Annotated in this window: 30 protein-coding genes, 3 tRNA genes and 3 pseudogenes (2 of these 36 cut by a window edge); 22 read left to right on the top strand and 14 right to left on the bottom strand. The window is 54.0% G+C overall.

All coding sequences use genetic code 11. The features are described from left to right. The 9 genes from OK023_RS02190 to OK023_RS19120 form a co-directional block, all read left to right on the top strand. Nucleotides 1–22 carry the 3' portion of a hypothetical protein gene (locus tag OK023_RS02190; protein WP_317694562.1) on the top strand. Its footprint begins 416 nt before the window's first position, so only the last 22 of its 438 coding nucleotides appear in the window; the start codon falls outside the window, past its left edge; its stop codon occupies nucleotides 20–22. Next, nucleotides 12–251 carry a hypothetical protein gene (locus tag OK023_RS02185; protein ID WP_317694561.1) on the top strand — a complete coding sequence of 80 codons (240 nt, stop codon included), beginning with the start codon at nucleotides 12–14 and terminating at the stop codon, nucleotides 249–251. Before OK023_RS02190 ends, OK023_RS02185 begins: the two co-directional genes overlap by 11 nt. Nucleotides 252–431: 180 nt before the next feature. Beyond that, on the top strand, nucleotides 432–971 hold the full coding sequence (locus OK023_RS02180) for a hypothetical protein (protein WP_317694560.1): 540 nt from the start codon (nucleotides 432–434) through the stop codon (nucleotides 969–971). Then, complete coding sequence (locus tag OK023_RS02175; RefSeq protein WP_317694558.1) at nucleotides 964–1,302, top strand: hypothetical protein; 339 nt, start codon at nucleotides 964–966, stop codon at nucleotides 1,300–1,302. The genes OK023_RS02180 and OK023_RS02175 overlap by 8 nt, the downstream gene beginning before the upstream one ends. Continuing rightward, the gene (locus OK023_RS02170) at nucleotides 1,295–1,876 is read left to right on the top strand and encodes a hypothetical protein (protein ID WP_317694557.1); all 582 of its coding nucleotides are present in this window, start codon (nucleotides 1,295–1,297) and stop codon (nucleotides 1,874–1,876) included. Before OK023_RS02175 ends, OK023_RS02170 begins: the two co-directional genes overlap by 8 nt. Before the next feature lies 1 nt (nucleotide 1,877). Next, nucleotides 1,878–2,156, top strand: a complete 279-nt coding sequence (locus OK023_RS02165) for a hypothetical protein (protein ID WP_317694556.1) — start codon at nucleotides 1,878–1,880, stop codon at nucleotides 2,154–2,156. After that, on the top strand, nucleotides 2,153–2,521 hold the full coding sequence (locus OK023_RS02160; protein WP_317694555.1) for a hypothetical protein: 369 nt from the start codon (nucleotides 2,153–2,155) through the stop codon (nucleotides 2,519–2,521). The genes OK023_RS02165 and OK023_RS02160 overlap by 4 nt, the downstream gene beginning before the upstream one ends. 85 nt (nucleotides 2,522–2,606) lie before the next feature. Continuing rightward, nucleotides 2,607–3,098, top strand: a complete 492-nt coding sequence (locus tag OK023_RS02155) for a hypothetical protein (protein ID WP_317694554.1) — start codon at nucleotides 2,607–2,609, stop codon at nucleotides 3,096–3,098. Beyond that, entirely contained in the window at nucleotides 3,067–3,288 is a 222-nt protein-coding gene (locus OK023_RS19120; protein WP_411569381.1) for a helix-turn-helix domain-containing protein, read from the top strand. Before OK023_RS02155 ends, OK023_RS19120 begins: the two co-directional genes overlap by 32 nt. On the opposite strand, the gene OK023_RS02150 is transcribed toward OK023_RS19120, so the two are convergent. The 3 genes from OK023_RS02150 to OK023_RS02140 form a co-directional block, all read right to left on the bottom strand. Continuing rightward, the gene (locus OK023_RS02150; RefSeq protein WP_317694552.1) at nucleotides 3,257–4,510 is read right to left on the bottom strand and encodes a site-specific integrase; all 1,254 of its coding nucleotides are present in this window, start codon (nucleotides 4,508–4,510) and stop codon (nucleotides 3,257–3,259) included. The genes OK023_RS19120 and OK023_RS02150 overlap by 32 nt on opposite strands. Before the next feature lie 583 nt (nucleotides 4,511–5,093). Continuing rightward, complete coding sequence (gene rimI, locus OK023_RS02145) at nucleotides 5,094–5,537, bottom strand: ribosomal protein S18-alanine N-acetyltransferase (protein ID WP_317694551.1); 444 nt, start codon at nucleotides 5,535–5,537, stop codon at nucleotides 5,094–5,096. Further along, nucleotides 5,482–5,919, bottom strand: a complete 438-nt coding sequence (locus OK023_RS02140) for a DNA polymerase III subunit psi (RefSeq protein ID WP_317694550.1) — start codon at nucleotides 5,917–5,919, stop codon at nucleotides 5,482–5,484. The genes rimI and OK023_RS02140 overlap by 56 nt, the downstream gene beginning before the upstream one ends. Before the next feature lie 287 nt (nucleotides 5,920–6,206). On the opposite strand from OK023_RS02140, the gene rsmC reads away from it, so the two are divergent. Then, complete coding sequence (gene rsmC, locus OK023_RS02135; protein ID WP_317694549.1) at nucleotides 6,207–7,250, top strand: 16S rRNA (guanine(1207)-N(2))-methyltransferase RsmC; 1,044 nt, start codon at nucleotides 6,207–6,209, stop codon at nucleotides 7,248–7,250. Nucleotides 7,251–7,290: 40 nt separating this feature from the next. Here the strand turns inward: rsmC and OK023_RS02130 are convergent. Then, nucleotides 7,291–7,582 (bottom strand): annotated as a pseudogene (locus OK023_RS02130) (aldo/keto reductase); the annotation flags it as partial. Nucleotides 7,583–7,749: 167 nt separating this feature from the next. Here OK023_RS02130 and OK023_RS02125 point away from each other — a divergent pair. From OK023_RS02125 to OK023_RS02115, 3 genes are all read left to right on the top strand, one after another. Beyond that, nucleotides 7,750–7,836 (top strand) — tRNA-Leu (locus tag OK023_RS02125). Nucleotides 7,837–7,868: 32 nt separating this feature from the next. Next, nucleotides 7,869–7,955: transfer RNA gene (locus OK023_RS02120), tRNA-Leu, on the top strand. Between the two features lie 35 nt (nucleotides 7,956–7,990). After that, nucleotides 7,991–8,077 (top strand) — tRNA-Leu (locus OK023_RS02115). A gap of 80 nt (nucleotides 8,078–8,157) precedes the next feature. On the opposite strand, the gene OK023_RS02110 is transcribed toward OK023_RS02115, so the two are convergent. Beyond that, the gene (locus tag OK023_RS02110) at nucleotides 8,158–8,442 is read right to left on the bottom strand and encodes a DUF1435 domain-containing protein (RefSeq protein ID WP_317694548.1); all 285 of its coding nucleotides are present in this window, start codon (nucleotides 8,440–8,442) and stop codon (nucleotides 8,158–8,160) included. A 310-nt stretch (nucleotides 8,443–8,752) separates the two neighbouring features. Between OK023_RS02110 and ampH the strand changes: the two genes are divergently transcribed. After that, the gene (ampH, locus tag OK023_RS02105) at nucleotides 8,753–9,895 is read left to right on the top strand and encodes a D-alanyl-D-alanine-carboxypeptidase/endopeptidase AmpH (RefSeq protein WP_317694547.1); all 1,143 of its coding nucleotides are present in this window, start codon (nucleotides 8,753–8,755) and stop codon (nucleotides 9,893–9,895) included. A 388-nt stretch (nucleotides 9,896–10,283) separates the two neighbouring features. Here the strand turns inward: ampH and OK023_RS02100 are convergent, their stop codons facing one another. The 4 genes and pseudogenes from OK023_RS02100 to OK023_RS02090 all read right to left on the bottom strand — a co-directional run bounded on the left by OK023_RS02100 (nucleotide 10,284) and on the right by OK023_RS02090 (nucleotide 13,474). Next, nucleotides 10,284–11,204 carry a L,D-transpeptidase family protein gene (locus tag OK023_RS02100; RefSeq protein ID WP_317694546.1) on the bottom strand — a complete coding sequence of 307 codons (921 nt, stop codon included), beginning with the start codon at nucleotides 11,202–11,204 and terminating at the stop codon, nucleotides 10,284–10,286. Nucleotides 11,205–11,619: 415 nt separating this feature from the next. After that, nucleotides 11,620–11,898: pseudogene (locus OK023_RS19115) on the bottom strand (hypothetical protein); the annotation flags it as partial. A gap of 317 nt (nucleotides 11,899–12,215) precedes the next feature. Beyond that, complete coding sequence (locus tag OK023_RS02095; protein WP_317694545.1) at nucleotides 12,216–12,539, bottom strand: hypothetical protein; 324 nt, start codon at nucleotides 12,537–12,539, stop codon at nucleotides 12,216–12,218. A 125-nt stretch (nucleotides 12,540–12,664) separates the two neighbouring features. Then, on the bottom strand, nucleotides 12,665–13,474 hold the full coding sequence (locus OK023_RS02090; RefSeq protein ID WP_317694544.1) for a fimbrial protein: 810 nt from the start codon (nucleotides 13,472–13,474) through the stop codon (nucleotides 12,665–12,667). Nucleotides 13,475–13,930: 456 nt separating this feature from the next. On the opposite strand from OK023_RS02090, the pseudogene OK023_RS02085 reads away from it, so the two are divergent. Both OK023_RS02085 and OK023_RS02080 read left to right on the top strand, forming a co-directional pair. Beyond that, nucleotides 13,931–14,811, top strand: a pseudogene (locus OK023_RS02085) (IS630 family transposase). A gap of 335 nt (nucleotides 14,812–15,146) precedes the next feature. Further along, a complete protein-coding gene (locus tag OK023_RS02080) occupies nucleotides 15,147–16,223 on the top strand; it encodes a YncE family protein (protein ID WP_317694542.1) in 1,077 nt (358 codons plus the stop codon). A 68-nt stretch (nucleotides 16,224–16,291) separates the two neighbouring features. On the opposite strand, the gene OK023_RS02075 is transcribed toward OK023_RS02080, so the two are convergent. Next, on the bottom strand, nucleotides 16,292–16,540 hold the full coding sequence (locus OK023_RS02075; protein WP_317694541.1) for a GlsB/YeaQ/YmgE family stress response membrane protein: 249 nt from the start codon (nucleotides 16,538–16,540) through the stop codon (nucleotides 16,292–16,294). 436 nt (nucleotides 16,541–16,976) lie between these two features. Between OK023_RS02075 and OK023_RS02070 the strand changes: the two genes are divergently transcribed. The 5 genes from OK023_RS02070 to OK023_RS02050 all read left to right on the top strand — a co-directional run bounded on the left by OK023_RS02070 (nucleotide 16,977) and on the right by OK023_RS02050 (nucleotide 52,298). Beyond that, on the top strand, nucleotides 16,977–18,335 hold the full coding sequence (locus tag OK023_RS02070) for a TolC family outer membrane protein (protein WP_317694540.1): 1,359 nt from the start codon (nucleotides 16,977–16,979) through the stop codon (nucleotides 18,333–18,335). Between the two features lie 77 nt (nucleotides 18,336–18,412). Next, nucleotides 18,413–20,626 (top strand): type I secretion system permease/ATPase, encoded by a 2,214-nt coding sequence (locus OK023_RS02065; RefSeq protein ID WP_317694539.1) that lies wholly within the window; start codon nucleotides 18,413–18,415, stop codon nucleotides 20,624–20,626. Further along, nucleotides 20,623–21,792, top strand: a complete 1,170-nt coding sequence (locus OK023_RS02060) for an HlyD family efflux transporter periplasmic adaptor subunit (RefSeq protein ID WP_317694538.1) — start codon at nucleotides 20,623–20,625, stop codon at nucleotides 21,790–21,792. The genes OK023_RS02065 and OK023_RS02060 overlap by 4 nt, the downstream gene beginning before the upstream one ends. A gap of 509 nt (nucleotides 21,793–22,301) precedes the next feature. Beyond that, nucleotides 22,302–50,741 carry an Ig-like domain-containing protein gene (locus OK023_RS02055; protein ID WP_317694537.1) on the top strand — a complete coding sequence of 9,480 codons (28,440 nt, stop codon included), beginning with the start codon at nucleotides 22,302–22,304 and terminating at the stop codon, nucleotides 50,739–50,741. A gap of 54 nt (nucleotides 50,742–50,795) precedes the next feature. Further along, nucleotides 50,796–52,298: a tryptophan halogenase family protein gene (locus OK023_RS02050; RefSeq protein WP_317694535.1), complete on the top strand. Its 1,503-nt coding sequence runs from the start codon at nucleotides 50,796–50,798 to the stop codon at nucleotides 52,296–52,298. Nucleotides 52,299–52,403: 105 nt separating this feature from the next. Here the strand turns inward: OK023_RS02050 and OK023_RS02045 are convergent, their stop codons facing one another. The 3 genes from OK023_RS02045 to OK023_RS02035 all read right to left on the bottom strand — a co-directional run bounded on the left by OK023_RS02045 (nucleotide 52,404) and on the right by OK023_RS02035 (nucleotide 55,743). After that, nucleotides 52,404–53,207 (bottom strand): nucleotidyltransferase domain-containing protein, encoded by an 804-nt coding sequence (locus OK023_RS02045; protein WP_317694534.1) that lies wholly within the window; start codon nucleotides 53,205–53,207, stop codon nucleotides 52,404–52,406. A gap of 3 nt (nucleotides 53,208–53,210) precedes the next feature. Next, nucleotides 53,211–54,395 carry an amidohydrolase gene (locus OK023_RS02040; RefSeq protein WP_317694533.1) on the bottom strand — a complete coding sequence of 395 codons (1,185 nt, stop codon included), beginning with the start codon at nucleotides 54,393–54,395 and terminating at the stop codon, nucleotides 53,211–53,213. A gap of 127 nt (nucleotides 54,396–54,522) precedes the next feature. Next, the gene (locus OK023_RS02035) at nucleotides 54,523–55,743 is read right to left on the bottom strand and encodes a hypothetical protein (RefSeq protein WP_317694532.1); all 1,221 of its coding nucleotides are present in this window, start codon (nucleotides 55,741–55,743) and stop codon (nucleotides 54,523–54,525) included. 464 nt (nucleotides 55,744–56,207) lie between these two features. Between OK023_RS02035 and OK023_RS02030 the strand changes: the two genes are divergently transcribed. Next, nucleotides 56,208–57,521 (top strand): FAD-binding oxidoreductase, encoded by a 1,314-nt coding sequence (locus tag OK023_RS02030; protein ID WP_317694531.1) that lies wholly within the window; start codon nucleotides 56,208–56,210, stop codon nucleotides 57,519–57,521. 66 nt (nucleotides 57,522–57,587) lie between these two features. On the opposite strand, the gene OK023_RS02025 is transcribed toward OK023_RS02030, so the two are convergent. Beyond that, nucleotides 57,588–57,671 carry the end of a hypothetical protein gene (locus tag OK023_RS02025; protein WP_317694530.1) on the bottom strand. The gene runs 351 nt beyond the window's last position, so 84 of the gene's 435 nt are visible here — the last part of the coding sequence; its start codon lies beyond the right edge, outside the window; it ends in the stop codon at nucleotides 57,588–57,590.

The raw sequence follows: 57,671 nt of genomic DNA, 5'->3' as shown, positions 1-57,671 counted from the left end.
GGTGGCACCCAATGGCAACTAATAGCGAACTGAAGCCGAAATTAAAGATCGGCGATGTTGTTTATCTGAATGATGGCGACCATGGTGTTATTAACCACGTATGCGATAACGGCTATGAATTGCTGATGGATAGTACCGCCAAATACCACTCAGTACACCTGAACGGCGATTGCGGGATGTTTGGCGACCCAGTTAAGCACGCTGTTGATTGGACTAAAACGTGTGGCAGCGAGGCCCATCATGAAGAGTAACCGTTCAATAAGACGCTTATTGGGTGTCCACATCAACAACACGTACCGGATCAGTAATCGCCGCTGGCTGGTGTGGGGTAGCAACTGGCCGTTTACGTGGGAGCACGTAAAGTCTTCACGCCAACAACGAAAAGCGGCGGAAAAACTTTGGCAGCAGCACACACAGGGGGAGAGAGGGTGATGGCATTCATTCAGAGAAAAGTTGAACAGGTCGAGCCAGTAACAGCTAAAACCCTCTCTGACGCGTTCTATCGCTGTTACTGGAAAAGTTACGACATCATCCTGCCGAATACTTTCCTGATCCCTTGGCAGTGCGAAAGCGACTTGCTGTGCATTAGAAAATCACTCCTTGTTGACGAGATTGAAACGAAGATAAGCCGCGCTGATTTTCTTGCTGATTTTTCCAAAACAGTGCAATTCCCCGATGAGGGGTGGCAAAAAGTGAACAAACATGAAGCAGCAGCAGCGGGAAAATGCTTCTTCAATCGCCATTGGTTCCTTGTGCCTGATGATTTAGCAGACAGGATCGAAGTGCCTGAGCATTCAGGCTTGATGATTTTTCAAGGCGGCTGGGTAAAAGAGGTTAAGCCCGCGCCAATGTTGCATAAGCGCAAAGCCACGCCGGACATGATATTTCGCGCCAGCGCGGCTGTATCGCGCAAGTTGTGGGATTTGAAGAAGAAAACCCGTGACGCCCAGGAGGAAGCAAAGCATGAATAAGGTAAAAACATTTTCAGTAAATACGTTTGATGCCTGGCAGCAAACGGAAGGTGATAACCCATCCGGCGCATATGTCAAATATGAGGACTACGCATCCCTAAATGAAAAATGCGAGGCGCTCACAAAAGCATTAAAACACGCTATTCCATGGCTACCATCCGTTGATGATGAACTTGATGCGCTGATTTATGCGGCTATTGGCCATGAAGTGACTGGCGAAGGGACCATCGTAGGTGATAACGGCGATCCAGATTATCACGGACTGATTGCACATTGCGCAGAGTACCCAGAGGAAGGCGCTATACCGCTGGAGGAAGCAAAGCATGAGTAAGCAATTCGAAGAGCTGAAAGCGGCGGCACTGGCTATTGGTCACGAACGCTGGGTTCAGGATGGCTCAAGCGTCAACACAGAAAATTACATGATAGCGAATGGAGAAATGTGTTGTGACCATATCGGCTGTTTTGAGTCCGTGAATGGCGAGAGTCCGCACGCTAAATATGTTGCCGCCGCAAGCCCTGCCGTTGTACTTGAACTACTCGCAGCGCTGGCACAGGAGGAACGCGCAGAACTTGCTGAACAATGCTGTAAAGAGCTTGAAGAAAGTCTAGGAGTAGCAAACTCAGCAACGCAAGTATGGAGAGAACGCGCAGAGGCAGCAGAGAAAAGCCTCACGGCAAGCCGTGAAGTTGTTTCCTTGTACGATGGAAAGCTGAATGAAGCAGAGCGGCGCATAGCAGAGCTTGAGCAGCGACTACAGCAGCCTATTAAGATCAAACAATATGATGAATTCGCCATCTGTCACATTACCGGTGCCAGCGATGATTACTGCAAGGGCTGGATAGATGGAAGAAATTCCGCCACCAATGACGCTAAAAAGGCTGGCTTCACGGTTGAGGGGGAGTGATATGGGTAAAACTCATTCCGAGCTAATTAGTTTTTCAAGAGACAGGAAAAAACGAACAACGGAAAGCATCTATCACACTGAGCAGTTTTCTAAAAACACCCGTTCGGTAGTAGAGCAAAATTTAGTTATCAAAGGCGACACATCAATGCGTCAGTACGTAGCAGATATGCGATTTGATGATTTTCCGGTCTGCAATTCAGAACGTGAAGCAGCGTTAAAACTGGCTAACTGGATGCAACGCCTTGGCGCTGCAATTAAGGATTACTGGAGTCAAGCATGACCAAATCAACACTAACAACTGACGATATCAAAGAGATAATTTCAGGCGCTAAAACATCACTGGAGCAACTACTAGCGCTTGAACTACTAGCAGCAAGTGAGGCGCAGGGGGTGCTTGCGGGTAAGTTTGTGTTGGAGCCTTTAGAGCAGCGATATCACCACATCAAGCGCGGTGAATATCAGCACACAGAGCCTAAACTGCCCATGATTAATCTGTTCACCGCCCCGCCAGCGCCAGCGGTGCCGGATGAATTCCTCTCTGCAAAGCAAAATAGCAAAGGTATGTTTGAACTTAGTGAAGATTGCATGTGCAAGCTGGCCGCCGCGCTCAAGTTGTCCGGTAATTCCGAACAAGTGAAGGAGTAAGCTATGAGAAAATACTCTAACTTTATCGCCCTGCTTTTGCTGTATGGGATAACCATCGGCGTGCTGGCATGGGGGTTTGCAGATTATGCTCACTAACTATGACCTGCTTTTATTTTTAGCTGCAGACAAAGGCTATTACACAAGAAAGCAACATCTCGAAGTCCTCACTAAAAAGTATCCCGACGAGAAAATCACCCTAAGCAGAGTAAGTACATTGCGTGCAAGCATCATCAACTCAAATCTCATAAAAGAAAAAGTAAAGATCGTGAATTATATAAAAGCGATTCGCGTCGTATCTGTAGATGAGCAATTCAAGAACTACTCATTCAAGCGACCGGATGAGCCCAAGCAAAACCTGATGGAAAGCTATCTACTGAGCGAGCAACCGGAAACCGAGAACGCCCTTCGCAATGCTGCTAGAGAAGCCATCAAAGAATATAGAAACCCCGAAAACACCCTCACCTACCGTCAAATCCTCGACAAACACGCAGCAGACATAGCCCGTATTTTACCAAAAAAGTATCCAGCTTGGATGTGGCTTAACTATGCGTGCCATGAAGTTTACGCAGAGAAATAAAGAGGCAATAATGAATGACAACTTTTACATGACAACGAAAGATATTGCCGAACTTTTTGGCAGAAGTGAGCAGACTATACTCAATTGGAGGAAAAAGAAGCCAAACTTCCCGAAACCGGCGATAAAGAGCTGCCCTAACCTTTACCGCCGCTCTGATGTTATCGCTTACCGACAGACTTCGTGTGAGTAAACTCTATAACCTTCCCATCACCGCACACGATAGATTCAACCCTCGCCCACCACTTGGCATATGCCTTGCACTGTTCATCAAGGTAATCGCTCTTATCATAAACCTGCCAGACACCCGGCAACTTATGTCCTAACATTATCTCGGCTATATGTGGCTCGGTCAGGTCTGACAGGTTTGTTCTCATCGTTCTGCGTAGGTCATGGATAGACCAATGCGGCATATCAATACCAAACTTTCGCCTGGCAAACTGCATAACGTTGTAAGGCAGAGATAGGGCTACGGTTTTCCCCATCATGGTTTTCTTTCCCGTATTGACAAAAAGCCACTGAGTTCCGGCGTTATGCCGCCTGCATTCCTCGATCATCTCTTCCGCTGCAGGTATGATTGGCCGCAAGAGTGGCTTGCCTGTTTTGGTCCCCATCTTGTGATTTTCCGGAGGCACCGTCCATACCTTCCTTCCCATATCAAAATCACTCACCCTAGCCAGCCTAAGCTCACCCCCGCGACAACCGAACAGCAAGCAAAGCTTGATAAATAGCGCGTTCTTGGGCGTCATACGGCTTTCTTCCATACATCGCCAGAGCAACGCTATTTCATCGTGAGATAGCACTCGTTCGCCAGTGCCAATCTCTACCCCCAATTCCTTTGACGTCAGATCGGTTAACGGGGTATTGGTTACCAGTTGGCGACGCATGGCCCAACGATGGGCCTGTTTGGCGTTGACGAGAACGCGATCTGCAATGCTTGGCAGTTTTACCGTGAGTTGTTCGAGCAGTGATAGCCACATGTGGAAATTGGCGCTTTCGTGTGGCACCGCGCCGATCTTCGGAAAAACGTGCAACTCAAAGGATCGCTTAATCTCTCCGGCGTTCTTCTTGTTCTTCTCGCAATAGGATTCATACCACTGCTCTATCACTTGCTGGACAGTAAGCGCGCCAACCGCCTTGATGCGCTCCGTGGCTTTCACAACGCGAGGGTTGCGGTTGTTCTCTATCTCGCCACGTAATCGGATGGCAGCGTCACGAGCATCCTTAAGGCTCATCGCCGGGTAGGTGCCAACATCAACGCGCTCTGATTTCGATCCCCATCGATAACGATACTGAAACGTGATCTTGCCTTTCAGTGAGACGCGAACGGATAAGCCATCGCGGTCAGTCTTGACGAGTATCTTTTCTTGCTCTTTGCCGAGAGTGGATCGCAACCAGGTATCAGACAGCGCCATTGCAGCCTCATTGTGTACATATTTTTTCGCAGAGACCATGAGGTTACGATTATGTACATCCGGTTGTACATATTTTTATTGAGAGGAATTTAAAATATCCTTTTGTTGTTTACTGTATTTTGATTAAAAAAAGAGCATTAAGTGATTTGGAGTCGGTAATTGAAGGGTTTTCGCTTGGTGAGTTTAAGGGGGTTTTTCAGAAGGTTTGTTACTTTATAGGAGGGGTGTTATTTGGGTGCGAGATAATGGCGAAAGTTCTTCTTTTGGAGACTTCGCGAGCGAATTCACTAGGAGACATGTTTTTCACGTTTCTATGGTTAGTCCGCCCTGTTAGTCATGAGAACGCGTGAAGCGCGACACCAGACAAAGCGGTAATAAAAAGAGTATGTACTCTAAATAATTCGGGTTGCATGAAGGCGTCAAGCTAGCAAACCCCCAAGAGCATAGCTCACAATGTGACTAGGGTGAACAAGCGAAGACAACACACATACAGCTTGAAGTATAACGAGTATAGGCGGTTATTTTCGCTGATTTGCCAGCCTGTGACAATCAATGGTTTCTTCGGCAGACAAGTATCGCCGCGTTACCCCAATGGCAGGGCCATGACGATCGCATCCTCACGGCCATTAGCTGCAGGATAATAGTTGCTACGGACCGTCACTTCGTTAAAACCGAGATCTTCATAAAGCGCTATTGCCACCAGATTAGAAGCACGCACCTCTAGCCATAACGTGACAATGCCCCGTGTTACCAGCTGCTCTACCAAGGCGTTAAGCAAGGTACGGCCCAACCCTTGGCGTTGCCAATCTGGGTGGATAGCGATATTAAACAGCGTGGCTTCGTCCAATACTATCTGGGTAATGGCAAATCCGGCCATCTGCCCATCCACTTCCAACTTCAGGTTAAGGTAACGTTCGCCCTGATTACTTGCGAAGGTCGCTGCAGTCCAAGGAAACGCGTGGCTGGATTGTTCAATCTTGAAGGCTGTGGCCAGATCGGCCATTGTCAGGATAGAAATGTTGTTCATAGTGACAAATCTGCTGCCAGAGTGCACGTTTCGCACCCGCATCTTGAGAAAGCTCGGCCAACGCCGGGCTGTATAGCTGCGCACCGGCCACCGCAAGCGGTTCCGCAACGCCCAGCCGCCAACTGTTGCATTCAGTATTTTCGGGCAGCATCGCTGCCTGCTCCGGTGTCAAGCTATAGGTTTGTAGCGGTATCAGATCCAAGCTATGCAGCACATCGCAGAATAGAGGGTCATGATGATCCGGCAAATCCTGCGCCACCACCAGCAAACGCACGTTGGGCGGCACACTCACTGCAACTTCGCCCTGCAACACGCCTGGGCGGCGCAATGTCCACTGCGTAATACCCAGTTGTTGTAACAGCCAGTCGCGTCTTGATGCCATGCCGATCCCCTTGAGTTGTACCCTATCTACCCTATGCCGCGTGATACCCGAGTGACTGAAGGATACTGGTAAGCAGCACGCACTGGCCCAGAGGGTGAGCCTCTTCAATAAAACTCATAATCCCGATGAGCTTACGCCGGTAAGTGATTCGGCAGCCAGCACCCCAGCATCGTGGTATATGCTAACAAACCCGCATGCCATGCGCCAACAAACACATCGAACATCTGGTCACAAAGCTCTATAATCCCCCGCTTTAAGAATGTATCCCGACCAGGAGCTGAAAACTGATGTCTGCATTCACCCCCGCCAGTGAAGTTATGCTGCGCCACAGTGATGAATTTATTGAACGCCGCGTGCTGTTCGCTGGCGATTTGCAGGATACTCTCCCCGCCCAATTCGAGGCTGCGGATGTCCGTGTCCACACTCAGCAATACCATCACTGGCAGTTACTGAACCGGACGATGGGCGAAAATGCACAATTCGGCCTGACGGTAGATCCTGCCTTCGTCGCAGAATGCGACACGCTGGTTTATTACTGGCCAAAGAGCAAGCAGGAGGCCCAGTTCCAACTGTGTAATATCTTGGCTCTGCTGCCAATTGGGGCGGAAATCTTTGTCGTCGGTGAAAACCGCAGCGGTGTGCGTAGTGCTGAGCCAACGCTAGAGGGCTACGTCCAACTTGCCAAGATAGACAGTGCACGCCGTTGTGGCCTTTATCATGGCCGCATTGATGTTCAGACAGAGTTTGATCTGTCCGACTGGTGGGAAAGCTATCAGCTACACGATCTTAACGTTAAGACGCTACCCGGCGTCTTCAGCCGCGACGGTCTGGATATCGGCAGTTCATTGCTGCTTTCCACGTTGGATAAACACATGAAAGGCAAATTGCTGGACGTTGGCTGTGGTGCAGGCGTTATGGCATCGGTGGTATCCAGAATGTCACCGAAAATGAAACTGACCCTTAGCGATGTCAATGCAGCGGCCGTCGAGTCCAGCCGCGCTACGCTGGCAGCCAACGGGATCGAAGGGGAGGTGATCGTCAGTAACGTTTACTCCGATATTACTGGGCGCTTTGATCTGATCATTTCTAATCCTCCTTTCCACGACGGTTTGGCCACCAGCCTGACCGCAGCAGAAACGCTGATCCGCGGGGCAGTCAAACACCTGCCAATCGGTGGTCAATTACGCATTGTCGCTAACGCCTTTCTACCTTATCCAGATATTCTGGACGCCACTTTCGGTAGCCACGAAGTGTTGGCGCAGAATGGCCGCTTCAAAGTGTATCAAGCCACCGTGGGCCGCCCACCTCGCGATCCGAAGAAGAAAAAGTAAGCCTCTTTCCCCTCATCTGTGGTGAGGGGAAAGACTCTACTTAGCCGTTAAGATGTGCCATTCCTACCGGCGTATCACGCTCCCCAACCATCTCTGTCACAGCAAACACGGCTTCGATAACCGCCAATTCCTGCTCGCTCAGCGTAATATCCGCCGCTGTGACGTTTTCTTCTAGGTAGCGTCTGCGCTTGGTGCCAGGGTTCGGCACAATGTGTTCCCTTTGCGCCATCACCCAGGCCAAAGCCAGTTGTCCAGTTGTCCAGTTGTAAAGCAGCAGCCCCTTTCTGTTTCGCCAACTCACTGAATTTTTCTACCAATGCCAGATTGCGGGCCAATTACCGCCAGCGGCGCGCGCGGTCATGGGACACGCCCTAGACTACGATTTCAAAGAAGAGCGGGATATGGCGGTTTTTACAGCTAACGCCGCTAAACGGGGAAATAATTATTGACGTCCCCGCCAAAATCTCTAGAATTCGCCCCCGTGGTAACTTTTGGGTATGCGAAGGTGGCGGAATTGGTAGACGCGCTAGCTTCAGGTGTTAGTGTCCTTACGGACGTGAGGGTTCAAGTCCCTCTCTTCGCACCAAATAACCACATGATTTATATTGCACAGCACATGCGAAGGTGGCGGAATTGGTAGACGCGCTAGCTTCAGGTGTTAGTGTTCTTACGGACGTGAGGGTTCAAGTCCCTCTCTTCGCACCAAGCTGGTGATATAAATCTAAAAGCATATCTTTTGTGCGAAGGTGGCGGAATTGGTAGACGCGCTAGCTTCAGGTGTTAGTGTCCTTACGGACGTGAGGGTTCAAGTCCCTCTCTTCGCACCATTCGATGTGTTCTTTGCCAGCCTCCATTACGTATCAATCCCTTCTGAAAATCCAACACACTAATGCGTACTTTCGTTGTTTTAGCCAAAGCTGAAACGCAGACTGATCGCCGCTAACCCACCGGCCAGCGCCATACTGGAAGGAAGCAGCAGGTAGTGACGCCAGCGGCTATTGAACAACATCACCAGCGTCGCCAACATAGCGATGACGATCAAGGTACGCAACTGCATCATGTCCGGCTCGAACATTGCCAGAAATGGCATCAGGGCACAGGGTAATAACACTCCCCAAGCGCTGGCAAGTCGGTCACCCAGATACCAACTGACACCCCACATCCCACACGCGGTAATCACAGCAGCTAGCATCTCATTGCCTCAAGTGATAATGATAATTAATATCATATAATAATTTCTACCAGCGTCCATCATTTTTTATAAATCTGCGAGAAGCTTGACTCAGATAAAAGCACGTAATGGTGATCTAACACCCTTGCAAAAAACTGCCCTCCATTTACACACACGCACAATGGCCGTACTCTTCTTCAACCCACGTGGCATAAGAAAATCGTGCAAAATTCGACCACTTAACATAATTACCGCATGCGATTCAGATAATTACGCATTAAACTGAATGTATCCCCCGGCTAACTACCGCTTTTTGCATGGAAAAAAATCGTTGAAAACCTCACTCTCCTCGTTATTGCTAATGCTGAGCATAAGCACTTCGCCGCTGGCAGGCCTTGCCGCCAGTTCACAACTGACCTCGCAGATTGTCGATAACTATGCCGAACATATCTTTTATAACAGCGGCGCAACCGGGATGGCACTGGTAGTAATTGACGGCAATCAGGTGGTCAACCGCAGTTTTGGCGATACCAAACCGGGTAATAATCAGCGCCCTCGCTCTGACTCCCTGATCCGTATCGCCTCCATCACCAAGCTGATGACCAGCGAAGTGATGGTTAAACTGGCGGAGGAAGGAAAAGTTAAAATCACCGATCCGCTGCGCAAATATGCGCCCAAAGGGGCCCATGTACCATCGTACAACTCACGCCAACCCATTACTTTGCTGAATCTGGCGACCCATACCAGCGCCTTGCCTCGCGAAATGCCAGGCAAAAAACCGCCCAAAACGCCGGTTTTCATTTGGCCAACCAAAGCACAACGCTGGCAATGGCTGGCACATGCCAGCATCACCGTACCACCAGGCGTGCGAGCGTCCTATTCCAATCTGGCTTACGATTTGCTGGCGGATGCCCTGGCAAATGCCTCAGGCAAGCCGTATGGCGCATTGTTGCGTGAAAAGATCACTGCCCCTCTGGGAATGGTGGATACCACGCTCACCCCCAGTGCCGAACAGTGCTCACGCCTGATGGTCGCGGCCAAAGGGCCTAGCATCTGCCGCGATACTACCGCAGCGGCAGGCAGCGGTGGTGTTTACTCTACCCCGCGCGATATGCAGCGCTGGATGCAGCAGTTCCTCTCTTCCAACGTTACCGGCTCGCGCAAACCGACGGCGATGAGCGAGCAAACCATGTACTTCCAGCGCCAGGATCTCGTGTCACTGACAGGAATGGATGTGCCAGGTGAAGCCTCTGCCTTAGGGCTAGGGTGGGTCTACATGGCGCCCAAAGACAGCCTGCCGGGGATCATCCAGAAAACCGGTGGAGGTGGCGGCTTTATTACTTATATGGCGATGGTGCCACAGCAAAATATTGGCGTGTTCGTGGTAGTTACCCGCTCTGAACTGACCAAATTTACTAATATGAGCGATCCCGTCAATAGGCTGGTAGCGGATTTGGTGGCGAACAAAAGCTAATTAATTGCAGCGCTCGCGTGCAACAGCAAGGCACTGCCTAACACTTAAAGCGGAACATTTTCGACTGACAAGATGCCAACGTAGTGAAGTCGCCTTTGACTATATGGTTTGCTCGTCCAGCACGGTTTCACTGGCAAATGGTGTTGGGGTCAATACCCGCACACGGTGGTCGTCGGCCTGATTTTATCCAGCAGGCCGTGATGAGATCCTAGAGAAAATCTCTACAGGTTCCCTCAACGACGGCACCGTGTTTAAGTTCAGCCGCAATTTCTTTAAAAGCGAAGACTATAAATTCACGCTGGTAGCCATGCTGGCATACTGATTTCTTGATTGGCCTCCCAGACAAAAAAGACGCCCGAGGGCGTCTTTTTTAATTATAATTCAAAGATTAATTCACTTTAACCGGCATACCGGAGCGCGCTTGAATGGCAGCGTCCACTTCGCTTTGGTTGATGGTGGGATCAACTAGAACTTTGCCTACTGATTCAGAAATGGTGATCGGAACGGGTTCTTTCGACTTCAATTCTTCCTCAGAGGCTGAAAGCGGGTTATGCACTTCCAGATAGCGCGAACCGTCTGGTTCAACAGAAGCTTTCACTGGTTCGTTAATAAACTGCACACGGGTGCCTACTGGCACGCTGTCGAACAGGTATTTAATGTCATCATTACGCAAACGAACACAGCCGTGACTTACACGCAGGCCGATGCCAAAGTTGGCGTTGGTGCCATGAATAGCGTATAGGCGGCCAACATACAGCGCATACAACCCCATTGGGTTATCCGGGCCTGCCGGGTATACAGGGGGTAAGATCACCCCATCCGCAGCATACTCTTCACGCATTTTAGCCGTCGGCGTCCAGGTTGGTCGTTCCTTTTTGCGCTGTACGGATGTGACCCAGTCCAGCGGGGTATCTTTGCCCAGCTCGCCGATACCAATCGGCAACACGATCACTGTTTTAGTACCTTTAGGATAATAGTACAGGCGCATTTCTGCGCTATTGATGATGATGCCTTCACGCGGTGCATTTGGCAGGATCAGTTGATGTGGAATGGTCAAAGTGCTACCAGGCAGCGGCAGAAATGGATCAACGCCTGGGTTAGCTTCCAGCATATTGCTCAAGCCCATCTGGTATTGAGCCGCGAAGCTCTCCAACGGCAACTTGCTGTCTGCAGGCACGGTGATCTGGATATTCTCGCCCACTAGGCGACTATCCTTGTCTGGCAGAGGGTATACAACGGCAAAAACAGCCTGGCTGAAGGCAGCCAAGGCAGTAAACAGAGTTAATAACGCGCGAATGCTCATTTTCATCTTCGTATTAGAGTGTTGGCCGCACTGGCTATGAGTGTTATATGTTATACCCGTCGTCATTCAAGCGGCAGCGATGTTGGCTGCTTTCACTCGCCCCAGTCACTTACTTGAGTAAGCTCCAGAGACTTCGCTCAGTTGCCGCCTACCTGCAACTTGAATGAACTCGGGTATAAATCCGGTCAAATGTGATCGGATGCGCATTATATGTGCACTTGTAGCCAAGAGGGAAACATTACTGGAGCAAAAATCACACTTTTTTGTCGCTAAATGTGGTTGTACGTGAATTTTTTGTAAATATCAGCAATATCGTCACATACCATGTGCCTTTTCTGTAAGGGCTCTGGCATTTCGGGGCCAAGAAAAATGTATAGAAATTGCCCGCACTTGCTGGAAACATTCCAGCTACCTTGTTGCATTATTGAACCGTCATGACCAAAATGGCATTAGCAGTGAAATCGCCTGTCTTAAACGTTTGTGACACCCGGTTTTTCACCGGAGCAACATAGATAACGTCCTCTCCTTTGCCATACAAAAGATTACTGTTAAAACTGCCTTGAGGCTTAACTATTGTACTGCCATATTTCATTACAATACCCAAGTCAGGATTACTGGTAGCAATATAATCGTTTGAGAAGCCGTTTCCATTAGCTATCAAATTGATTTTTATAGGTAAACCACGCTCGTTGTTACAATCGTAATCAAGGGTTAGTTACCGTAATGGCTACCATCAGCGGTAATACCCTCACTGTTTATATCGCCAAAATCCACATTATATTTTTTCGCACGTTAACCCGAATATTACACTCAACGGGGATCGGGATTAACTGTGCTTTTAAATAAATTCGAAAAGCGGGGATTGAATTTTTTTTGCATTCTTGGGGCAAAATCGCCTGGAAATGAAAGTGCACCACCAATCATATCTCTGCGTAGTTTTAACCATGCCTCTACCTGCGTGAATCCCCCGAACCACGGAGAGTTGACAATCCAAGAGCAGTGGTTCTGATGCCCACACTAAGCTGTGTCGGAGAAAGGTACCCTCTGCTGTTGACCTGAACCAAGGAACCGTATTTGTATATCCAAATCCTTACTTAATTTCAGATAACCGTCGTTAATGTCAGAAGGAGGTAAATCTGTTTCAGTCACCACATAGATTCTAACCCAAGCATAACCAGTCTGATTATTCGAATTCAGGCTAAAATCACCAGCGATACCAACACCTAGTGGAAACGTGACTTGCAAGTCGCTACCGGCATGGTGACTGGGGAAAGTCGTATTTTCCAAGTTTAAAATAACATTATTTACCCCAGCCGCCATCCCAATAGGTATTTTCCACAACGGTATCACCTGGTTTGTTCACCGCCTATTAACTCCAACAAACTGCGCAGCTCACACCTTGACCGTGTTCAAATGATAGACAGAGGCACTCACACACAATCAAGTGAAACAGCCAAAATGGGAGTTTATTGAATCGACATGATCAAAACAGCAGTTGCAGTAAAAGCACCGGTACTCATCGTTTTGGCTGCAGGGTTTTTGACAGGGGCAACATACACACGATCGTCGCCTTTGCCATTCAGCAAAATACTATCGAAACTACTCCAGGGTTTCACCGTTGTGTCGCCATGTTTCATCACAATGCCAAGATCGGGATTGCTAGTAGCAATATAATTGTCGGAGAAGCTACTGGGGTTGGCAATCAGGTAAAGCTTTATTGGTAGGCTAGCTCCACTATTACATAGATAATTAAAAGAAATACCCTGACCATAGCGACTACCATCAGCAGTGATATCAGCTGCATTAAGATCGCCAAAACTCACATTAGTCGGTTGATTACCAAAAATATAACATTCAACAGGTGTTGGAACGATTTGTCCTTCAAGAGTGATTTCAAAAGCAGGCTCTGGATCCTGTGGGATCAATGCTGGAGGTGGGGTCGTACTTATAGAACGATACACAGAAGCCACTAAGACATTACGGTCCAGCAATACGGCACCGCCAATGATATCCCGACGTAATCTCAGTGAAAGTCTTCCCCTTAATCCATAAGTGAATCGGTCGCTATAACCAAAACCATTATCCAAACGGATAGTCTGCGGTCCTAACGATGTCCAATTGAAAGGGACAATATATTGGCCACCTACCTCAACTCGTACATCAAGGTTATCATTTAATTTAAAATAACCTTGATTAATTGTTGAGCGTTCCAGTTGTGTTTCGCCTTTAAAATAACTCTGAGGGGTAGGCCGGCCAGTCGCATTAATATAATACAATCCATACCGACCGCGGGATGCATCAACATAAGATACTTGAATCGTCGCCCCAGCATGGTGATCAGGAAATCGACTACTCTCGACGTTAACAGTAAAATTATTATTGCCCCGTCCAAAAAAGTATTAGGAACATCGGCAAAGACACATTCACTCAATATAAATAATATAAAAAAAACAGATGCCAGATGAAAAATCCCCCTATATGATTCCACTTTACCTTTCAAGAAAAAAGATTTTAATTTCCTTGGCGACATATCACAACAAGTTATTACATCGTATGAATGCGTACTAACCATCTGATGTTTAAATAACCCCATATATATTCTAATTCCATTTTTTATTTATAAAATAGGAAAGTGAAAGATATCAAACTCCACTAAACCAATCAATAAAGTATATACCCGTAATCATTGAAGATGTTTGATTTTATCGACGTTGAGGATCATGTTTTCCGCCATAAAGATATTTATCACCGAAGAACAAAAAATCGAACTCAAGTGCCTGCATAATACTGCGCGTGACGGGCGTGTTCGCGATCGTATCAAAGCGATACTTTTGGCTTCCGAAGGCTGGAACTCTGTGATGATCGCCCAGGCATTGCACCTGCATCAAACCACCGTTGATCGCTGCATCAACGACTACTTCGATGATCGTAAACTCAAGTCCGAAAATGGCGGCTCCGAGGGCATGCTTAACACAGAACAGACTGAACTTTTAATCAATCACTTATCTCTTCACCTGTTCCATCATACCCATGAAATTGTGGCTTATGTCGCCCAGTGCAGGGAGATTGCCTTCAGTATTCCCAATATGAACAAGTGGCTGCATCTGCATGGATTTTCTTATAAAAAACCTACTGGAGTTCCCTATAAATGCAGTGAAGAGAAGCAACGGCAAACCGCACAAGGCTGAATATTGTAAGGGCACTGGACCTGAATGATATCGGTATGGCGGTGTTTCAGGAATATCAAACCATTGATGAGCTAAGTATCGCGAGTTTTTTCAATGAAATTAGGACAAAACATCCGGATTAACGCCAGAAAATCCACCTGATAGTCGATGGCGCAGGTTATAACAAAACCGAATTGGTGAAAGATTGGACCTATGCCAGCAATATTGAGCTAGATTATCTCCCACCATACAGCCCGAACCTGAATGCCATTGAGCGGTTGTGGAAAGTGATGAAAGAATACGCCCGGAACAATCGCTATTTTGCCAGTAAACACGATGTTCGGGATGCGATTTTCAATTTTTTCACGACCACACTCCCAGAAATATCGGAGCCGCTGAGAGCCCGAGTTAACAATAACTTTCAGGTGAAAAAAATGGCATCTTGAGGTTTATTGAGTATATGTTTGTTATTTTTTAAAGCTAAAAAATTTATTAACCCGTAGTTAATTCTTCTTATTAGTAAGAATCCTACGTATAAAAAATGATTAAAATTTTATGTTGAAATTTAACCAATAAAGTTGGCGTAAACTCTTTTGCAGCCACTTTCACTGCCATCAGCAATAAAACCCTCCCATTTGCTAAAGATAATGACTATCATTAGCATTCAATAAAGGAATGGGGTATTGTGACCGACCAGATTTTTACCTGAGACGCAATGCTGAACCAGACTCTCCCGGGGACTCTACCTGTGGTGAACTGTACTTGATGAAATGGAGATGTTATGAACGCCAAGATGACAACAACCCGAAAGTTTAGCGAACGTGCGGTTTATCCTCTTTTGCTCCTGAGCACGCTGATGTTTTCCTCTGTTCTACACGCACAAACAGAGTCTGAGTTACTGAGAAAAGCGGTGGGGAAAGGCGCTTACGAAATGGTGTACAGCCAGGGTGAAAATGCGCTGTATCTCGCTACTTCACAAAGCCGTAAGCTGGACAAAGGCGGGGTAGTTTATCGGCTTGATCCACAAACTCTAGAAATTACGCAGATCATTCATAATGATATCAAGCCTTTTGGTGCTGCAATCAATCCCAATACCAACACACTTTACTTCGGTAACACCGTTAATAACTCAGTGACCGCTATCGATGGAAAAACGGGTGAAGTAACCGGCCGCTTGGTATTGGATCCGCGTAAACGCTCTGATAGTGTCAAACCGCTGGCACCACGCGAACTGGTAGCCGATGCCACCACAGACACGGTTTATATTACTGGCTTGGGTGATTCAAGCGTGGTCTGGGTGGTTGATGGCAAGGATCTAACCTTGCGGGCTACTATCGCTGAAACAGGAAAGCTCGGCACCGGTTTAGCACTGGATGCCGCCACCAGTCGCCTATACGTAACTAATGCCGATGGCGAACTGGTCACTATCGATACCCAGACCAACAAAATTATCTCGCGTAAAAAGCTGGATGAGTCGAAAGAACATTTCTTGTTAAATATCAGTTTGGACCCAGCCACGCACCGTGCGTTCATTACCGATTCCAAACAACCGCAAGTATTGGTGGCCGATACTCGTAACGGCAATATTCTGCAAAAGATCGATGTGCCAGAATCACTGGCGGTGCTGTTTAACCCTATACGCAATGAAGTGTACGTTACTCACCGTAAAGAGGGCACCGTGAGCGTGATCGACGCCAAAAGCTATAAGTTGTTAAATACCCTTAAAACGCCGGTTCACCCGAACAGCCTGGCGCTGTCGCCAGATGGCCAGAGCCTATACGTGAGCGTAAAACAGGCATCAAGCCGTGATAAAGAAGCTATCGAGCCAGATGATGTGGTCCGCATTACGTTAAAGTGATCTCCCGCTTGAAGCATCAGGGTCGTTAAAAAGGGCCGCCATAGCGGCCCTGTGCAATCATTAACTGATTAGCTTCTGACTTTTCTGTAGATAAAAAGCACCACCAAGGCACCCACTACAGCCACGACAAAGCTTCCTAAGTTGAAACCATCAACTCGGCCCATACCAAAGAATGTACTGACATAGCCACCGACAACTGCACCGATAATCCCCAGTACAACGGTCATGATAAAACCACCATCATCTTTGCCAGGCATGATCCACTTAGCCAAAATGCCGGCAATTAAACCAAAAATGATCCAGGAAATGATACCCATTTTGCTACCCCTCTTACCTGTTTGCTGAATATACTCGTCGTCATTCAAGCTACAGCGGTGTTGGCTATGCTCGTATGCCCCAGTAAAATAGCGAGCTACACGCCGGGGACTGACTCGCTTACCGCCTACATGCAATTTGAATGAGCTTGGGTATATACCCTGTGACACTACTACAACTAGAGCGCCCAACCATGTTCTTGATTGCAGACGAACGATCTCGCAGGCAATAAAGAGACACAGCACAGAGTTTTATTCTCCTCCTGGCAGATTTCTCTCCCCTGTCACATAGTTATCTATACTGTTAGAGGTTCCAAAAATTGCGGCCTTTATATCACTCTAATTATTTTAGTATAAGCAGAGGATGCATAACTCACAAAAGTCTAGGTATCAGTCTTTTCACCCTTGGTAGAAGTCCTTTTTTAAATGGAGTTTGCATATGTTAAAAAAGACAGAAGTTTGTCCGTTTAAAACCAATACACTGTCTAATGACCTTCGCTGGCGAAAACTATCATTAATATCATTAGCCTTGCTGATGATGCCGATGCTAACTCACGCAGATGGGCCGCCAGATTGGAACACGCTCAGCGTAGTAGAAAGCAAAAGCAAGATGACGGCGGATGAGGCTGTGATGTATGCATTCCAACGCAGCCCGGAGATCAGTAAAGCATTGTCACAAATCAACAAAGGCAAAGCTCAGGTCGATGAAGTCAAAAGTGCCTACTTTCCACAGGTTGGCATGAGTGCAAGCTATGGCAGAGCCGGAGAAGCAACCCTTGGGCCGAAGCTGACACAGCTACTCTATGATTTTGGCAAAACAAGCAACTCCGTCGATAGCCAACAGAATTTAACCGACTCCTACCGCAAGGAGTTGCTCAAAAACATGACAAGTGTGGCGGCAAACACATTGTTAAGTTATTCCAGCGTCAAACGTTATTCAGGTTTAATCAAAGTTGCAGAAGACTCTATTGATTCGCTGGGCCAGGTCAGAGATATGGCAAAATTGCGTGTTGATGCAGGGCTTAATCCGCAGTCAGATATCTTGCAAGCAGAAACGCGTATTGCATTGTTAAAAACCACTCTGCAACAGTACCGCACTCAATTGAACACCGCTCAGGCTAATTTGGCAACGTTAACCGGGCAAAATGCTACCGATTTAGCCGAACTGCCAGATAACCTAAGACAGATTACGCTAAAACCTGACGCCATCAACTATAGTGAAATTGCGTCCATGCAATCGGCGTTAGCCAAACAAAAAGCCGCTGAAGCCAGTGTCGCGCAGCAAAAAGCACAGCATCTGCCTGATATTAGTGTAGAAGCTGCACGTTTACGGCAATTCGACAACAATGACGCATACTGGAACAATCAGTTCGCCTTGTCTGTCAGCGTTCCCATCTATCAAGGGGGGGCAGTATCGGCACGAGTCAACCAGGCCGAACAAGATGTACTGGCAGCACGTTCCGATGTTAACCAGGTCAAATTGACCGTTGACCAGCAGGCATCTGCTGCTTTTGCAAATTGGTCTGGTGCAAGTGCACGCGAACAGCTGAGTGTGCGTCAGATCGAGATAGCCGATCGCACTCGCAGTCTGTACCGTGACGAATACAAACTCAGTCAGCGTAGTTTGAACGACCTATTGAGTGTTGAACAAGATGTTTACCAGGCAAACAGTGGTAACGTCTTGGCACACTTTGACGTTCAGGATGCAGCAATAAACTATGCTGTAGCAATAGACAATCTTTTGCCGTTGTTAGGTGTCGATAAAACCGCAGAAAAGGAATTACCCAGTATTCAATGATGGTTATCGACCAAGCAGGGAACAGCCAAATCTGTTCCCTGACAAAGTTTATCGATAGATAAATGGAGTACAAAAATATGAAGGCGGTAGAAACTCAAAGCGATACAAAAAAGTGGCTATCTGCCGTTTGTCGTATAGCTGAAGTTTACGGGCACCCTGTCGATGAGATTTATTTGAGCCAACAGATGTCATGGTTCGAGAAGTGCACATTGGAACAAAAACTTATCCGCCTGTCTGCATTAATTAATCTCCAAATCAAACCCATCTTACAGAAAAATAAAAAATTAACTGCACATTCAGTCCCTTTTATTGTTGCTCGAACAGACAACGAGCTTGCCGTTGTTCATTCCATCAACACGGATGACAGCATCACTTTCTGGTTAACTGATGGTTCTGATATCACTTACCAACTCCCTGCTGAAGAATTTTGGGAGCAAAACAGTGGGTTGATCGTACTGATCCATCCCGAAACTCGAGGGCGAGATTCAAGAATTGACGAATTTATCAAGCCCTATAAAAAGCATTGGTTTCTGAATGCCTTTCGCGGTTCAACCCGTAATATTATGGAAATATCACTGGCATCTATTGTCAGCAATACACTGGCTCTTGCTGGTATTCTTTTTTCGATGCAGATTTATGACAGGATTATACCCGCAGAGTCTTATAATTCTCTGTGGGTGCTCTTTTTCGGTGTCATGATAGCGGTGCTATTTGAAGCGCTGGTGCGTATGGCTCGCACCAGTGTTTCAGATATTATGGGGAAAAACATAGATTTGAAAGTTTCCTCTATGTTATTTGCCCGAGCGTTAGCTATCCGCAATGAGGCCAGGCCAAAATCAACGGGCGCTTTTATTTCGCAATTAAGGGAGTTGGAACAGGTTCGCGAACTGATTACTTCCACTACGGTAGGTGCGGTCGCCGATATGCCGTTTGTCATCCTGTTTCTGTTCCTTATGGCCGCAATCGGCGGGCCTCTGGTCATCATCCCTATGTTGGCAATCCCTCTAGTGGTTATTCCCGGCCTCATATTGCAATGGCCATTAAGCAAACTATCGCAACAGGGTATGCGGGAAAGTGCACTACGTAACGCCGTACTGGTTGAATCTATCGAAGGAGTGGAAGATATCAAGGCTCTTCAGGCGGAGCCTTACTTCCAACGCCAATGGGAGCAAAACCATGAGGTGAGTGCCGAGATCAGCATCAAACATCGTCTATGGACATCGTTACTCACAGGATGGGGGGGAGCAATTCAACAACTCTCCTATTCTGCAATATTAGTGATGGGGGTCTATCTGGTACTCAAAGGGGATATCACAACAGGTACTCTAGTCGCTTGCAGTATGTTGTCATCAAGAACCATAGCACCACTCATGCAACTCACAATGGTGTTCTCCCGCTGGCAACATGCCAAAACCGCGATACGGGGGCTGGATGAATTGCTGAAAAAGCCCATTGACATGCCTGAAGATGAGAAACGTGCTCATTGCCCCAACCTGTATGGAAACTATACATTACAAGGTGTGGAATACGCCTACGATACCGAACACAAAAAGAGTGTGTTATCCATCAGTAAACTCGAGATCAATCACGGCGAACGCATCGCTATTATTGGACGTGTAGGTGCTGGGAAATCCACGTTACTTAAACTCCTTGCAGGCCAGGGGACCGCTTCTCAAGGCAAGGTCTTACTGGATGGGGTAGATATCTCGCGTATCGATCCAGCAGATATAAGACGCCAGGTAGGATACGTCTCTCAGGATTGCCGTCTCTTTTTCGGTTCCCTGCGGCAAAACCTGATGCTCGGCCATCCCCACGCCACCGAACAGGAATTAATACAAGCGCTGGTTGTGAGTGGCGCGATTAGCCTAGTACAGAAAGATGCCGCCATTCTGGATTACGTTATCAACGAGGGCGGACGTGGGCTTTCCGGTGGTCAGCGACAAATGATCCTGCTTAGCCGCATGCTAGTACGAAACCCCAAAGTCGTGTTAATGGACGAACCAACCACTTTTATGGATGAGAACCTTGAGAAGCATGTTTTGCAACAGTTGGATCAATGGATAGGCGGTCGCACTATGGTCCTGGTCACCCATCGCCCAGCCCTTATCAACATCGTTAACCGCATTATAGTCATAGACAATGGCCGGATCGTGGCCGACGGTTCAAAAGAGCAGATCCTCAGAACATATGGCTCCCCCACTGTGGAACAGACTGGCCATGCGAAAAACGCGACGGTTAAACATACATCAAATACCCACGATTTCAGGCCAGTTGGAGGGAATATACAATGAATTCGACGCCCTCCCGCGATAGGACAGAAAAGATAAGTTCTCCTATCTCGTTCGTTATCTGGCTTAGTTTCCTTTCTCTACTCGCTTTTGGCGTTTGGTCGTTCTATGCCGTTCTGGATGAGGTCACTATTGGTACTGGCAAGGTCACTCCAGCGTCTCAGGAACAAGTTATCGAAAGCCTGGATGGTGGCATTCTCTCTGAAATGCTGGTTAAAAAAGGGGAAATTGTCAAAAAGGGGCAAATTTTAGCCAAACTCGATCCCAATTATTTTGAGTCATCGGTCGGAGAAGCACAGGCTAGGGTATTCGCCTTACAGGCCTCTATCGAACGGTTGAATGCGGAGTTGAATAACGTACCGTTGGCATTCAGCGACGATGTTAAAAAAGACCCTGTGTTAGTGATGCAAGAAAGCCATCTATATGATTCACGCAGGCTCAATCTGAAAGAAACCATAGATAATCTCACTAATTCTAAAGAACTGGTTGAGCGTGAACTGGCCATGACCGCACCGTTGGTGAGACTGGGAGCCGCAAGCCCGGTAGAAGTTATTCGCCTGCAACGGCAGATAAGCGAATTCCGCGGTAAAATCGATGATGCTCGCAACACTTACTTTGTTAATGCCCGACAGGATCTGGTTAAAGCAAAAGCAGAAATGGAGGCACAAACAGCAATCATGAATGGCCGTAAAGGCCAATTAAATCGTACGATTTTCACCTCACCAGTGAATGGAATTATCAAAGAGATCCATGTCTCAACTTTGGGTGGCGTACTAAAACCCGGTGAGAAAATGATAGAAATCATTCCGTTAGATGACCAATTGCTGATCGAGACGCGTATAAACCCACGTGATATCGCCTATATACGCCCGGGGTTAGATGCTAACGTAAAAATTACTGCTTATGATTCTTCTATTTATGGTGACATTAAGGGAAAGGTAGATATTGTTTCGCCAGATACATTGCAAGACGAGGTAAAGCCTGACCAGTTTTATTACCGTATTTATGTCAGAACTAACAGTATCGATATCAAGAACAAAGCAGGAAAGTCATTCCCAATCATGCCAGGAATGGTTGCCAGTGTTGAGATAAAAACGGGGCAGAAAAGCGTATTCGATTACTTAGTTAAACCATTAAACAAAGTAAAAGAATCCTTGCGTGAACGCTAATTAATTTTTCACACCTTAGATCATTTGAGTTATCTGAAGACGCGGCTCTCCAGTAATCAGCTTCATCATCCTTTTTATGCAATGATGAGGCTCAAGCGCCTGCCTGGGGCAGAAAAAGATCTTAGGATAAATCTGATAGGAAACGATTTTCTATGCCATAAAGTGGTAGTGTTAATCTTATGTTGTAACCAAATGATTTATAATGAAATTAATTTAAAAAATTTAATAACCTTAAAAAGGTATTTAAAATCAAAAAGATAAAAGCCATTCACTTTACTTACTCTTCAGCTTCAAAGAAGTCAGCTTTGTATCGGTATCACCCCGCACTTTATTTAGGCTATTACTTCCAACTCTTAAGATAAAAAGAAAATAATTCAATATATTAACATACCCCCTCTACTTTCTAACACTCGCCATATCGATAATTTTAAACAGACTGACTACAATTTATTAAATCGCATATGGACTTGTATCCCCTAGTCAAAATATAACCCTATGAGGTTACTATCATGAATGCAAGCATCACTCTGATTAACAAAGAAACACATCAGAAAACTACTCTTTCTGATCGACGTATTCTGATCAAAGATGCTTCTGTTATCGAAGTGAATGTGAAACCTAGTGATATTGCAAGCATGGAGAAACAAGGTAACTCACTAATAATTAAATTAAAATCTGGTGAGTATATTTTTTTAGAGGATTTTTACCTAACTCACAAAGGCCATAATAACACGTTAGTATTACACGATGGTAACGAGCTATGGGTTCAGGCAACTGATTCGTTGGGACAACCTGTACTCGACACAGCAGGTTTTTCTCCACTAGAATCAGTCCAAACACTATTAATTGGCAGTGATGCAGGTATCAGTCCTATAACATTAGCCGGTGCTGCCGCTGCAGCGTTATTGATAGGAGGTGGGATTGCATTAGGTTCTGGCGGCGGTAATTCAAATTCTCAAAATGGGGGAAATACGATTTCTCCACCATCTCCCCCTACTTCACCAAACATTATTGTGAACTCTGATGGTACTCTTGATGTTTTTGGGAATGCTGGCGCAGCCCAAGCGGGTACAACGATTAAAATCACGTTCCCCGATGGAACCTCAGGTACCGCCGTAGTCGCTGCAGATGGCAGTTATGGACCGATACACAGCTCTGCCCCCCAAACTTCGGGTAATATCACCGCAATAGTCATTGATACTGCCGGTAATGCCAGCACGCCAGCATCAGCATCTTATACCGACAGCACTGCACCTATAGCACCAGCCGTCCCCATTGTCGTCGCCAATGCCAACGGCACCCTAACTGTCTCCGGTAATGCCGGTGCTGCCGAACCCGGCAGCACCCTCACAGTCACCTTCCCGGACGGCACCACCGCTACCGCCTTGGTGGCCGCCGACGGCAGCTATGGCCCTGTCACAAGTACCGGGGTTCAAACCTCAGGCAACGTAACGCTAAGTGACACCGATGCTGCAGGCAACAGAAGCCCAATAACTAACGCCGCCTATATCGATCTCACAACCCCACAAGCACCGCTTATTCCGATAGTAAGCGCTAACGCTAATGGTACCCTAAGAGTGACTGGCGCTACAGGATACGCTGAACCGGGCAGTACCCTCACCATTACATTCCCGGACGGCACAACCAAAATCGCCCTGGTGGCCGCCGACGGCAGCTATGGCCCGGTTGACAGTAATACACCGCAAACCTCCGGCACCGTCGGCGTGATCGCGACCGACGTCGCCGACAATGTTAGCCCCCCCATTTATGCTACCTATACCGACACCAGTGCCCCAGTGGCCCCCGCCACGCCGGTTGTCGTGACCAACCTTGACGGCACACTAAGCGTCTCTGGCGCCGCAGGTGCCGCCGAACCTGGCAGCACCGTCACTATCCTTTTCCCGGACGGCACCACCCGCACCGCCCTGGTGGCCGCCGACGGCAGCTATGGCCCGGTTGACAGTACCGCAGCACAGACTTCCGGCAACGTCAGCGTGATTGATACCGATGCCGCTGGCAATGCCAGTACCCCAGCACTTGCTGCCTTCGCCGACAGCATTGCCCCCATGACACCTGACACGCCAATTGTCGTCGCCAACCCTGATGGCACCCTCAGCGTGTCCGGTAACGCCGGCGCTGCCGAGCCCGGCAGCACCGTCACCGTCACCTTCCCGGACGGCACCACCGGCACCGCCCTGGTGGCCGCCGACGGCAGCTACGGCCCGATTGACAGTGCCGCGCCACAGACTTCCGGCACCGTCAGCGCCGTAGTCACCGATGCCGCCGGCAATGCCAGCGCACCGGCCACCGATACCTACACCGACGGCAGCGCACCAACCGCACCGGCGACGCCTGTGGTAGTAGCCAATGCCGACGGCACCCTCAGCGTATCCGGTAATGCCGGCGCGGCCGAGCCTGGCAGCACCATTACCGTCACCTTCCCGGACGGCACCACCGGCACCGCCCTGGTGGCTGCCGACGGCAGCTATGGCCCGGTTGACAGTGCCGCACCACAAACTTCCGGCACCGTTAGCGTGATCGCCACCGATGCCGCTGGCAATGCCAGCGCCCCAACCACCGACAGCTACACCGACGGCGGTGCCCCGGTCGCTCCGGCTACCCCTGTGGTGGTCGCCAATGCCGACGGTACCCTCAGCGTGTCCGGTAATGCCGGTGCCGCCGAACCCGGCAGCACTGTGACTATTACCTTCCCGGACGGCACCACCGGCACCGCCTTGGTGGCCGCCAACGGCAGCTATGGCCCGGTTGACAGTGCCGTACCGCAAACTTCCGGCACCGTTAGCGCCGTGGCCACCGACGTCGCCGGCAATGCCAGCGCCCCAACCACCGACAGCTACACCGACAGCGGTGCCCCGGTCGCTCCGGCTACCCCTGTGGTGGTCGCCAATGCCGACGGTACCCTCAGCGTGTCCGGTAATGCCGGTGCCGCCGAACCCGGCAGCACTGTGACTATTACCTTCCCGGACGGCACCACCGGCACCGCCCTGGTGGCCGCCAACGGCAGCTATGGCCCGGTTGACAGTGCTGCACCGCAAACTTCCGGCATCGTTAGCGCCGTGGCCACCGACGTCGCCGGCAATGCCAGTGCGCCAACTACCGACAGCTACACCGACGGCAGCGCCCCAACCGCACCCGCGACGCCGATTGTCATCGCCAATGCCGACGGCACCCTCAGCGTGTCCGGTAATGCCGGCGCGGCCGAGCCTGGCAGCACCATTACCGTCACCTTCCCGGACGGCACCACCGGCACTGCATTAGTCGCCGCCGACGGCAGCTATGGCCCGGTTGACAGTGCCGCACCACAAACTTCCGGCACCGTTAGCGTGATCGCCACCGATGCCGCTGGCAATGCCAGCGCCCCAACCACCGACAGCTACACCGACGGCGGTGCCCCGGTTGCTCCGGCTATCCCAGTGGTGGTGGCCAATGCCGATGGCACCCTCAGCGTGTCCGGTAATGCCGGCGCGGCCGAACCTGGCAGCACCATTACCGTCACCTTCCCGGACGGCACCACCGGTACCGCCCTGGTCGCCGCCGACGGCAGCTATGGCCCGGTTGACAGTGCCGCACCGCAAACTTCCGGCACCGTTAGCGCCGTGGCCACCGACGCCGCCGGCAATGCCAGTGCGCCAGCTACCGAGACCTACACCGACGGCAGTGCCCCAACCGCACCGGCTACCCCAGTGGTGGTGGCCAATGCCGACGGCACCCTCAGCGTGTCCGGTAATGCCGGCGCGGCCGAGCCTGGCAGCACTGTGACTATCACCTTCCCGGACGGCACCACCGGCACCGCCCTGGTGGCCGCCGACGGCAGCTACGGTCCGGTTGACAGTGCCGCGCCGCAAACTTCCGGCACCGTCAGCGTGATTGCCACCGACGTCGCCGGCAATGCCAGCGCCCCGGCCACCGACACCTATACCGACGGCAGTGCCCCGGTCGCTCCGGCTATCCCAGTGGTGGTGGCCAATGCCGACGGCACCCTCAGCGTGTCCGGTAATGCCGGTGCCGCTGAACCCGGCAGCACCATTACCGTCACCTTCCCGGACGGCACCACCGGCACCGCCCTGGTGGCCGCCGACGGCAGCTATGGCCCGGTTGACAGTGCCGCACCGCAAACTTCCGGCACCGTTAGCGTTATTGCGACCGACGCCGCCGGCAATGCCAGCGCCCCGACCACCGAGACCTATACCGACGGCAGTGCACCAACCGCACCGGCAACGCCGATTGTCATCGCCAATGCCGACGGCACCCTCAGCGTGTCCGGTAATGCCGGCGCGGCCGAGCCTGGCAGCACTGTGACTATCACCTTCCCGGACGGCACCACCGGCAGCGCCCTGGTGGCCGCCGACGGCAGCTATGGCCCGGTTGACAGTGCTGCACCGCAAACTTCCGGCACCGTTAGCGTGCTCGCCACCGACGCCGCCGGCAATGCCAGCGCCCCAACCACCAACACCTACACCGACGGCAGTGCCCCGGTCGCTCCGGCTATCCCAGTGGTGGTGGCGAATGCCGACGGCACCCTCAGCGTATCCGGTAATGCCGGTGCCGCTGAACCGGGCAGCACTGTGACTATTACCTTCCCGGACGGCACCACCGGCACCGCCCTGGTGGCCGCCGACGGCAGCTACGGCCCGGTTGACAGTGCCGCACCGCAAACTTCCGGCACCGTTAGCGCTGTGGCCACCGACGTCGCCGGCAATGCCAGCGCCCCGACCACCGATACCTACACCGACGGTAGCGCCCCAACCGCTCCGGCGACGCCGATTGTAGTGGCTAACTCTGACGGTACCCTCAGCGTGTCCGGTAATGCCGGCGCCGCTGAACCCGGCAGCACCATTACCGTCACCTTCCCGGACGGCACCACCGGCACCGCCCTGGTGGCCGCCGACGGCAGCTACGGCCCGGTTGACAGTGCCGCGCCGCAAACTTCCGGCACCGTTAGCGTGCTCGCCACAGACGCCGCCGGCAATGCCAGCGCCCCAACCACCAACACCTACACCGACGGCAGTGCCCCGGTTGCCCCGGCAACGCCGATTGTCATCGCCAATGCCGACGGCACCCTCAGCGTGTCCGGTAACGCCGGCGCGGCCGAGCCGGGCAGCACTGTGACTATTACCTTCCCGGACGGCACCACCGGCACCGCCCTGGTGGCCGCCGACGGCAGCTATGGCCCGGTTGACAGTGCCGCACCACAAACTTCCGGCACCGTCAGCGCCGTGGCCACCGACGCCGCCGGCAATGCCAGCGCCCCAACCACCGACACCTATACCGACGGCAGTGCACCAACCGCACCGGCTATCCCAGTGGTGGTCGCCAATGCCGACGGCACCCTCAGCGTGTCCGGTAATGCCGGTGCCGCTGAACCCGGCAGCACCATTACCGTCACCTTCCCGGACGGCACCACCGGTACCGCCCTGGTGGCCGCCGACGGCAGCTATGGCCCGGTTGACAGTGCTGCACCGCAAACCTCCGGCACCGTTAGCGTGATCGCCACCGACGTCGCCGGCAATGCCAGCGCCCCGACCACCGACAGCTACACCGACGGCAGCGCCCCGGTCGCTCCGGCTATCCCAGTGGTGGTGGCGAACGCCGACGGCACCCTCAGCGTATCCGGTAATGCCGGCGCGGCCGAGCCTGGCAGCACCATCACCGTCACCTTCCCGGACGGCACCACCGGCACTGCATTAGTCGCCACCGACGGCAGCTACGGCCCGGTTGACAGTGCCGCACCGCAAACTTCCGGCACCGTTAGCGCCGTGGCCACCGACGTCGCCGGCAATGCCAGCGCCCCGACCACCGACACCTACACCGACGGCAGTGCACCAACCGCACCGGCGACGCCGATTGTCATCGTCAATGCCGACGGCACCCTCAGCGTGTCCGGTAACGCCGGTGCCGCTGAGCCCGGCAGCACTGTGACTATTACCTTCCCGGACGGCACCACCGGTACCGCCCTGGTGGCCGCCGACGGCAGCTATGGCCCGGTTGACAGTGCCGCACCGCAAACTTCCGGCACCGTCAGCGCCGTGGCCACCGACGCCGCTGGCAATGCCAGCGCCACGACCACCGATACCTACACCGACGGCAGTGCACCGGTTGCCCCGGCTACGCCGATTGTAGTGGCTAACCCTGACGGCACCCTCAGCGTATCCGGTAATGCCGGTGCCGCTGAACCCGGCAGCACCATTACCGTCACCTTCCCGGACGGCACCACCGGCACCGCCCTGGTGGCCGCCGACGGCAGCTATGGCCCGGTTGACAGTGCTGCACCGCAAACTTCCGGCACCGTTAGCGCCGTGGCCACCGACGCCGCCGGCAATGCCAGCGCCCCAACCACCGACACCTACACCGACGGCAGTGCCCCGGTTGCCCCGGCAACGCCGATTGTCATCGCCAATGCCGACGGCACCCTCAGCGTGTCCGGTAACACCGGGGCTGCCGAACCCGGCAGCACTGTGACTATTACCTTCCCGGACGGCACCACCGGCACAGCCCTGGTGGCCGCCGACGGCAGCTACGGCCCGGTTGACAGTGCCGCACCGCAAACTTCCGGCACCGTTAGCGTGCTCGCCACCGACGCCGCCGGCAATGCCAGCGCCCCGACCACCGAGACCTACACCGACGGCAGTGCCCCAACCGCACCGGCTACGCCGATTGTCATCGCCAATGCCGACGGCACCCTCAGCGTGTCCGGTAACGCCGGCGCCGCCGAGCCCGGCAGCACTGTGACTATCACCTTCCCGGACGGCACCACCGGCACCGCCCTGGTGGCCGCCGACGGCAGCTACGGCCCGGTTGACAGTGCCGCACCGCAAACTTCCGGCACCGTCAGCGTTATCGCCACCGACGCCGCCGGCAATGCCAGCGCCCCAACCACCGAGACCTATACCGACGGCAGCGCACCGGTTGCCCCGGCGACGCCAGTGGTGGTCGCCAATGCCGACGGCACCCTCAGCGTGTCCGGTAACGCCGGCGCGGCCGAGCCGGGCAGCACCATTACCGTCACCTTCCCGGACGGCACCACCGGCACCGCCCTGGTGGCCGCCGACGGCAGCTATGGCCCGGTTGACAGTGCCGCACCGCAAACTTCCGGCACCGTTAGCGCTGTGGCCACCGACGCCGCTGGCAATGCCAGCGCCCCAACCACCGACACCTACACCGACGGCAGTGCACCGGTTGCCCCGGCTACGCCGATTGTAGTGGCTAACCCTGACGGCACCCTCAGCGTATCCGGTAATGCCGGTGCCGCTGAACCCGGCAGCACCATTACCGTCACCTTCCCGGACGGCACCACCGGCACCGCCCTGGTGGCCGCCGACGGCAGCTATGGCCCGGTTGACAGTGCTGCACCGCAAACTTCCGGCACCGTTAGCGCCGTGGCCACCGACGCCGCCGGCAATGCCAGCGCCCCAACCACCGACACCTACATCGACGGCAGTGCCCCGGTTGCCCCGGCAACGCCGATTGTCATCGCCAATGCCGACGGCACCCTCAGCGTGTCCGGTAACACCGGGGCTGCCGAACCCGGCAGCACTGTGACTATTACCTTCCCGGACGGCACCACCGGCACAGCCCTGGTGGCCGCCGACGGCAGCTACGGCCCGGTTGACAGTGCCGCACCGCAAACTTCCGGCACCGTTAGCGTGCTCGCCACCGACGCCGCCGGCAATGCCAGCGCCCCGACCACCGAGACCTACACCGACGGCAGTGCCCCAACCGCACCGGCTACGCCGATTGTCATCGCCAATGCCGACGGCACCCTCAGCGTGTCCGGTAACGCCGGCGCCGCCGAGCCCGGCAGCACTGTGACTATCACCTTCCCGGACGGCACCACCGGCACCGCCCTGGTGGCCGCCGACGGCAGCTACGGCCCGGTTGACAGTGCCGCACCGCAAACTTCCGGCACCGTCAGCGTTATCGCCACCGACGCCGCCGGCAATGCCAGCGCCCCAACCACCGAGACCTATACCGACGGCAGCGCACCGGTTGCCCCGGCGACGCCAGTGGTGGTCGCCAATGCCGACGGCACCCTCAGCGTGTCCGGTAACGCCGGCGCGGCCGAGCCGGGCAGCACCATTACCGTCACCTTCCCGGACGGCACCACCGGCACCGCCCTGGTGGCCGCCGACGGCAGCTATGGCCCGGTTGACAGTGCCGCACCGCAAACTTCCGGCACCGTTAGCGCCGTGGCCACCGACGTCGCCGGCAATGCCAGCGCCCCGACCACCGATACCTACACCGACAGCAGCGCACCGGTTGCCCCGGCTACGCCGATTGTAGTGGCTAACCCTGACGGCACCCTCAGCGTATCCGGTAATGCCGGCGCGGCCGAACCTGGCAGCACCATTACCGTCACCTTCCCGGACGGCACCACCGGCACCGCCCTGGTGGCCGCCGACGGCAGCTATGGCCCGGTTGACAGTGCTGCACCGCAAACTTCCGGCACCGTTAGCGCCGTGGCCACCGACGTCGCCGGCAATGCCAGTGCGCCAACTACCGACAGCTACACCGACGGCAGCGCCCCAACCGCTCCGGCAACGCCGATTGTAGTGGCTAACCCTGACGGTACCCTCAGCGTGTCCGGTAACGCCAGCGCCGCTGAACCCGGCAGCACCCTCACCGTCACCTTCCCGGACGGCACCACCGGCACTGCATTAGTCGCCGCCGACGGCAGCTATGGCCCGGTTGACAGTGCCGCACCGCAAACCTCCGGCACCGTTAGCGCCATCGCCACCGACGTCGCCGGCAATGCCAGCGCCCCGACCACCGAGACCTACACCGACGGCAGCGCCCCGGTCGCTCCGGCTACCCCTGTGGTGGTCGCCAATGCCGACGGTACCCTCAGCGTGTCCGGTAATGCCGGTGCCGCCGAACCCGGCAGCACTGTGACTATTACCTTCCCGGACGGCACCACCGGCACCGCCCTGGTGGCAGCCGACGGCAGCTATGGCCCGGTTGACAGTGCCGCGCCGCAAACTTCCGGCACCGTCAGCGCCGTGGCCACCGACGCCGCCGGCAATGCCAGCGCCCCGACCACCGAGACCTACACCGACAGCAGTGCCCCGGTTGCCCCGGCTACGCCGATTGTCATCGCCAATGCCGACGGCACCCTCAGCGTGTCCGGTAACGCCGGGGCTGCCGAGCCGGGCAGCACCATTACCGTCACCTTCCCGGACGGCACCACCGGCACTGCATTAGTCGCCGCCGACGGCAGCTATGGCCCGGTTGACAGTGCCGCACCGCAAACTTCCGGCACCGTCAGCGTGATCGCCACCGATGCCGCCGGCAATGCCAGCGCCCCGGCTACCGACAGCTACACCGACGGCAGCGCCCCGGTCGCACCGGCAACGCCGATTGTCATCGCCAATGCCGACGGTACCCTCAGCGTATCCGGTAATGCCGGTGCCGCTGAACCCGGCAGCACCATTACCGTCACCTTCCCGGACGGCACCACCGGCACCGCCCTGGTGGCCGCCGACGGCAGCTATGGCCCGGTTGACAGTGCTGCACCGCAAACTTCCGGCACCGTTAGCGCCGTGGCCACCGACGCCGCCGGCAATGCCAGCGCCCCAACCACCGACACCTACATCGACGGCAGTGCCCCGGTTGCCCCGGCAACGCCGATTGTCATCGCCAATGCCGACGGCACCCTCAGCGTGTCCGGTAACACCGGGGCTGCCGAACCCGGCAGCACTGTGACTATTACCTTCCCGGACGGCACCACCGGCACAGCCCTGGTGGCCGCCGACGGCAGCTACGGCCCGGTTGACAGTGCCGCACCGCAAACTTCCGGCACCGTTAGCGTGCTCGCCACCGACGCCGCCGGCAATGCCAGCGCCCCGACCACCGAGACCTACACCGACGGCAGTGCCCCAACCGCACCGGCTACGCCGATTGTCATCGCCAATGCCGACGGCACCCTCAGCGTGTCCGGTAACGCCGGCGCCGCCGAGCCCGGCAGCACTGTGACTATCACCTTCCCGGACGGCACCACCGGCACCGCCCTGGTGGCCGCCGACGGCAGCTACGGCCCGGTTGACAGTGCCGCACCGCAAACTTCCGGCACCGTCAGCGTTATCGCCACCGACGCCGCCGGCAATGCCAGCGCCCCAACCACCGAGACCTATACCGACGGCAGCGCACCGGTTGCCCCGGCGACGCCAGTGGTGGTCGCCAATGCCGACGGCACCCTCAGCGTGTCCGGTAACGCCGGCGCGGCCGAGCCGGGCAGCACCATTACCGTCACCTTCCCGGACGGCACCACCGGCACCGCCCTGGTGGCCGCCGACGGCAGCTATGGCCCGGTTGACAGTGCCGCGCCGCAAACTTCCGGCACCGTCAGCGCCGTGGCCACCGACGCCGCCGGCAATGCCAGCGCCCCGACCACCGAGACCTACACCGACAGCAGTGCCCCGGTTGCCCCGGCTACGCCGATTGTCATCGCCAATGCCGACGGCACCCTCAGCGTGTCCGGTAACGCCGGGGCTGCCGAGCCGGGCAGCACCATTACCGTCACCTTCCCGGACGGCACCACCGGCACTGCATTAGTCGCCGCCGACGGCAGCTATGGCCCGGTTGACAGTGCCGCACCGCAAACTTCCGGCACCGTCAGCGTGATCGCCACCGATGCCGCCGGCAATGCCAGCGCCCCGGCTACCGACAGCTACACCGACGGCAGCGCCCCGGTCGCACCGGCAACGCCGATTGTCATCGCCAATGCCGACGGTACCCTCAGCGTGTCCGGTAATGCCGGTGCGGCCGAGCCTGGCAGCACTGTGACTATCACCTTCCCGGACGGCACCACCGGCACCGCCCTGGTGGCCGCCGACGGCAGCTACGGCCCGGTTGACAGTGCTGCACCGCAAACTTCCGGCACCGTTAGCGCCGTGGCCACCGACGTCGCCGGCAATGCCAGTGCGCCAACTACCGACAGCTACACCGACGGCAGCGCCCCAACCGCTCCGGCAACGCCGATTGTAGTGGCTAACCCTGACGGTACCCTCAGCGTGTCCGGTAATGCCGGTGCCGCTGAACCCGGCAGCACCCTCACCGTTACCTTCCCGGACGGCACCACCGGCACTGCATTAGTCGCCGCCGACGGCAGCTATGGCCCGGTTGACAGTGCCGCACCGCAAACTTCCGGCACCGTCAGCGCCGTGGCCACCGACGCCGCTGGCAATGCCAGCGCCACGACCACCGATACCTACACCGACGGCAGTGCCCCGGTTGCCCCGGCTACCCCAGTGGTGGTGGCGAACGCCGACGGCACCCTCAGCGTGTCCGGTAATGCCGGCGCGGCCGAACCGGGCAGCACGATTACCGTCACCTTCCCGGACGGCACCACCGGCACTGCATTAGTCGCCGCCGACGGCAGCTACGGCCCGGTTGACAGTGCCGCACCGCAAACTTCCGGCACCGTCAGCGCCATCGCCACCGACGTCGCCGGCAATGCCAGCGCCCCGACCACCGAGACCTACACCGACAGCAGTGCCCCGGTTGCCCCGGCTACGCCGATTGTCATCGCCAATGCCGACGGCACCCTTAGCGTTTCCGGTAATGCCGGTGCCGCTGAACCGGGCAGCACTGTGACTATTACATTCCCGGACGGCACCACCGGTACTGCCCTGGTCGCCGCCGACGGCAGCTACGGCCCGGTTGACAGTGCTGCACCGCAAACTTCCGGCACCGTTAGCGCCGTGGCCACCGATGCCGCTGGCAATGCCAGCGCCCCAACCACCGACACCTACACCGACAGCAGCGCCCCAACCGCACCGGCTACCCCAGTGGTGGTCGCCAATGCCGATGGCACCCTCAGCGTATCCGGTAATTCTGGCGCGGCCGAGCCGGGCAGCACCATTACCGTCACCTTCCCGGACGGCACCACCGGCACCGCCCTGGTGGCCGCCGACGGCAGCTACGGCCCGGTTGACAGTGCCGCGCCGCAAACTTCCGGCACCGTTAGCGTGATCGCCACCGACGCCGCCGGCAATGCCAGCGCCCCAACCACCGAGACCTACACCGACGGCAGTGCACCGGTTGCCCCGGCTACGCCGATTGTCATCGCCAATGCCGATGGCACCCTCAGCGTGTCCGGTAATGCCGGTGCCGCTGAACCTGGCAGCACCATTACCGTCACCTTCCCGGACGGCACCACCGGTACTGCCCTGGTGGCCGCCGACGGCAGCTACGGCCCGGTTGACAGTGCCGCACCGCAAACTTCCGGCACCGTTAGCGCCGTGGCCACCGATGCCGCTGGCAATGCCAGTGCGCCAACTACCGACAGCTACACCGACGGCAGCGCCCCAACCGCTCCGGCTACCCCAGTGGTGGTGGCTAACGCCGACGGCACCCTCAGCGTGTCCGGTAACACCGGGGCTGCCGAACCGGGCAGCACGATTACCGTCACCTTCCCGGACGGCACCACCGGCACCGCCCTGGTGGCCGCCGACGGCAGCTACGGCCCGGTTGACAGTGCCGCACCGCAAACTTCCGGCACCGTTAGCGCCGTGGCCACCGACGTCGCCGGCAATGCCAGCGCCCCGACCACCGACACCTACACCGACGGTAGCGCCCCAACCGCTCCGGCGACGCCGATTGTAGTGGCTAACTCTGACGGCACCCTCAGCGTGTCCGGTAATGCTGGTGCCGCTGAACCCGGCAGCACCATCACCGTTACCTTCCCGGACGGCACCACCGGCACTGCATTAGTCGCCGCCGACGGCAGCTACGGCCCGGTTGACAGTGCCGCACCGCAAACTTCCGGCACCGTCAGCGCCATCGCCACCGACGTCGCCGGCAATGCCAGCACCCCGGCTACCGAGACCTACACCGACGGCAGCGCCCCAACCGCTCCAGCAACGCCGATTGTAGTGGCTAACCCTGACGGTACCCTCAGCGTGTCCGGTAACGCCGGCGCCGCTGAACCCGGCAGCACCGTCACCGTCACCTTCCCGGACGGCACCACCGGCACCGCCCTGGTGGCCGCCGACGGCAGCTATGGCCCGATTGACAGTGCCGCACCGCAAACTTCCGGCACCGTCAGCGCCATCGCCACCGACGTCGCCGGCAATGCCAGCGCCCCGACCACCGAGACCTACACCGACAGCAGTGCACCGGTTGCCCCGGCTACGCCGATTGTCATCGCCAATGCCGACGGTACCCTTAGCGTTTCCGGTAATGCCGGTGCCGCTGAACCGGGCAGCACTGTGACTATTACATTCCCGGACGGCACCACCGGTACTGCCCTGGTCGCCGCCGACGGCAGCTACGGCCCGGTTGACAGTGCTGCACCGCAAACTTCCGGCACCGTTAGCGCCGTGGCCACCGATGCCGCTGGCAATGCCAGCGCCCCAACCACCGACACCTACACCGACAGCAGCGCCCCAACCGCACCGGCTACCCCAGTGGTGGTCGCCAATGCCGATGGCACCCTCAGCGTATCCGGTAATTCTGGCGCGGCCGAGCCGGGCAGCACCATTACCGTCACCTTCCCGGACGGCACCACCGGCACCGCCCTGGTGGCCGCCGACGGCAGCTACGGCCCGGTTGACAGTGCCGCACCGCAAACCTCCGGCACCGTTAGCGCCGTGGCCACCGACGCCGCCGGCAATGCCAGCGCCCCGGCTACCGATACCTACACCGACGGTAGCGCCCCAACCGCTCCAGCAACGCCGATTGTCATCGCCAATGCCGATGGCACCCTCAGCGTGTCCGGTAATGCCGGTGCCGCTGAACCGGGCAGCACCATTACCGTCACCTTCCCGGACGGCACCACCGGTACTGCCCTGGTGGCCGCCGACGGCAGCTACGGCCCGGTTGACAGTGCCGCACCGCAAACTTCCGGCACCGTTAGCGCCGTGGCCACCGATGCCGCTGGCAATGCCAGTGCGCCAACTACCGACAGCTACACCGACGGCAGCGCCCCAACCGCTCCGGCTACCCCAGTGGTGGTGGCTAACGCCGACGGCACCCTCAGCGTGTCCGGTAACACCGGGGCTGCCGAACCGGGCAGCACGATTACCGTCACCTTCCCGGACGGCACCACCGGCACCGCCCTGGTGGCCGCCGACGGCAGCTACGGCCCGGTTGACAGTGCCGCACCGCAAACTTCCGGCACCGTTAGCGCCGTGGCCACCGACGTCGCCGGCAATGCCAGCGCCCCGACCACCGAGACCTACACCGACAGCAGTGCACCGGTTGCCCCGGCTACGCCGATTGTCATCGCCAATGCCGACGGCACCCTTAGCGTTTCCGGTAATGCCGGTGCCGCTGAACCGGGCAGCACTGTGACTATTACATTCCCGGACGGCACCACCGGTACTGCCCTGGTCGCCGCCGACGGCAGCTACGGCCCGGTTGACAGTGCTGCACCGCAAACTTCCGGCACCGTTAGCGCCGTGGCCACCGATGCCGCTGGCAATGCCAGCGCCCCAACCACCGACACCTACACCGACAGCAGCGCCCCAACCGCACCGGCTACCCCAGTGGTGGTCGCCAATGCCGATGGCACCCTCAGCGTATCCGGTAATTCTGGCGCGGCCGAGCCGGGCAGCACCATTACCGTCACCTTCCCGGACGGCACCACCGGCACCGCCCTGGTGGCCGCCGACGGCAGCTACGGCCCGGTTGACAGTGCCGCACCGCAAACCTCCGGCACCGTTAGCGCCGTGGCCACCGACGCCGCCGGCAATGCCAGCGCCCCGGCTACCGAGACCTACACCGACGGTAGCGCCCCAACCGCTCCAGCAACGCCGATTGTCATCGCCAATGCCGATGGCACCCTCAGCGTGTCCGGTAATGCCGGTGCCGCTGAACCTGGCAGCACCATTACCGTCACCTTCCCGGACGGCACCACCGGTACTGCCCTGGTGGCCGCCGACGGCAGCTACGGCCCGGTTGACAGTGCCGCACCGCAAACTTCCGGCACCGTTAGCGCCGTGGCCACCGATGCCGCTGGCAATGCCAGTGCGCCAACTACCGACAGCTACACCGACGGCAGCGCCCCAACCGCTCCGGCTACCCCAGTGGTGGTGGCTAACGCCGACGGCACCCTCAGCGTGTCCGGTAACACCGGGGCTGCCGAACCGGGCAGCACGATTACCGTCACCTTCCCGGACGGCACCACCGGCACCGCCCTGGTGGCCGCCGACGGCAGCTACGGCCCGGTTGACAGTGCCGCACCGCAAACTTCCGGCACCGTTAGCGCCGTGGCCACCGACGTCGCCGGCAATGCCAGCGCCCCGACCACCGATACCTACACCGACGGTAGCGCCCCAACCGCTCCAGCAACGCCGATTGTCATCGCTAATGCCGATGGCACCCTCAGCGTGTCCGGTAATGCCGGTGCCGCTGAACCGGGCAGCACTGTGACTATTACCTTCCCGGACGGCACCACCGGCACCGCCCTGGTGGCCGCCGACGGCAGCTACGGCCCGGTTGACAGTGCCGCACCGCAAACTTCCGGCACCGTCAGCGTGATCGCCACCGACGCCGCCGGCAATGCCAGCGCCCCGACCACCGAGACCTACACCGACGGCAGCGCCCCAACCGCTCCAGCAACGCCGATTGTAGTGGCTAACCCTGACGGTACCCTCAGCGTGTCCGGTAACGCCGGCGCCGCTGAACCCGGCAGCACGATCACCGTCACCTTCCCGGACGGCACCACCGGCACCGCCCTGGTGGCCGCCGACGGCAGCTACGGCCCGGTTGACAGTGCCGCACCGCAAACTTCCGGCACCGTCAGCGCCATCGCCACCGACGTCGCCGGCAATGCCAGCACCCCGGCTACCGAGACCTACACCGACGGCAGCGCCCCAACCGCTCCAGCAACGCCGATTGTAGTGGCTAACCCTGACGGTACCCTCAGCGTGTCCGGTAACGCCGGCGCCGCTGAACCCGGCAGCACCGTCACCGTCACCTTCCCGGACGGCACCACCGGCACCGCCCTGGTGGCCACCGACGGCAGCTATGGCCCGATTGACAGTGCCGCACCGCAAACTTCCGGCACCGTTAGCGCCGTGGCCACCGACGTCGCCGGCAATGCCAGCGCCCCGACCACCGAGACCTACACCGACAGCAGTGCACCAACCGCACCAGCAACGCCAGTGGTGGTGGCCAATGCCGATGGCACCCTCAGCGTGTCCGGTAATGCCGGCGCGGCCGAGCCCGGCAGCACGATTACCGTCACCTTCCCGGACGGCACCACCGGTACCGCCCTGGTGGCCGCCGACGGCAGCTACGGCCCAGTCGATAGCACCATCGCTCAAACTTCCGGCACCGTCAGCGTGATTGCCACCGACGCCGCCGGCAATGCCAGCACACCGGCGACGGAAAGTTATACCGATGTGATCCCTCCATCAGCAACAGCAACAATAAGCGCGATAATCACAGATACAGGGAGTAGTAATAGCGACTTTATTACTAATAGTGCTGCACTAACGGTACAGATTACGTTGACGGGGACTCTGGGGGTGGATGAAAACGTTCAGATCTCCTTTGATAATGGCACCAGTTGGTTCAATGCCAGCCTGGTTAGCGGCAATCTGTATTCATTTGATAACACTGCAACGGCCTTACCGTCAGGTTCTTACACCCTCATCACCAGAGTGGTGGATGCAGCAGGTAACGCCAGTTCAAGCAGCAGCCAAATCGTGGTGATTGATAATCAAGTCTCATCAGCCAGTATCACGATTGATAGCATCAGCAACGATACAGGCTTCAGTAATGATTTTATTACCAGCGATAATACACTGACACCGCAAGGTAGCTTGGAAGCCCCACTGGCTTCCGACGAAAGTGTAGAAATCAGCTTCGACAACGGTGCAACCTGGGTCGCAGCCAGTACGTACGATGAAAGCACCAATCCTCTGCTTGATGGCATCTACAACGTGCAGGCTCGAGTTATCGATCTTGCAGGTAATATTGGGCAGAGCGCCAGCCGGACGCTAGTTGTCGATACTGTTGCACCCAGTGCATCAACAACCATCGCTATTGATACTATCAACGATGATACCGGTTCCAGCTCCAGTGACTTTATCACCAATGATAACAGCCTGACCTTTAACGGTACCTTGAGTAATACCCTAGCGAGTGATGAACATGTAGTGATTAGTCTTGATGGGGGCGTTACCTGGTTTGAGGCTAACGTCACAGGCACCACCTGGAGTTATGACAATAGTGCCAATACCTTGACAGACGGTACCTACAGCTTGCAGGCAAGTGTCATCGATACAGCAGGTAACATCGGGCAAAGTGCCACCCAAACCCTTGTTGTCGACACCTTACCACCGAGTGGTAGCACATCAATCACGATTAATTCGATTACTGTGGATACCAACGACGCTAATGATTTTATCACCAGCAACAATACCCTTATCTTCAGCGGTAGCCTGGGTAGCGTATTAGCCGTTGGCGATAGCGTCCAGATCAGTCTGGATGGTGGCGTTACCTGGAATAATGCTAGTGTCGCTGGCAGCAATTGGAGTTACGACAATAGCGGTAATACCCTCACCGATGGCACTTATTCAGTGATTGCTCGAGTCGTGGATACTGCTGGCAACGTGGGTCAACAAGCCAGTCAAACAGTGATCGTCGACACCAGTGCACCAACTAATACCGTCACTATTGATTCCATCACAACAGATAGCGGGGCTAATACAACAGACTTTATCACCAACGACAATACCTTGCTGTTCAGTGGTTCATTGAGCGCAACATTAGCCAGCGGTGAAGGCGTTCAGATCAGCCTTGATGGTGGCATTACGTGGTTTGACGCTAGCGTAACCGGCACCGCCTGGAGCTTTGATTACACCGGTCAAGCCTTGACTGACAATACCTACAACGTGCAGGTACGTGTTATCGACGCAGCAGGAAATATCGGTTCAAGTGCAACGCAAGACATCACCGTTGATACGGCAGCACCTGGCGCCAGTCTGACGATCACCGACATCTCTACCGATTCTGGCGTGAGTAATGACTTTAACACCAGTGACAATACGCTAACATTCAACGGCACTCTCAGTGCAGCGCTGTCCAGTGGTGAAGGGGTACAAGTCAGCATCGATGGCGGAACCAACTGGCTGAACGCCACCGTTGTTGGGACCGGTTGGAGTTATGATAACAGCGCGAACAGTCTCGCTGATGGCACATACACACTTCAGGCGCGGGTGATCGATAACGCGGGTAACGTGGGTTCTACAACCAGCCAGACGTTGGTGGTTGATACAATCGCACCTTCAGCCAGCGAAACGCTGTCAATTGCGTCAATCACTGTCGACACTGGCCTTAGCAATAATGACTTTGTCACTCTTGATCATACATTGCTGTTTAGAGGCACCTTAGGTGCCACACTAGCCGGAGGAGAGAGGGTTGAGCTCAGCATTAATGGCGGAGCGACCTGGCTAACCGCTGCCGTCAGTGGCACTGACTGGAGTTATGATAATACGGGTAACTTCCTGCCGGATGGCACCTACACCCTGATGGCTAGAGTGATAGATATCGCGGGTAACATCGGCCAGACAGCCAATCAAACTATCGTTATTGATAGCGTTGCACCACTGGCCAGTGAAACGATCACGATTGGCAGCATCACCACTGATAGCGCCGCGACTGATTTTATTACCAACGATAATACCCTGATTTTCAATGGAACCCTCGGCAGCACGCTCGCATCCGGCGAAGCGGTGCAGATCAGCCTTGACGGTGGCACTACCTGGAACATTGCGGCTGTTGCAGGTAACAGTTGGAGCTACGACAACACCGCCTCCCCTCTGTTGGATGGCAACTACACGATCCAGACTCGCGTCATCGATACGGCGGGTAATGTAGGGCAAACAGCCAACCAGAATCTGACCATCGACACCCAGGCACCATCATCCAGCGCTACGCTATCCATCAACAGTATCAGCCTTGATCTGGGGTTAAGCAGCAACGACTTTATCACGCTTGACCGCACGTTGCTGTTTAATGGCAGCCTGGGTGCCGCATTGTCCGGTGATGAGACCGTACAAATCAGTATTGATGGCACTAACTGGTTTAACGCATCGGTTAGCGGAACCAATTGGAGTTATGACAATACGGCAAACTCCTTAGCCGATGGTACTTATAACGTACAAGCCAGAGTGGTTGATACCGCCGGTAATATCGGCCAAACCACCAGCCAGAGTGTCGTCATCGATCGTGGTCTACCTACGGCTAGCGTTGCTATTACCAACATCACTACTGATACCGGTAACAACGGCAGTGACTTTATTACCAGCGATCAGACTTTGGTGATTAATGTGACGCTCACTGGCACGTTAGACAGCGGCGAAGTGGTACAGATTTCTCTCGACAATGGCGTTACCTGGCAGACAGCAACCGATGTGGGTGGCGGTATCTACAGTTATGACAACACTGGATCTCCCCTTGCTGAAGGAACCTACACTCTTCAGAGCCGCGTATCGGATGTTGCCGGTAATATAAGCGCTGTCGCTTCACAGACGCTGATCATTGATACCAGCGCACCAAGCACTGGCAATAGCATCACCATCACCAGCTATACCGATGACAGTGCACCACAGACAGGGAGCTTTATTAGTAACACGACGACTAACGATACCGCACCTGTATTGAACGGCACCCTCACCGGCCTGGCGTCTGGCGATGTGGTAAGAATTTACGAGGGGCTCACTCTGTTGGGATTGGCGGTGGTTACGGGTAACACCTGGAGCTACCAGCTTAACGGGTTGGCAGAAGGCGCACATACCTATCGTGCTGTGATTTCAGATGCTGCGGGCAATGAAGGAACGACGTCGGCAGAATTTACATTAACCGTTGATACGATTGCGCCTTCAGCGAGTGAAACCATTACCATCGATAGTATTACCACCGACAGCGGTACCGTTGGTGACTTTAATACCAGTGACAACACACTGATCTTTAACGGTACTTTAGGCTCAACGCTGGCTGCCGATGAGGGCGTGCAAATCAGCTTGAACGGTGGAACAAGCTGGTCGAATGCAACGATCAGCGGTAGCAGCTGGAGTTTCGACAATACTGCCAACGTTTTGGCTGATAGCACATACTCAGTCCAGGTCAGGGTAGTTGATGCCGCAGGCAATATTGGGCAAACCGCCAGCCAGGCGGTAACCATTGATACGAATGCGCCAAGCAGCGGTACTACCGTCACCATCACCGGCATTTCATTGGATACCGGTTCCAACGGTAGCGATTTTGCTACCGCAGACAACACGCTGATATTCTTTGGTTCTTTGGGCCAATCACTGACGGCGAATGAGCGGGTGGAAATATCACTGGATAACGGCCTGACATGGTCTACAGTCAATACCACCGGTAGCAGTTGGACCTATAACAATACGGCCAATATCTTGCCTGATGGCACCTATGACGTCCAAGCCCGTGTCATTGATACGGCAGGTAACATCGGTCAAACCACCAGCCAAACGATAATTATCGATAGTTCAGCTCCTACTGGTAATTCGATCGAAATCAACGTCATTACACCAGACAATGGCCTGAGTAGCGGTGACTTTGTCACGGATACCGGTAATCTGATGTTTAGCGGCGACCTCAGCAGTCCGCTGGCGGCAAATCAATTCGTTGAAATCAGCTTTGACAACGGTACTACCTGGTTTACGGCTAACACCACTGGCACCGCATGGAGCTATGATAACAGCGCCAATACGCTGCCGGATGGCACCTATAATGTGCAGGCGCGCATTAATGACACCTTCGGCAACGTAGAACAAACGGCTACCGAGGTCGTGCAGATTGATACTCAGGCGTCTACCAGCATCATCAGTATTGCCAGTATCAGTAACGATACCGCCACCAGCAATGACTTTATTACCAGTGACAATACTCTGATCTTCAATGGTTCTCTAAGTAGCGCGCTGGGTGGTGGCGATGTTGTGCAAATTAGTCTTGATGGGGCCGCAACCTGGTTGAATGCCTCCGTCAGTGGTACCACCTGGAGCTATGATAATACCGGTAACCCACTAACTGATGGCAACTATACGTTGCAAGTTCGTGTCATCGATGTTGCTGGCAACGTCGGTAGCTCTGCCAGCCAGCTAATAGTGATCGACGGCACACAACCAACGGCTTCCGTTGCCATAGCCGGCATTACCACTGATGGCGGCACCAGCAGCAGTGACTTCATCACCAGCGATAGCTCACTGGTGTTCAACGTAACGCTCACCGGTTCTCTGGGGGCTGGTGAAAATGTTCAAGTATCTCTGGATGGCGGCACCACATGGAACAACGCTGCGTTAGTGAGCGGCAACACCTACGCCTATGACAATACAGCCACTCTTCTGGCTGAAGGTTCTTACGCTGTTCAGGCCAGGGTGATCGACAGTGCCGGCAACAGCAGTACCCTTGCCACACAAACGGTTATCATCGATACCACTGGCCCAACCGTAGGTAACAGCATTGCTCTGACCAGCTTTACCGATGATGTGTTCGCTCTACTGGGTAATTTCGGCAACGGTGCAAGCACTAACGATACGACTCCGGTGCTCAATGGTACCGTTAGCGGGCTGGCGTCTGGTGATATCGTACAGGTATACGAAGGCAGTACACTGCTGGGCGTAGCAACGGTAGGTAGTGGCACCTGGAGCTACCAACTCGGCACGACCAGTGAAGGCAGCCATACCTACCATGCCGTTATTGTCGACAGCAGCGGTAACGCCGGAACCGTATCCGCTGACTTCACCCTGACGGTAGACACTATCGCCCCGAGTGACAGTGAAACCATTACCATCGGCGCTATCAACAGTGATACCGGTAGCAATAATGACTTTATCACCTCAGACAATACGCTGATCTTCAGTGGTGCGCTTGGAACCACTCTTGCCGCCGGTGAAGGTGTTGAATTCAGTATTGACGGTGGAACCACCTGGCTCACGGCAAACGTCAGCGGTACGACCTGGAGCTATGACAACACGCTGAATACATTAAGCGATGGCGTCTATAACCTGAAAGCCAGAGTGGTGGATGCGGCAGGTAATGCCGGCCAGACAGCGAATCAGATTATGGTAGTGGATACCGCAGCGCCAAGTGCCAGTGAAACCATCACGTTATCCAACATTACCTTGGATACCGGCACCAGCAGCAGCGACTTTATCACTAGCGATAACACCTTGGTCTTCTCTGGCTCGTTGGGCACTGCCTTGGCGTCGGGTGACAGCGTTCAAATCAGTCTGAACGGTGGCGTTTCCTGGCTGACCGCCAGTGTAAGCGGCACGACCTGGAGTTACGATAACAGCAGTAACGTCATGGCGGATGGTAGTTATAACATCCGGGTCAGGGTCATTGACACTGCAGGAAATATCGGACAAAGCGACAGCCATTCGCTAGTTATTGATACCCTTGCTCCGAGTGCCAGTACGACTATCGCTATCACTGCCGTCACAAACGATACCGGTAGTAGCGCTTCTGACTTCAATACCAATGACAACACCTTGATCTTCAGCGGTACATTAGGGGCGGCCCTTATCGCAGATGAAGGGGTGCAGATAAGTTTGGATGGAGGAGCAACCTGGACATTTGCTAGCGTCAGTGGCACAACCTGGAGCTACGATAATACCGCGCAAACCATGACTGACGGTACCTACAATCTTAAAGTCAGGGTAATAGATACCGCGGGTAATTTCGGTGCTACCGCCAACCAAAGCCTGATTATTGACACGACTGGCCCCAGCGCCAGCGAAACCATCACGATCAGTGCGATTACCACAGATACCGGCACCAGCAGCAGCGACTTCAATACCAGTGATAACACGCTGGTATTCAGCGGTAACTTGGGTACGACCCTGGCCAGCGGCGATAAAGTACAAATCAGCCTGAACGGCGGCACTACCTGGGTGGATGCAACAACCGTCGGCACTACCTGGAACTATAACAATACCGGCAATGTATTAGCTGATGGCAGTTATAACGTCCTGGTCAGAGTGGTTGATACCGCCGGTAACGTTGGTCAAAGTGCCAGCCAAACCGTGGTGGTCGATACCAGTGCACCGACTTCAACCGCCGCTATCAGTGCAATTACCACCGATTCTGGTACCAGTGGTGACTATCTAACCAACGACCAAACATTGGTTATCAGCGCAACGCTGACTGGCACCTTAAACAGCGGTGAGAAAGTACAAATTAGCCTGAACAATGGTTCAACCTGGAATGACGCCACGTTGGTCAGCGGTAATACTTATGCCTTCGATAATAGTGGAAACACGCTGGCTTCAGGCAGCTATACCTTTGTCGCCAGAGTCGTGGATGCGGCTGGCAATGCGGGTTCAACGGCTACCCAAGCCGTGACGATTGATGTTACCGCACCGGCAGTGACGGCTATTGCACTCACGGCGGTGACAACGGATACCTCATCAGCGCTGACTACAGGAACCACAAGCACCACCAACAGTGCAGTAAACAGTGACTTTACCACCCGCGATACGTTACTTACCGTAAGTGGTACCTATAGCGGAACGCTGGTAGGCGCTGAAACTCTGCAGATCAGCAGCGATGGTGGAGTGACGTGGGCTAACGTAACGTTCAACAATGTCACGAAAATCTGGAGTTATACAGACTCGACTGCACGAACCAGTGCAGTAACCTATCAAGTTCGTGCCATCGATGCTGCGGGGAATATTGCTGCTGCCACCGCTAGCCAGGTGGTGACGGTAGACACCGTCGCCCCAACGGACGGCATTATCGCCCCAATCCTCACTTCTGCTTATGATAGCGGCGTTCTAGGAGATCGCATCACCACCAATACCTCACTGACCTTTAGTAGTGTGAATAGCCGCAACGGCGAAGCCGGGGCCAGACTGGCGTTGGTCAATGACGTCAATAGCGATGGCATCTACTCGGAGGGGATTGATAGCATTCTGGCCACCACCACCGTTGCAGCAGACGGCAGTTGGTCTATCAGCGCCAGCGGCCTGTCTGGTAACTACCACCTTGCCTTTATGCAGGTCGATAGCGCAGGTAACCGTACCCGTCTGTCTGGGGTCACTGATATCAACGTGGTCGCGGCAGACAATGCCAGCGCAAGCAACACGACCTGGGGGAGCACGGGTACCTATGGGGAATATCTGGACGGCGGTGCAACGGCTACGCTCAACAGCAGCGGTCAATGGTCATTCATGCAGAGCGTGTCAGGTTCGTTTCAACCTGCAATCTACAATGGAACCAGCCTGACAGCTTATACACCGATCACCTTCACGGGTGCCAACGGTGTGGTGGTCAGTGCCACATTTGCCGACTTCCAGAGAACCGGCTATGCCGCAGTCGTCACTGTAGGCACCTCTGCCGGTAACCAGGATTACTGGACAACTGCAAATGGCACGACTTATACCCGCAGCACATTGAATGGTTCGCTCTACTACGGGGCGGTCGTGGCGTACGACAAGACCGGTGACGGCTATCTGGATTTCGCCTATGGCGATAACTTTGGTGATTCTATCACCTTCGTCACCAATGCCAGCGGTACGCTGGGCTTTATGAACGGGACGTCCGCTGGACGCCCCACAGGCGTGACACTTGACAGTTTCGCCGAAGTTTCAGGTGTCGACCTCAACAACAATGGTACGGTGGATATCGTTGAACATACCGACGGCAACGGTAACTTCGCGTTAACCACATTTAAGAACGACCAAACAACGGTAAATACCTTCTCGTTGACCACGATTGCCGGGGTGTTCAACACACCATCTGCAGGTAATACCAACGCACCGATCTCAATGACCTGGGCTGATTTTAACGGTGATGGTTATATGGATCTGTACCTGAATACCGGGCGTAATGTGAGCAATACCGCCGACAGCAATGCCAGCCGCATCTACTGGAACAACGGTACTGGCGCGTTTGGCACCAGTGCGGGCACCGCTGGCGGTTCTGCGACCTATTTCTCAGACACTCTGCAGGGTGGTGCCTCACTTGCTATCGACTGGAACCACGATGGCAAGATGGACGTGATTGAAGTACCTGCTTATATCGTTGCCAGTTCACCGGTCTGGTACCAAAATCAGGGCGGAGGGCTGTTCAACGCAGGGGTATCGTTAACCGGTGCTACTACTTATAACACCATTAACGGTGCCTTGGCCGTCGACTATAACTGGGACGGCGCGGTCGATGTCCTGCTTTACCGCAACGGAGGATCACCGGTATTTATCCAGAATACCAACACAGTGGCAGCCAACACCAGCCTACACCTGAGGATCCTCGATCCTAATGGTCTGAACGTTTACTACGGCAATACCGTACAGCTATACGACCAGACAGGTGCGTTAGTCGCCTCACAAATTATCAACGCGCAATCGGGCTTAATGGCCAACGACAGCACTGCCATCGTCAATTTTTACGGGCTTAACGCGAGCAATACCTATACCGCTGTGTTGATTCGCAGCGTTGGTGGTGTTTCCAGTGACGTGGGTGGTGCTGCTACCCTAGGCAGTGTTAGCGTTGAAAATATCAACACCACTTGGACTGGCCTAACTGCCGGTGACGCCACTCGTTCCTATGTGCTTTCTGCCGAGTCTAGCGGCAACAGTGCGAACGGTAACTTTGTTGGCACCGGTTATAACGATACCTTCTTCGCGACAGCGGGGACGGATACTTATAACGGTGCAGGCGGTTGGACTGGCGGTCACTACTCGGCTCCGGTCTGGAGTGCGTCCGGTGGCGAAGATACTGTGGACTTCAAACTGGCGGGTAGCACTGGCGTAACCGTCAACCTAAACACGGCAACGTCGCAGAATACCGGTTTCAACACCGCAACATTTACCGGTATTGAAAGCCTGGTAGGTAGCAGTGGTAACGATAACTTCACAGCCAGTACTACCGCCGGCGTTGATAACGTACTTGAAGGACGTGGTGGGAATGATACCTTTACCGTCACCGGTGGTGGACACACCACACTGATTTACAACATGCTTAGCGCTGGCAATGCGACTGGCGGCAACGGCAGTGATACTGTCAACGGCTTTACCGTCGGCAATGTCCCAAGCGTCGCCTCGTCAGATATTATCGACCTGACCTCACTGTTGAAAAACTACACCGGTACGTCTCATGTTTATCTGGATGCGACGACCGGCAAGTATGTGCTCGACCTGGCTTCTCAGGGGCTGAACAACTATCTGCAAGTCAGTAATAATGGCGTGAATACCACTATCAGTGTTGATACTCAGGGAACCGGCGACTTCTCAAGCGGGCATACGTTGCTCACGCTCAACGGTGTCGTCACCGACCTGCCAACCCTGTTAGCCAATAACCAGTTGCTGCACGCGACCCCTGTCACTTCGTTTGATACGGTGACAATCAATAGCCAGAGCACCAGCGATACTACGCCAATTATCAGCGGCATTATACCTTCGGCACTGGCTGCCGGTTCCTACCTTGAGGTACGGGTCAATGGCGTCACCTACAATTCGGCCACTGGTGATGTGGTAGTCGATCCATTGAATAATACCTGGTATCTACAGGTGACTGGCGGTAACGCCTTGGCAACGGGTACTTATGAAGTCTCGACGGCGATTATCAACAGCAGCGGAGCCATTACCGGTTACGATATCTCGTCCAGTGAATTGGTTATCACCGCACCGGTCAGCGTGACCTTTGGTGGTTCAGGTAGTGCCACCAACAAGGCGACGGCGATGACGGTTGGCGAAAACGGTGTTTGGCGCCTGTTCTCCAACGACACTATCTATGACAGCGTCGGGAGCACCAACGGTACGCTCGGTAGCTACTCTAGCCAGTCCATCTCCATCTCGGGTCAAAATACGCAAAGCGTCACCTTTGTTGACTACAACCGTGACGGTTATATGGATATCTACGGTATCGATCAGGACTTCGCCAATGGACAAACCAGTTGGACCTATAACGGAACCACCTATACCGGGTTCCAACTTGTAGGGGGCAGCGGCAATAGCAGCGCGATAGTCTACTCTTGGTATGGCAGCGTAGTAGCCTATGATAAAACCGGTGACGGCTATGTTGATGTGGTCTATGGCGATAACACGCCAGACGACTCAGAAGCATCAGGTGGCTACGATACCCAATTTGTTAGAAACGTTGACGGCACCGTTGCAGGTTTTATCAAAGATGGCAACTATGTCTTCACCAATACAGGCACACCCGCCCCAACCAACACTAGCAACGCCCAGCCGGATAAAGAAGTATCCGGAGTCGATATCAATAACGACGGTACGGTAGATATTGTTTACCACGCAACAAATGACAGCAACTATCTGACCACCGCTAAAACTACAACCAGCGGTGATGCCTACCGTCTGGTGGTGGCGCAAAACAGCGGTAATGGGGCACTGGCCAGTTCGCAGGTCATCGATAACGTGTTCGTTAATGAGGAAAGTTTAACCTCCTATACCTCGTCAATGACTTGGGCCGATTTTAACGGCGATGGCTATCTAGACCTGTTCCTAGGGCGTGGTCATACTAATGCGGCGGGAACCGCCGTGGATTCGAATATCAGCCGAATCCTTTATAACAATGCCGGTACGCTGGTTAGCTCCACCACTGGCCCCTTCGCGACAACCTATCTGGGAGATACTCTCGCGGGTGGCCCTTCAATCGCCGTAGACTGGAATGGCGATGGGCGCATGGATGTTATCGAGCTACCTCGCTTTGACAGTACCGGTACAAATCCGATCAACCTGTATACCAACAATGGCAGCGGCAGCTTCACCACCTCAACACTGGTCAGCTACGCTTCTGCCAACACCACTGGGGTACTGGCGCTGGATCTGGACTGGAATGGTTCGAAAGACCTGTTGTACTTCGGTAGTTCAACCGGCTATATCAGCAATCCTAACACCATTGCTGCCGGGATCAGTCTGCACTTCCGGTTAGTGGATGCCAATGGTATCAACGTGTTCTATGGTAATACCATACAGTTGGTTAACTCTGCCGGCGTGGTTGTCGCAACGCAAATTATCAACCCGCAGTCGGGTCTACAGACCAACGACAGCTCGGCACTGGTAGACTTCTATGGTCTTAGCAGTAGTGAAACCTATAGTCTGGTACTGCTGCGCAACGTTAATGGCGTCTCCTCCGATGTCGGTGGCATCAGTACGGTGGGGGTAAATACCATCGAGAATGTCAACACGACCTGGACCGGCTTCAAAGCCGGTGAGGCAAACAGCGCTTATGTACTGACAGCAGAATCCAGTACCAATGTGGCCAATGCCAATGCGGGTAACGGTATCGTCGGCACCGGCTATAATGATACCTTCTTCGCCACACAAGGTAATGATATTTACTCTGGTGGTGGCGGTACAGAAAGCATTTCCGGGCAGAAAATCTGGAGCAATACCGGCGGTATGGATATCGTTGACTACAATCTGGCCGGCAGCACGGCGTTGACCATTGACCTGAGCAACACCTCGGCGCAGGCGACAGGTTATAACACAGCAACCTTCAAAAATATCGAAGGGCTAGCGGGCGGTTCCGGTAATGATACCTTTACCGACAACAGCGCTAATAACCAGTTTGAAGGGCGTGGTGGCAACGATACCTTTAACCTGACACACGGAGGCAAAGATACTCTGTTGTATAACGTGCTTAACAATCTGGATGCCACCGGCGGTAACGGTAGCGATACGGTCAACGGCTTCAAGATTGGCACCTATGAGGCAACGGTTAATGTTGATCGTATTGATATCAGTAAATTGCTGATTGGCTACACTGCCGATGCGGATGGTCAGGCTCACTATATCAACGGCATCGCCACCATAGATAGCGGTGATAATATTGGCAGTTTCCTGACGGTGACCACCTCAGGTAGCAATACTCTGTTTAGCATTGACCGCGATGGCGCTGGTAGCAGTTACAGTCCAACCGTAATAGTCACATTGAACGATGTGAATACGGATCTGGCAACACTCTTGGCTAACCATCAGATCATAGTGACCTAGTAGTGAAATAACTTTAATTGGGGGGCTTTTGCCCCCCACAAAGGAGTTGTCATCATGATTAATCTGCGTGGTATCAACCGCGTAGCGATTATTGGCGGAGGAACTGCTGGCTGGTTCGCTGCTCTGACGCTGCGTCGCATCTTTAGCCCTAAAGTGGAAGTCATACTGGTTGAATCACCTGATATCGGTATTATCGGTGTCGGTGAGGGGGGGCTACTCAATCTAGTGCAAGCTTTGCAGCAAAACCAAATCCCGATTGATGAGTTTGTCCAGGAAACCGGTGCTGCCTACAAACTGGGGTTTGTGTATCAAGGCTGGCGCGATGGCAGCAAAAACGACCATTACTATCATCTGTTTGCCAAGCCAGGAATTGCTGCAACTGACTGGTATGAACAGGGGATCTATCCGTTATTTTCCGCCCTTATTGAACAAAATATCCCGCTACACTTGCTGGTTCCTGGCTTTAAAGTTATTGCGGAGAATGCCTCGCAGCAACAAGCAACATCCATGTTGGCCGACGCAGCTTCTGGTCTTTCTGCTTCCTATCACTTTGACAGCCACCGAGTGGCGAAATACCTGGAGAAAATTGCCGTGTCGCGCGGAGTGATCCATCGGCGAGCGAAAGTGATGGATGTACAACTCAATGAACAACGGCATGCGACAGCTTTACATTTATCAGACGGACGGTTAGACATCGACTTTCTGATCGACGCGTCCGGATTGGCCCGTCTGGTGGTGGGTAAACAGTTGGAAACCCGTTGGCACTCTTTTTCGCCTTATCTGCTGCTAGATCGCGCCATTCCTTTCCATATGGCGCATCCGGCACCAAACCCAGCGTTGCTGACGCGAGCATTAGCAATGAATGCAGGCTGGATGTGGCAAATACCGTTAGTCGAACGCGTAGGGGCTGGCTATGTTTTCAGTAGTGCGCATATCGACGAACAACAAGCGTTAGACGAAATTGAACGCACGCTGGGCTTTGCCATCAATCCGATGAAAACGCTGCGTTTTACCCCTGGGCACTTCGAGCAGGTATGGGTTGGCAATATTATGGCCCTAGGGCTAGCATCAGGTTTTGTTGAACCACTTGAAGCCACTTCTATTGGGCAAATGCTGGAGCAACTGCGCAATTTTGAACGTGTGCTTACCCAAAGCCAAGGTGTGATCTCCGAGGCAGCGGTCACAGACTTTAATCAGGCTAATGCCAAGTGTTGGGCAGGTATCCGCGATTTTCTGCGCATGCATTATGATTGCCCACGACAAGATACCGAATTTTGGCGCGATGCCACCGCGGCACCGAAACCCGATTCTTATCAAGCATTGAAAGAGTGCTTCACATTACGGACACCGCGTATGATCGATGTACAAGACTATGCGATCAACGGTTGGCAAGGCATCTTTCACCTTATTAACTGGTTATTTGTTGCCGCCCCCCTTGGCGTGATCCCTTCTGCTGCCGCTCGGATCGAGCTGATGGCTCTGCCTGATGAATCAAAGAAACGCTTGTATGATGTGCTACAAAAGCTACAAACCGAGCAAGCAAACCAAGGGCATTGACACAATAAGTTGATGCGCAGCCAAACGTCATACTTACGCTCGTTTAAATCTCAACACCCTATTTTACTCTTAATACTGCCGGGGAAAATTCCTTTCCCCGGTTGATCACGCCATCACGGTGCGATAGAGCAGTTCGTCCAGCGATCTGCTGCTACGTGCAAGCTTATGCGGCAAAGCCGTTTGTTGACTATCTGATGCCAGTTCCTGCGTGATAAACGCGTGGATAGCCTCCCTACGAGGCCCATACTCCGCCTCTCCTGCTCGCTGTTTCACGACCAATAGCGCGTCGATTTCTGCCAACAAAAGGGGGTTTTTCACTGTTTCGGCCAACAATTGCTCAAAACGCATCGGCGGCGTGCCTTTGCCTGCCTCGATCCAGCGCACTGCCAGCAGCGGGCGTAATACGTAGAAATATTTCTTCAACCGCACCTGTTCGCTTTGCAGATAACCACGAAAGTTTTTCCGCGCCATAGACAGATAGTGCCAGCGAGCACGCTGTGGGGAAAACCATTCAGGAACGAGGTTACGCAGCGCAGCAATGGCCTCAGGAGTTTCCTGGTATACCACCGGTGAATCCAACCGCTCGATTAACGTCGGGTTAGCGCGTTTCAACAGACCAAGCGCTTTGCGCCATTCCCAACCACAGACATCCAGTTCACCATCGATGGGTAGCTCTATCACATCCCGCTGAGGCTCCACCCGTAGATACCACTCTGGCCGGTGCACATACAAAAAGCGCACATCATAATCGCTGTCTGGTGAGGCAAAGCCCCAGCCACTCCCCCTGCCATTCCAACCGCTCAGTCCACGTATTAGACCAATGACTGAAAATCCAGTGTATTTCCCTCCACAGGTTAGTGATGATGGACTTTTGGGTCTGCGACGGCACCACAGACAGTTAAGGGACACAGCCTAGAACTCATCCTGTTGCAGATAGCTCCAAGCATACTGGGCATACAGCTCCGCCCCTTTTACCATAACGTCTTCGTCAATATTGAAACAGCCATGATGATGCGCCCAGTCGGTTCCTTTCTCTGGGTTACCACATCCCAGTAAGGCAAAGCAACCGGGGATATTTTCAATATAGAAGCTAAAATCCTCGCCACCGGTAGTCGGTTTTTCAGCAAACAATACCTCTTCACCAAAGGCAGAACGCACTACAGACTGCGCTAACCGTGCGCTACGCTCTTCGTTGATCACTGGAAGAGTGCCGTAACTGTACTCCACTTCGGCACTGGCACCGTAAATAGCGGCAGTATGGTGGGCGTAACGCTCAATCGCAGCTTTGATACGCTCACGTGTTGCCACATTAAAACAGCGTACTGTGCCATCTAATGCGGCATTCTCAGCGATGACGTTAAAGCGAGTACCCACTTCCATGCGCCCAATCGTCACCACCGCAGATTCCAGAGGGGATGTTTCACGAGACACGACCGCTTGCACATTCATCACAAAAGCCGAGGCCACAACAGCAGCATCCACACAAGCTTCCGGCATCGAGCCATGACCACCCCGCCCTCTAAACTTTACTTTGAGTAAATCGGCAGAAGCAAAGCTGGAACCTGCGTTACAAGAAATCTTGCCTGAAGGGCTGGTAGTCCAGATATGCATACCAAACACATTATCCACACCCTCAATCGCCCCCTGTTTCACCATCTCACGAGCCCCTTCGGCAATCTCTTCCGCAGGTTGGAAAATCAGCCGTACGTTGCCGCGCAGGCTGGCTCTGTTTTCATACAGTACCTTAGCGGCCGTCAGTAGCATCGCCGTATGCGCGTCGTGCCCGCAGGCGTGCATTTTTCCCTCAGCTTTTGATTTATAACTTAATGTGTCGTTCAGTTCCTGCACCGGCAGTGCATCCATATCGGCACGCAGTGCCACGGTCTTTCCTGATTGCCCACCAACAATCTCGGCTATCACTCCGGTAGGGGTAGTCAGGCGATAAGGAATGCCGATCTCCTCCAGCGCTTGTGCCACTTTTTGCGTCGTGCGCACCTCTTCCCAGGGCAGCTCCGGGTGAGCATGCAGATCGCGGCGAAACGCAATCATCGTTTCTACATGGGCATGAACAGATTGCGCAATGGCATTATTGGTCATAACAGGTTGCCTCCGTGATTTCATTTACTGTTTGAAAAGTGACATCAGTCGCCTTTTAAAAAGGCACTGCCTAAGCGATTTTCTCAAGATGCTGTTGAATGCACCCTGTATCCGCATAAGTCATGGTTTATCCTGAAATGGGGGTGATATAGCCCACCATGATCCCCGCCAACACGACGGAAACCATAGTGACTGAAATAAAACCGCCGACTAGCATCGGTGCAAGCATATGGTGTGTCAGGATCTCACGCTCTTTGTCGTCCTCGGTAAGCGCGCTAATCGCTTCCTGAGTAATAATGTAATCTGCTGGAAATCCATACATTGCCGTCAGGGAGATGGCAAACGCCATTTCCATACTAACGCCCAGTAGCCTCCCCACTAGCCATGAGATAACAAACATTCCCACTACCGCGACGATAATCAGGACAACCATCGGGTATACCAGCCGTAGCAACATTTCCGGCGTTGCCCTATTCAGCGTATCAAAGATGAATAGCATCAACCCCATCACTGCGAAACCAAAACCATTGGCTTTCTGCAGGGGGTGTTTCTCGAGAAAGCCAAGTGTGGCCGCCACCACCCCAAACAGCAGACAGAGTACGAATGGACTGATGGTTATCACCGGTGCGAGCCAATGTGATGCCAGATAGGCAAGATAGGCCACCAACGCCAAACGCAGGAACTTGAAATAGCTGGTGTTATATTGAGCAGGGATGGAGTTAAACATGCGCGGCATTTTTTCTTCAGCCGCGATCGTGGTTTCCTCCTTATCTTCGGGAAGCTGCGCCACCGACTCGCGCCATTCACCTTGGCGATATTTTTGCAGAACGCGTTTACCTTCCCGTTGCAACATAATGGCAGTCAGCGGGTAACCGGCAAAGCCTTGCATGACATAGAGCAGGATGGCAAAAACAGAGAGATCAACCAGCCCAGCACTTGCAGCCCCTTTCGACATGATAATCGCAGATACAATCCCACCAACCAACGGAGGAACGGTGACAATGGCCGTATTCATATCAAATAACAGCATACAGGCAGCAAACACGGCTACGGTAATGCCGCACACGCCCGCCAGCGAAATAATAATCGTCTTCCATTGCCGCATCAGTTCCGACACAGAAAGCAATGTCCCCATATTGGTGATAAGCAGATACATCAACATCCCGGCAACCACCGGCGTGATGCCAGCAACACTGACAATATCTTTCGGGAAGAACGTCCAGTACCCCAACAGAAACAGCACTGCGCAAACAAATACAGAAGGTATCCATGCTCTGGTTCGCACGGATACGGCATCCCCAAAGTACAAAATTGCCATGACAATCAAAAGTGCTAACATCTGTGACATAGAAAAATTCCTTTTTTGTATTTCTCAGCCATTCATTTATGCCCTAAATAATTCGAGCTACATGAATGCGGAAACTGAACGACAAATCAGTCAGGAACCAATTTGAATGCCACAAAGCGGCAGCCCGAAGGGAAAATCACAAAAGTGTGACTTCTAGGCTATGTCCCTTAACTTCATGCGCCTACCACTGGCGGACATTTGAGCGCAAGCCAAGTGTGAGTCGTACCGTTTGGTGGACCCAATAAGCAGCGAATAACGCACCCGATAGCACGACAACAGGTATATTTTGATACTAAACATACATTTGCAAAAATAACAGAATAATATTCAGCACATCATGAGATGGCGGGTAGTTAAATTGAAAATTTTCACCATTGAATGAATCTACTGGTTCATTCTGGTCAAAAGCTTTATAACCCTTTCAGGTTCACCTTTAGAGTAAAACTTTTAAAAGGACGTTAGATTTGAAGTACGCATCAGTGCCGTTAAATCAAAACCAGAATGGCTGGTTACAAGAAGATATGTTACCCGCAGCTTACCCAACACTTGTGGGGGATAACCAGGCTGACTGGGTAGTGGTAGGTTCAGGATTTACCGGGGTTTCCTTTGCCAGACGGCTAGCAAGTCATGATCGAAATCTGAAGATTATCGTCATTGATGCAGCTTGTGCAGCAGAGAGTTCATCGGCAAGAAATTCAGGGTTTATTATCGGGTTACCCCATAATATTGGCAGTTCCACAGCAGAGCTAAAAAAAGCTCAGTCTTATCGTTCTTTATTACAAGAAGGGATCAATCAATTAACAACTGTGATTGAGCAACAAGATATCGAATGTGAATGGGAGAATGTCGGTAAATATCACTGCCAGGTTGATACTACCCAAGAACGTGTATTGAAAGAATATACTGACAATCTCGATACTATGAATGAGCCGTATCAAATATTAGAAAAAGAATCACTATATCAAAAACTAGGAACGCGCTTTTACCATAAAGGTATTTATACTCCCAGCACAATCCTGGTTAATCCTGCCAAATTGATTAACGCACTGGCGAATAGTCTGCCAGAGAATGTGACGGTTCATAATAACACGCCGGTACTAAAGATCCTGCCAGGTGCTATAGCACAAGTGGTAACGCCTTATGGCACGATTAAAGCGGCCAATATCATGCTGGCCACCAATGCCCTTTCCAGGGAGCTTGCCCCAGTGACTAGCAAACAGGCGGCTATGGCCACCTTTGCCAGCATTACTGCACCATTGACCGAGGAGCAGCGTAAGAGACTCCCCGCGATGAGCAGTTGGGGGTTAACACCGGTCAATGCAATTGCCGGAGCAACATTACGTTATACCCAGGATCACCGTTTCCTGATACGTCAACATGTTGCAGCAGCATTGAATGGCAGGGTCACGGCTGTGCAGACCTATCAGGCAACCCAGTTACACCAACGGCTTTTCCAGAAAATTTACCCGCAACTGGGGGACGTTCCCCTCACTCGGACCTGGTCAGGCACCATCAGCGTGACCAGGAACGGGGCACCAGTTTGGGGCGCGTTGAGTAAAAATATCTACACTGCAGGTGGATGCAATGGTGCTGGAGTCTCCAAGCAGACCGTCGCCGGGACGCTGCTGGCAGACTTTGCATTGGGCCAGGATCACCCGCTGATCGGTGCAATGCAGGAACTTGGCAAGGCAAACTATCTACCTCCCTCCCCGATCCTTGATATCGCTATCGCTGCATCGCTATTGAAAGAGCGCTACCTGGGGCGCAGGGAAATCTAGGCCGTGTCCTTCAATTACACATGAGTACCCCTGGCAGGGAGTTAACAGAGCCTACCGGGATAGGCTCTAAGAAGAGGGAATAGATTCGAAACACTGTTTCCCCAGACGGATATACTTGTCGAGCGCAATAATGAACTTGCGATGCTGTCC

The sequence above is a fragment of the Serratia sp. UGAL515B_01 genome, assembly GCF_033095805.1.
In the GTDB taxonomy this organism is placed as follows: domain Bacteria; phylum Pseudomonadota; class Gammaproteobacteria; order Enterobacterales; family Enterobacteriaceae; genus Chania.
This window is presented reverse-complemented; position numbering and strand designations above follow the sequence as displayed.

Excerpts from the sequence above, each read along its gene's own strand:
- OK023_RS02140 (WP_317694550.1), bottom strand. The coding sequence starts at position 5,919 with ATGGCATCAAGACGCGACTGGCTGTTACAACAACTGGGTATTACGCAG.
- OK023_RS02170 (WP_317694557.1), top strand. The coding sequence starts at position 1,295 with ATGAGTAAGCAATTCGAAGAGCTGAAAGCGGCGGCACTGGCTATTGGT.
- OK023_RS02100 (WP_317694546.1), bottom strand. The coding sequence starts at position 11,204 with ATGAAAATGAGCATTCGCGCGTTATTAACTCTGTTTACTGCCTTGGCT.
- OK023_RS02035 (WP_317694532.1), bottom strand. The coding sequence starts at position 55,743 with ATGTCACAGATGTTAGCACTTTTGATTGTCATGGCAATTTTGTACTTT.
- OK023_RS02060 (WP_317694538.1), top strand. The coding sequence starts at position 20,623 with ATGAATTCGACGCCCTCCCGCGATAGGACAGAAAAGATAAGTTCTCCT.
- OK023_RS02065 (WP_317694539.1), top strand. The coding sequence starts at position 18,413 with ATGAAGGCGGTAGAAACTCAAAGCGATACAAAAAAGTGGCTATCTGCC.
- OK023_RS02150 (WP_317694552.1), bottom strand. The coding sequence starts at position 4,510 with ATGGCGCTGTCTGATACCTGGTTGCGATCCACTCTCGGCAAAGAGCAA.
- OK023_RS02180 (WP_317694560.1), top strand. The coding sequence starts at position 432 with ATGGCATTCATTCAGAGAAAAGTTGAACAGGTCGAGCCAGTAACAGCT.
- OK023_RS02175 (WP_317694558.1), top strand. The coding sequence starts at position 964 with ATGAATAAGGTAAAAACATTTTCAGTAAATACGTTTGATGCCTGGCAG.
- OK023_RS02155 (WP_317694554.1), top strand. The coding sequence starts at position 2,607 with ATGCTCACTAACTATGACCTGCTTTTATTTTTAGCTGCAGACAAAGGC.
- OK023_RS02050 (WP_317694535.1), top strand. The coding sequence starts at position 50,796 with ATGATTAATCTGCGTGGTATCAACCGCGTAGCGATTATTGGCGGAGGA.
- OK023_RS19120 (WP_411569381.1), top strand. The coding sequence starts at position 3,067 with ATGCGTGCCATGAAGTTTACGCAGAGAAATAAAGAGGCAATAATGAAT.
- OK023_RS02080 (WP_317694542.1), top strand. The coding sequence starts at position 15,147 with ATGAACGCCAAGATGACAACAACCCGAAAGTTTAGCGAACGTGCGGTT.
- OK023_RS02110 (WP_317694548.1), bottom strand. The coding sequence starts at position 8,442 with ATGCTAGCTGCTGTGATTACCGCGTGTGGGATGTGGGGTGTCAGTTGG.
- rsmC (WP_317694549.1), top strand. The coding sequence starts at position 6,207 with ATGTCTGCATTCACCCCCGCCAGTGAAGTTATGCTGCGCCACAGTGAT.
- OK023_RS02160 (WP_317694555.1), top strand. The coding sequence starts at position 2,153 with ATGACCAAATCAACACTAACAACTGACGATATCAAAGAGATAATTTCA.
- rimI (WP_317694551.1), bottom strand. The coding sequence starts at position 5,537 with ATGAACAACATTTCTATCCTGACAATGGCCGATCTGGCCACAGCCTTC.
- OK023_RS02075 (WP_317694541.1), bottom strand. The coding sequence starts at position 16,540 with ATGGGTATCATTTCCTGGATCATTTTTGGTTTAATTGCCGGCATTTTG.
- OK023_RS02185 (WP_317694561.1), top strand. The coding sequence starts at position 12 with ATGGCAACTAATAGCGAACTGAAGCCGAAATTAAAGATCGGCGATGTT.
- OK023_RS02055 (WP_317694537.1), top strand. The coding sequence starts at position 22,302 with ATGAATGCAAGCATCACTCTGATTAACAAAGAAACACATCAGAAAACT.
- OK023_RS02070 (WP_317694540.1), top strand. The coding sequence starts at position 16,977 with ATGTTAAAAAAGACAGAAGTTTGTCCGTTTAAAACCAATACACTGTCT.
- OK023_RS02040 (WP_317694533.1), bottom strand. The coding sequence starts at position 54,395 with ATGACCAATAATGCCATTGCGCAATCTGTTCATGCCCATGTAGAAACG.
- OK023_RS02165 (WP_317694556.1), top strand. The coding sequence starts at position 1,878 with ATGGGTAAAACTCATTCCGAGCTAATTAGTTTTTCAAGAGACAGGAAA.